Genomic DNA, 54,570 nt, shown 5'->3' with positions numbered 1-54,570 from the left:
GAGCAGCCGCAGTCGCTCGGCCATGAACTGCTGCAGCGGGGAGGTGATCGAGCCGTCGGAGAGCCGGACGCGCGCCTCGCGGGCCTGGTCGGCGATCCGCTCGCGCTCCTGCAGCACCGGGCCGGCGAAGCGCAGCACCCGGTCGACCCGGATGCCCGCGGCCTCGGCGACCTGCTCCGGGGTCTCGCCGGACCGGATGCGAGCCTGGATGACCCGCGGCGGCAGGCTCATGCCCAGGTCGACGTCGATCTGGCCCAGCCGGCGGGCGTCACCGCGCGCGGCGGCCCGGAGGCGGTCGTCGACCGGCAGCTCGAAGCGCTCGCCCTCGTCGCCGGGCTCGGTGCCCTCGGCGACCAGCACGAGGCTGGAGCCGTCGTCGGACAGCCCCACGAGGCGCAGCGAGCGCATGGGCGTCCTCCGTCGTCCTGTCGGAGCCGGGATGGCTCCGCGCCCGAGGCTATCGACGGGGACCGAGCCTCCTCGGCTGCCACGCCCGGCGTGGCGGGAGTTGTTGTCGTGGACATCTCGACGCAACACCGCCCGCGCACTGTGGCACGTGGGGCGGCTGAGCCGGCCGCACCGCGCCGCCGGAGCGCCTCCGGAGTGCGTGCCGGGACACACCACCCGGGCGTGCGACCCTCCCGCGGGCCGCTGCGCAGAGCCGCTGCCCAGACCCCCGCTCCGAGCCGAGGAGGTGCCGTGGCCAGCCCCCTGTTCCACCCGTCGTCCCCCGTCGTCCCCGAGCCGTTCGGCGCCTCGCCCGCCGGCCTGCCGACCGAGGTGCGGCTGGCCGTCGCCGAGATCGCCGGCGCCGCCGGCGCGTGGTGCCCGGCGCTGTCCCCGGCCGGGAACCGGGTCGCGTACGTGACCGACCGCTCCGGCATCCCGCGGCTGGAGGTGCTGCCGGTGGGCGGCTCCGCGCCCACGCTGCCGCTGGTCCTCTCCGGCCCCGACCAGGAGGTCGTCTCGGTCGCCTGGGCGCCCGACGGCGAGTGGCTGGCGTACCTGGTCAGCCCCAGCGGGTCGATCTGCGCGGAGCTGCACGTCGTCCGCCCCGACGGCAGCGACGCCCGGCTGGTCGCCGGCGGGGACCCGCGCGCCACGGTGTTCGCCGGGCACTGGACCCGCCCGGGCCACTACGTCTGCTCGATCGCCCCGGGCACGGGGCCGGACGCCGACGTCGTCCTCGTCGACGTCGTCACCGGCGCGCAGCGCACCCTCGCCCGCGGGGGCTTCCTGTCGGTCACGGCCGTCTCCGCCGACGAGCGGTGGCTGCTCGCCCGTCGCGGCCCGCGGGGCCACCGGCACGTCGTCCTCGTCGAGGTGGCCACCGGCCGCACCCGGCGGGTGATCCCGCTCGACGCCCCCGGCGGGATCGCCTCCGAGGACGGCCGGTTCGCCCCCGACGGCCGGTCGGTGCTGCTGCGGGCCTCCCTGCCCGGCCCGGCCTTCGCCGATCGCGCCGGCCTGGTCGAGGTGCCGCTGTCCGACGACGGCGAGCTGGGGGAGGCCCGTGTCGTCCTCTGCCGGCCCGACGCCGACCTCGACGCCTACGCCCTGCGCACCGGCGGCACCGTGCTCGCCGTCTGGAACGCCGGCGGGGTCACCGAGCTGCAGGTGCACGGTGGGGCCGACGGCGCGCTGGTCGAGCGCCTCGACCTGCCCGAGCCGGTCCTGCCCGGCTGGTCCCTGGCCGCGGACGGCTCGACGATGGTCGCCGAGCTCACCGGCCCGCACACGCCCCGCGGACTGTGGGCGGTGTCGCTGGACGGGGCCGAGGCGCCGGCCCGGCTGCCCTCGCTGCCGCGCCGTCCCGACCGGGCGTTGTCGGTGGACCCGGTCCGCGTCGACTACCGCGCCGCCGACGGCACCCCGCTGCACGGCTGGCTCTACACCCCGCCGGACGTGCACGGCCCCGACCGCACGGTCGTCAGCTTCCACGGCGGCCCCGAGGGCCAGGAGCGGCCGGCGTGGTCGCCGGTCGCGCAGTCACTGGTCGCCGCCGGCTTCACCGTGTTCGCGCCCAACGTGCGCGGCTCCGGTGGGCAGGGGCGGGCGTTCATGTGCGCCGACGACGGCGCCGCCCGGGAGGCCTCGTTCGACGACGTCCCGGCCACGGTGCGCTTCCTGCTCGACGCGGGCATCGCCGCACCCGGCCGGGTCGGCGCGCACGGGTGGTCCTACGGCGGCTACCTGACGCTGGTCGCACTCACCCGGTGGCCGGACCTCTTCGCCGCCGGGGTGTCCCTGGCCGGGATGAGCGACCTGCGCACGTTCTTCGCCGCCACCGAGCCGTGGATGGCCGCCGCGTCGGTGACCGAGTACGGCGACCCGGTGGCCGACCGGGACCTGCTCGCGGCGCTCTCGCCGATGACCGCCCTGGACCGGCTGACCGCGCCGGTGCTGCTCGCCCACGGCGACCGCGACACCAACGTGCCGGTCGCCGAGTCGGTGCAGGCCCACCAGGCGTTGCAGGCTCTCGGCGCGCGCAGCGAGCTGCTCCTGCTGCCGGGCGAGGGGCACACCATCGTCGGCCGCGAGCGGGTCGTCGAGCTCGCCGAGCGCGTGGTCACCTTCTTCGACCGCTGGGTCTGACGAAGGACAGACCTGCTCCGGCTACACCGGGACGGCGCCGGCGGGGACGGCCTCGGGCGCGCGGGCCGTGGCGTACGCCGCGCCGAGCCGCCGGTAGGCGGGGCTGGCGAACGCCACGAGGACGGTGAGGACGCCGATCAGGCCGGTCACCACGAAGACCAGGGCGATGCCCCGCGTCGGGCCCGTGCCGAACCAGTCGCCGATCGCCCGCGCGCCGGCGCCGTCGGTCATGAACGGGATGACGACGAATTCGGTCAGCGGTGCCATGAGGAACGCCGTCAGCGGTGAGGCCGCCTGCTCGACGCTCTGCGCGAAGCCGAAGACCCGGCCCTGCCGCTCGTAGGGCACCACCCGCTGCAGGACCGTCTGCTCGGCGGCCTCGGCGAAGGGCATGACCGTCATGAACACGGCCATCGCGACGGTGAGGGTGAGCACCGAGGAGGCGAGCGGGAACAGCATCGTCACGGCCCACATCGCCACGTTGACCAGCAGCAGCACCCGGATCGGCCGGCTGCCCAGCCCGACCCGGGCGACCAGGAGCCCACCGACGATCAGGAGGGCCGACAGCGCTCCCCAGAGCAGCCCCCACGCCTGCACCGACATGAGCGAGAGGCCGTAGGGGTCCATCAGCGCCATGAAGGCGCCGCCGAGGAAGTTGTTGAAGCAGCTGAACAGGATCAGCGGCAGCAGCCCGGGCACCCCGCAGACCAGGCGGAGCGTGCCGCGCAGGTCGACACGGGACTCCGGGGTCGCGTCCTCGGCGCCGTCGGTCCCGTCCGCCGCGACGCGGTCGTCCGGGACCTGGATCCGGGTGAGGTGGAGGATCGACAGCACGAGCACGGTCAGGGCGAGGGTCAGGACGGCGGTCATCCCGCCGAAGGCCACCAGCAGCCCGCTGATCACCGAGGTGACCAGCATGGACAGGCCGGACGCCGACCCGACGAGCCCGTTCGCCCGGTCCCGGCGGTCCTCCGGGACGCGCAGCGTGACCAGGGTCGACAGCGCGATGGTGCGCGGGTTGCCGGTGATCACGCCGAGCATGAGCAGGACGACGAAGCACCACAGCGGCACGCTGCCCGCCGTCCGGAAGTCCTCCGCGGGGGACATCGCGTGGACGGCGGCCGCCAGTCCGTAGAACACGGCCGAGGCGAGGGCCGAGACCTGCAGGACGGTGTGCTTGCGGTGGTGGTCGACCAGGCTGCCGAACCAGATGCCGGTTCCGGCGGTCGCGACCAGGAAGATCCCGGCGATCATGCCGGTGGCGAACACCGATCCCGTCTCCAGGAACACCCAGAAGGTGACGGCGAACCACACGGTGTAGTTGACGACCGACACCAGCAGGTTGTTGACCAGCAGGTGCGCGAAGACCCGCTCGGGTCCCGAGCGCAGGTCGAGTGCGGGAGCCCGGTCGCTCACGGTGTCCTCCTCCGTCGTCCGCACCGACTGGTGCTCAGGAGGTCAGACGCCGCCGCGGGGCCGGACTCATCGGTCGTCGGAGTGCGGGAGCGCCGGTTCCCTGCGCTCCCGCACTCCGCTCAGAGGCGCTCGGCGACGTGGTCGATGCAGGCGGTCAGCGCGCTGACGTCGTCGGGGTCGACGGCGGGGAACATGCCCACGCGCAGCTGGTTGCGGCCGAGCTTGCGGTAGGGCTCGACGTCGACCACGCCGTTGGCCCGCAGCACCTTGGCGATCTGCGCCGCGTCCACGCCGTCGGCGAAGTCCACCGTGCCGACGACCAGCGACCGCTCGGCCGGCTCGGCGACGAACGGGGTGGCGATCTCCGACTTCTCGGCCCAGCCGTACAGCCGGCCGGAGGACTCGCGGGTGCGGTCGACCGCGCCGGAGAGCCCGCCGAGACCGTTGAGCCAGTCGATCTGGTCGGCCAGCAGGAACAGCGTCGCCACCGCGGGGGTGTTGTACGTCTGGTCCTTGCCGGAGTTGTCGACGGCGATGGAGAGGTCGAGGAACCCCGGGATCCACCGGCCCGAGGCCTTGATCTCCGCGACGCGGGCCAGCGCCTCCGGGGACATGAGCGCCACCCACAGCCCGCCGTCGGCCGCGAAGGCCTTCTGCGGGGCGAAGTAGTAGACGTCGGCCTGGGCGACGTCCACCGGCAGACCGCCGGCGCCGCTCGTGGCGTCGATCAGCACGAGCGCGTCGTCGTCGGCGCCCTCGGGACGCTCGACCGGTGCCATGACGCCGGTCGAGGTCTCGTTGTGCGCCCAGCCGTAGGCGTCGATGCCCGCCTCGCCGGTCGGGAGCGCCAGCGTCCCGGGCTCGGCCTTGGCGATCACCGGGTTCCCCAGGAACGGCGCCTCCTTGACCCCGGAGGCGAACTTCGACGAGAACTCGCCGTAGGTGCCGAACGCGGCCCGGTCGCGGATGAGCCCGAACGCGGCCGCGTCCCAGAAGGCCGTCGTCCCGCCGTTGCCGAGGACGACCTCGTACCCCTCCGGCAGGCCGAAGAGCTCGCCGAGACCCTCCCGCACCCGCTTGACGAGGTTCTTCACCGGCGCCTGGCGGTGCGAGGTGCCCATGACGGCCGCCCCGTCGGTGGCCAGCGCCTGCAGCGCCTCGGGGCGGACCTTCGACGGGCCACACCCGAAGCGCCCGTCCTTCGGCAGCAGGTCCGCGGGGATGGTGATGCTCATCGAGGGTCTCTCCTGGGGTGCTGGGCCGGACTCAGGCGGGGGAGGCCTGGCTGATCGTCTTGGTCTGGACGTTCTCCCAGCCCTCGACCTCCTCGGGCTTGCGCGGGTCGGGGCCGACGTAGCGGGCCGACGGGCGCACGAGGCGGCCGGTGTTCTTCTGCTCGAGGATGTGCGCGCACCAGCCGGCGGTGCGGGCGCAGGTGAACATCGAGGTGAACATGTGGCTGGGCACCTCGGCGAAGTCCAGGACGATGGCCGCCCAGAACTCGACGTTGGTCTCCACCGGACGGTCGGGACGGCGCTCGCGCAGCTCCTTGAGCGCGGCCTGCTCCAGGGCGCGGGCGGCCTCGAAGCGCGGGGCGCCGAGCTCCTCGGAGGTGCGGCGGAGCACGCGGGCGCGGGGGTCCTCGGCGCGGTAGACGCGGTGACCGAAGCCCATCAACCGCTCCTTGCGGTCGAGCAGGTCCTTCACGTACTTCTCGGCGTCGCCGGTCCGCTCCACCTCGTCGAGCATGTGGAGCACGCGGGACGGCGCGCCGCCGTGCAGCGGGCCGGACATCGCGCCGATGGCGCCGGACATCGCGGCGGCGACGTCGGCACCGGTGGAGGCGATGACGCGGGCGGTGAACGTCGAGGCGTTCATGCCGTGCTCGGCCGCGGAGGTCCAGTAGGCGTCGACGGCCGCGACGTGGCGGGGGTCGGGCTCCCCGCGCCAGCGGACCATGAAGCGCTCGACGATGGTCTTCGCCTCGTCGACGCGGGCCTGCGGGACGGCGGGGGTGCCGATGCCGCGGGCGGACTGCGCGACGTAGGACAGCGCCATGACCGCGGCGCGGGCCAGCTGCTCGCGGGCCTCCTCGGCGGAGATGTCCAGCAGCGGGCGGTAGCCCCAGAACGGCGCGAGCATCGCCAGCGCCGCCTGGACGTCGACGCGCACGTCGCCGCTGTGCACCGGGATCGGGAACGGCTCGGCCGGCGGCAGCCCCGGACCGAACTTGCCGTCCACGAGCAGCGCCCAGACGTTGCCGAAGGTGACCTTGCCGACGAGGTCCTCGATGTCGACGCCTCGATAGCGCAGGGCGCCGCCGTCCTTGTCGGGTTCGGCGATCTCGGTCTCGAAGGCGATGACGCCTTCCAGTCCGGGTACGAAGTCGTCGGCCATCTCGCATGCTCCTCTGCGCGCGGGATCGTGCGCCGGGTCGCGGCGCACGACAACGGTCGAACCATAGGCCCGACCCCCGCGGCGGACGCAGCCGGGGAGTGCGGTGGCAGCATCGGACGGGTGCCCGACCTCTCCCGCATGCGCAGGGACTACGACCGGCCGGTGCTCCGGGAGGGCGACCTCGCGGGCACCTGGGTCGAGCAGTTCGACCGCTGGTTCGCCGACGTGGTCGCCGCCGGGATCGACGACCCGAACGCCGTCGTCGTCGCCACCGCCGACGCCGACGGCGCCCCCGACGCCCGCATCGTGCTCGTGAAGGGCTACGACGAGGGCGGCTTCGTCTTCGGCACCAGCTACGCCTCGGCGAAGGGCGCGGAGCTGGCCGTCAACCCGCGCGCGGCGCTGGTCTTCCCCTGGCACGCGCTGCAGCGGCAGGTGCGGGTGACCGGCCGGGTGGAGCGCATCGGCGACGCCGCCTCGGACCAGCTCTGGGACCCGCGGCCGCGCGAGGCGCAGCTGGCCGCCGTCGCGTCGGTGCAGTCGACCGTCGTGGACTCCCGCGACGAGCTCGAGGCGCGCGTGCGGCTGCTGGACGACGAGACGCCCGACGGCCCGGTGCCCCGACCGGCCACGTGGGGCGGCTACCGCGTCGTCCCGGAGACCGTCGAGTTCTGGCAGGGCGGCCCCGGGCGGCTGCACGACCGGCTGCGGTTCGTCCGCTCCGCCCAGGGGCACGACGGAGCGGAGGGCGGCGGCTGGCTCGTGCAGCGCCTCGCTCCATGACGGGTCCGGTGGATCCGGTCGAGGGAGCGGGCAAGACGGCCGAACCGGTGCCGGCGCCACGGCGGCGGCGCTGGGCGATCGACACCAGCCCCCTGCAGAACGCGCATTACCGGCGGCTGTTCTGGGGCATCGCGGCGACGATGCTCGGCCAGCAGATGACGCTGGTCGCCGTCCCGTACCAGGTCTACGACCTCACCGGTTCCTCGCTGATGGTCGGCATCACCTCGATCGTGGCGCTGGTGCCGCTGGTCGTCTTCGGCCTGCTCGGCGGCGCGATCGCCGACGCGATGGACCGCCGCCGGCTCATGCTGGTGACCGCGACCGGTTCGGCGGTGACCAGCGCCCTGCTCGCGGTCCAGGCGCTGCTCCCCGGGGGCGGCAACATCTGGCTGCTCTGGGTGCTGACCGCGGCGGTCTCCGGGTTCAGCGCGGTCAACCAGCCCGCCCGGAGCGCGGTGATCCCGGCGCTGGTCGGGCCGGCCGGGGTGCCGGCGGCCAACGCGCTGTCGATGACCGTGCGCCAGGTCGGCGTCATCGTCGGCCCGCTGCTGGCCGGGGTGCTGATCGCCCTCGGCGACCTGTTCCTCGCCTACGCGGTCGACGCCGTCGGCTTCCTGATCGCGCTGGCACTGCTGCGCGGGCTGCCGTCGCTGCCGCCGGCCGGGGTGACCGGACCGCTGCGGCTGGGCTCCGCGGTCCGCGGGGTCGGGGAGGGCTTCGCCTTCCTGCGCACCCAGCCGGTGCTGCTGATGACGTTCGTCGTCGACATCATCGCGATGGTCTTCGCCTGGCCGCAGGCGGTCTTCCCCGAGCTGACCGACACCCGCTTCGCCGACTCGCCGAACGCGCTGGGCTGGCTGTTCGCCGGCATCTCCATCGGCGCGCTGCTCATGGGGCTGACGTCGGGCTGGGTCTCGCGGGTCGAGCGGCAGGGCGCCGTGGTGCTGGTCGCGATCGTCGTGTGGGGCGTGGCGATCATCGGGTTCGGGCTGGCGCCGTCGCTGTGGCTCGCGGTGCTCTGCCTCGCCGTCGCCGGAGCAGGGGACATGGTGAGTGCGGTGCTGCGCTCCTCGATGCTCCAGACGGCCGCGCCGGACGAGATGCGGGGCCGGATGCAGGGCGTCTTCATCGTCGTGGTCGCCGGCGGACCGCGGCTGGGCGACCTGCGCGCGGGAGCGATGGCCAGCGCGGCAGGGGTGAGCGTGGCGATGGTCTCCGGCGGCATCGCCACCGTCGCCATGGTCGTGGTGGCGCTGGCGGTGCCCTCGTTCTGGCTCTTCCGCGCCTCGCGGGCGGTGGGCGCGGAGACAGGCGGAGCCCGGCCGGGCTCGCCCGCCCCCGAGAGTGGCGAGGGCCGACCGGGCTCCACCCCGTCGTAACGAGCGGGGCCGGGGGAGGGTACTAGAACGTTCCGTAACAGCGACAGGTGTCACATCCCGGCGGTCAGGCCAGGGCCGCAGCGACCACCCGGAGGTCGGCCACCAGCGCGTCGAAGGCCGCCGGACGGGCCTCCTCCGGCGTCCGGAGCACCGCCGAGGGATGCGTGGTGGCGAGCATCCACGTCTGGTGCGGGGCGTCCTCGTCGTCGTCGGCCGGATCGACCGCGGCGACCCCCGGCGGTGTCCAGGGCAGCAGCTGCCCGCGGTCCTTGGTGATCCGGAAGGACGGCGAGATGAGCGCCTTGGCCGCGGTCGCGCCGAGGCACACGACGACCTCGGGCTTGAGCACCTCGAACTCCGCCTCCAGCCACGGGCGGCAGGCGCGCAGGTGCTCGGGACCCGGTGACTGGTGGATGCGCCGCTTGCCGGTCGGCGTGAACCGGAAGTGCTTGACGGCGTTGGTCACGTAGGCGTCGCGCCGGTCGATCCCGGCCTCGTCCAGCGCGCGGTCGAGCAACCGCCCGGCCGGGCCGACGAACGGCTCGCCCCTGCGGTCCTCCTGGTCGCCGGGCTGCTCGCCGACGAACACGATCCGCGCGGTCTCCGGGCCCTCGCCGAACACCGTCTGCGTGGCCGGCTCCCAGAGCTCGCACGCGCGGCAGCCGGCCGCCGCCGTCCGCAGCCCGGGCAGGCCCACGCCGGACGGGGGATCGGCCGGCACGTTCTCCTGGCTCATGCCCCGATGACACCGCAGTCGTCGCGGCGGCGCTCGGCGGCGCGGGCCCGACGGATGGCGACCGCACCCCAGACGGCGCCGACCAGCAGTACGCCGGCGACGACCAGCAGCAGGTCGCGCCCGTAGTCCCGCGGGAGGAACGAGGGGTTCGCCTCGTCGGCGCCGTACCCGAGCACGAAGGGCAGCGCGACGACGGTCAGGACGCCGCTCACCACGGCGGCGACCAGCGCCGGGGCGCGGGCGGGTGCCGGGAGCCACCGCGCGGCCGCCCACCCCAGGGCGAGCCACACCGGGACCACCACCAGGTCGTGCACGAGCGCGCTGCCGACGAACCACCGCAGCCACGAGTCCAGCGGGATGCGGTCGCCGGCGGTCAGCAGGCCGTACCCGCCGTAGGCGACGGCGGCCAGACCCGGCAGCACGAAGAGCCAGCGCCACCAGGGGCCGGCCGCCGACGTGGCCGGGCGCGACGGGTCGGAGGCGTACGGGTCGTCCGGCACCAGCGGAGCGGCGCGGGCGTCGAGGGTCCGGTCGCTCTCGTCGGAGAGGCTCATGCCGGGGTCACCTGCGCCACCCACTTGGTCTGCATGACCCCGGGCCGGTTCGGGGCGATGAGGCGTACCGGGTAGCCGTGGTCCGGGCTCAGCCGCTCGCCGTTCACCCCGGTCGCCAGCAGGGTCAGCGGGCTCCGGGCGTGCGGCGGCGCCACCGTCGACACCCGGTACAGCCCGCCGGTCTGCAGCGACTCCACGGTGACCTCGGTCTCGCGGGGCAGACCCGCCTCCTCGAGGAGGTCGCCGAGCCGGACCCCGGTCCAGGTGGCGTCCGCGCTCCAGCCCTCCACGCAGGTGATCGGCAGGCGCACGGTGCGCTGCGGGAACGCGGCCAGGTCGTCCAGGGTGAGCTCCAGCCGCTGCGGGCCGTCCACCACCAGCCGGTAGTCGGCGCCGACCGACTCGGTGCCGGCGGCACGGGCGGTCTGGCGGACCGGCAGCCCCTGCGGTCCGACCCCGGGCTCCCGGGGCGCGAACAGCGACACCGGCGACAGCGGCGTCAGCGTCTGGCCGACCGTGGTGAGCGTGACCGCCCCGACGCCCAGACCGGTGGCCAGCACGAAGGCCCGCCGGGAGACGGGGGCGGCCTCGGCGGCCGCGTCCACCCCTGCCCGCTCGTGCGCCTGCTCCGGGGTGAGGCCCGCGGCGGCGCCGGGGGAGCCGCGGCGGGCGAGGCCCCGCCGGATCTCCGGGGCCTTCGCGCCCACGTGGACCAGCACGGCGCCGATGGCGATCCAGCCGGTCCAGTAGTGGGCCGCCGTGAAGAAGAAGCCCCACGGGTACCACTCGGAGATGTTGACCAGCCCGGTCAGCAGCTGCATGACCGAGGCGCCGACCAGCACGAGGATCGACAGCCGGCTGACCGCCCGGGAGGGCGAGCCGGCCGGCGGCCACTCGAAGAGCTTCGGGTAGACGGTCCACAGCTTGGCCAGCAGCAGCGGGATGGCGGCCAGCCCCGTGGCCACGTGCACGCCCTGGGTGACCCGGTAGAGCCACACCGGGGACGCCGGCCAGACGAACCACCCCGGCGGGTTCTGGATCAGGTGGCTGATCAGCCCGGTGACGAAGCAGACGGCGAACGCGAGGCCCAGCCAGACCCCGACCCGGGCGGCGCGGCGCTCGGAGTGCAGCGGGCTGGAGAAGGCGCCGTCCCGGAACGGACCGCGGCGTGCCGCCCCGGGTGGTCCGGGGAGCCGGGCACCGAGCAGGCGGTCCAGCCGGCTGCTCATCCGCGGGCGACCAGCGAGGCCGCGACGTCGTCCACCACCCGGCGGGTGCGGCTTCCGGCCGGGCACTGTGCCGCGACGGCGACCGCCTCGGCGAAGTGGTCCACGTCGGTGAGCTCCGGGAGGTCGTGCACGGCGAGACCGGCGGCGGCCAGGGCCTCCCGGGTGTGGTCGCAGGTGTCGTCCCGGGACATGGGCACCGACGGCAGCACCCAGGCGGACTCCGCGGTGTGCAGGCCGAGCGACCACCAGCCGCCGTCCGGAGCGGGCCCGAGCACCGCCGTCCCCGGGCCGCCGTCGAGCAGGCGGGCCAGACAGTCGGTCAGCAGCTCCGGCGTCACCTGCGGTGTGTCCATGCCGATCAGCAGCGTGGGCAGCGCCGCCGGCCGCATCGCGGCGGCGAACGCGGCCGCCAGGCGGGTGCCGAGGTCGCCCTCGACCTGCGGGACGACGACCAGCCCGTCGAGGTCGAGCTCCCCGCGCGGGCCGTCGAGCGCCACCACCCGCCGCACGTCCGGCACCGCGCGGACGGCGTCGAGGGTGTCGCCGACCGACGCGGCGGCGATCGCGGCGGCCTGCTCGGGGGTGCACGGCGGGGAGAGCCGCGTCTTGCTCCGGCCCGGGACCGGTGCCTTGGTGATGACCAGGAGCTGGGCCGCGGTCACCGGTACAGCACCGCGCGCATGTCGCGGATCGTCCGCACCGTGCCCAGCACGGTGCCGGTCACCTTCGACCGGCTGCCCTCGGTGCGGACGGCGTAGTCGGTGTCGACCTCCCGGACCCGCCAGCCGGCGTCGGACGCGGCGGTGACCATCTCCAGCGGGTAGCCGAACCGGCGGTCGGTGAGCCCGAGACCGAGCAGGGCCTCCCGCCGCGCGGCCCGCATCGGACCGAGGTCGTGCAGCCGCAGGCCGGTGCGCCGCCGGAGCATGCGGGCCAGGGCGAGGTTGGCGACCCGGGCGTGCGGCGGCCAGGCGCCGCGGGCCGGACGGCGCCGGCCGAGAACCAGGTCGGCGGTGCCGGCGAGGACGGGGTCGGCCACGCGCGGCAGCTGGGCGGGGTCCATCGACCCGTCGGCGTCGCAGAAGCAGACGACGTCGGCCGTCGCCGCCTCCAGCCCGGCGTGGGCCGCGGCGCCGAACCCCCGCTGCGGAACGGCGACGACGGTCGCGCCGTGCCGGGCGGCGACCTCGGCCGAGCCGTCCGTCGAGCCGTTGTCGGCGACGACGGCCCGGTAGCCGGCCGGCAGCCGGGACAGCACCCACGGCAGGGAGGCGGCCTCGTCCAGGCAGGGCAGGACGACGTCGACGGTGGCCGGCTCGGGATCGGCTGGGGAAGTCATCTCCGGGTGTTCGTACCGGAGCGGGGAACGGTTCGCTCGTCCGGCAGAACAGGGCGGTCGCCTCTACCTTCGGGCCGGTGACCGGCGCCGCGACCGACCTCGAGGCCGGCCGGCCGGCGCGGGCGGCCCGGCGGCGCCGCTGGGCCGGACCGCTCGCCGTGGCGGTCGCCGCCGTCTTCGTGCTGGTCGTCGGGCTGGTCGGCCGCGAACTGGCCCGCGACGGCGTCGTCCTGCACCTGCAGGGCGGGTACGTGCTGCGCGCGATCCCCGACGTCGTGGTCGGCCCGCGGGTCTGGCTGCCGCTGCTCGTGGGCGCGGCCGGGGTGCTCTGGGGGCCGGCGCTGGCGACCCGGCTGCGCTGGGGCGTCCTGCTGGCCGGCAGCGTCGCGGCCGCGGCCGGATGGGCGGTCGCGCTCGCCCTGGCCAGCGGCGCGGACCGGCTGACCGCCCCGCTGGACAGCCCGTACGAGTACCCGGCGGACGTCGGGCGGGTGGGCTCGCTGGGCGACCTGCTGTCGACCTTCAACGACTCCGTCGCGGCCGACAGCGCGCAGCCGTGGAGCACGCACGTCTCGGGCCACCCGCCGGGTGCGCTGCTGGCCTTCGTCGCCCTGGACCGCCTCGGTCTCGACGGGCTGGGCTTCGCGGCGGCGATGTGCGTGCTCGGCGGTGCGCTCGCCGTCCCGGCCGTCCTGGTGGGCGTGCGCGCCGTCGCCGACGAGTCCACCGCCCGCGTGGTCGCGCCGTTCGCGGTGCTGGCCCCCACGGCGCTGTGGGTGGCGACCAGCGCCGACGCCCTGTTCGCCGGGGTCGCCGCGTGGGGCGTGGCACTGCTCGCCGTCGGCGCCCGGCACGGCGGGAGCCGCCGCGGGGACCTGTCCGCCGCCGCCGGGGGGCTGCTGCTCGGGCTCGCCCTGCACCTGTCGTTCGGGCTCGCGTCGCTGGGTCTGCTGGCCCTCGGAGTGGTGGTGGTGCGATGGCGACGGCTCGGCGTGGGCGGGGTGGTGCGGGTGCTGGCGGTCGCCGCCGTGGGGGTGGCGGCGGTCTTCGCGCTGTTCGCGGTGGGCGGCTACTCGTGGTTCGAAGGGCTGTCGGCGGTCGCCGACCGGGTGCGTTCGGGTCCGTCCTACGCCGACCGGCCGATGGCCTTCTTCCTGTTCGCGAACCTGGCCGCCGCGGCGATCGCGGTCGGGCCGGCGGCCGTCGCCGGCCTGGGCTCCCTGCGCCGCAGCGCCCTCGCCGTCGTCCCCCTGGCCGCGGTCGCCGGGATGCTCGTCAGCGACGTCACCGGCCTGGTGCGCGGGGAGACCGAGCGCATCTGGCTGCCGTTCACCGTCTGGGTGCTCGTGGCCACGGCGTACCTGCCGCGGGAGCAACGCCGCTGGTGGCTGGCCGCCGGGGCACTGCTGGCGGTCGGCGTGGAGGTCGCGGTCCGCACCGAGTGGTGAGCCGGCCTCAGGGTGCGGCGCGCAGCGGAGCGGTGGCGAACGCCCGCATCCCGTCGGCGAAGGAGGTCCGGGCGCGGAAGCCGAGTTCCTCGGTGGCCCGCCGCGGGCTGGCCACCACGTGCCGCACGTCGCCCACCCGGTACCGGCCGGTCACCTCGGGAGCCGGTCCACCGAAGGCCTCGGCCAGGGCGGCGGCCATGTCACCGACGGTGTGCGGCTCCCCGGACGCCACGTTGTAGGTCCGGAGCGTCCCCTCCGGTGGTCCGGCGGTCAGCGCCAGCCGGTTGGCCTCGGCCACGTCGGTGACGTGCACGAAGTCCCGTTGCTGTCCGCCGTCCTCGAAGACCTGCGGGGGCCGGCCGGCCTCGAGCGCGCTGCGGAAGATGGCGGCGACCCCGGCGTAGGGGGTGTCGCGCGGCATGTGCGGCCCGTAGACGTTGTGGTACCGCAGCGAGACCGCGGTCCCGCCGGTGGAGGCGGCCCAGGCGGCGGTCAGGTGCTCCTGGGCCAGCTTCGTGGCGGCGTAGGTGTTGCGCGGGTCGGCCGGCGTCTCCTCCGGCACGGGCGCCCAGGCCAGCGCCCGGCCGCAGCGCGGGCAGGACGGCTCGAAGCGGCCGGCGTCCAGATCGCCGCGGGAGCGCGGGGGCGCGGGGACGACCCCGTCGACGGGGCACGCGTAGCGGCCCTCGCCGTAGACCACCATCGAGCCGGCCAGCACCAGCCGCCCGACGTCCGCGCGGGCCATCGCCGCCAGCAGCACCGCGGTGCCGAGGTCGTTGATCCCGGCGTACTCGGGCATGTCCTGCACGTCGACGCCCAGCCCGACCATCGCCGCCTGGTGCGAGACCGCGTCGACGCCGTCGAGGGCGCCGTCGACCACGTCCCGGTCGCGGACGTCGCCGTGCACGAACTCCACGCCGTCCGGGATCGGCGGCGGTCCGTCCCGGCGCGGGTGCACGGCGGGCAGCAGCGCGTCGAGGACGCGGACCTCGTGACCGGCGTCGCGCAGGACGCCGGCCACGTGCGAGCCGATGAAGCCGGATCCTCCGGTGACGAGGACGCGCACGGTCAGGACGCCAGATCCAGGTCGCCGGCCGCCGCCTCGAGGCGCACCAGGGAGGCGAACCAGCGGTCGCCGTCCCGCCACAGCTCGGCCACGACCAGGTCGGCCGCGGCGGCGGTCTCGTGCGCGGCGTCCGTGCCCACGAGGGCCCAGTCGAACCAGTCGCCGTGCAGGCCGTCGCGCTCGAGCCGGACCCGCGCGATCCGGCGGCCCGTGCCGGGCGGGGACAGCTCCACGACGACGCGGCCGTCCGGCGCGATGAGCTCGCCGCAGCGGGCCAGCAGGGCCACGGGGTCGCCGCCGATGCCGATGTTGCCGTCGGCGAGGACCACGCTGTCCCACCGGCCCTCTCCCGGCACCGGGTCGAACAGCGAGCGGTGCAGCACCGGTCCGCCGGCGGCCCGGGCGATGTCCACCGCCGCGGCGGAGCTGTCGACGCCGGCCCCGTGCCGGCCCTGGCGGGCCAGCTCGGCCACCAGCCGGCCCGGTCCGCAGCCGACGTCCAGCACCGCGCCGGGACAGTGCTGCAGGAGCTCCCGGTCGACCCGGTCGGCCGGCGCGCACCACCGGCGCAGGTCCGCGCCCAGCGGGTGCCGCGCGCCGTCCTGGGTCCGGGTGAACCAGTCGTCGGCGGAGCCGGGGTCGACCGCTGCGTCGAGGGCAGCTGCGTAGGTGTCGAGCGCGCCGGAGGTCATGGCAGGCGTTCGTGGCGCGGGGCCGGGCCGGTTCACGCGGGCTCCTGTTCTCGCGCGCCCGGGCACCCGGCACCGCGTCGCTCCCTGCCCTTCCCCGCCGGCATCCGGTCCACGCCCTAGGTTCGGGGTGTCCACGGGGACGGATCCAGGGGGTGTAGGTGCTCGAGTTCGACGGCCTGTACAAGAGCTACGGCGCGAACCGCGTGCTCGACGGGGTCGGTTTCACCGTCGCGCCGGGCTCGATGTTCGGGTTCTGCGGGGCCAACGGCGCCGGCAAGACGACGACGATGCGGATCGCCCTCGGGCTGGTCCGCGCCGACGCCGGGGAGGTGCGCTGGCGCGGGGCCGCACTGGATGCCGCGGCCCGCCGCCGGATCGGCTACATGCCGGAGGAACGCGGGCTGTACCCGAAGATGCGCGTCGGCGAGCAGCTGACGTACTTCGCGCGGCTGCACGGCATGGACGGCGCCGCCGCCGCCCGGGCCGCCGAGCACTGGGCCGAGCGGCTGGGTCTGGGCGACCGGCGCAAGGACGCGGTGGAGAAGCTGTCGCTGGGCAACCAGCAGCGGGTGCAGCTGGCCGCGGCGCTGGTCAGCCGCCCGGAGGTGCTCATCCTCGACGAGCCGTTCTCCGGGCTGGACCCCGTCGGCGTCGACTCGCTGGCCGAGGCGTTGCTGGAGCAGTGCCGCGACGGCGTGCCGGTGGTGTTCTCCAGCCACCAGCTCGACCTGGTCGAGCGGCTGTGCGACTCGGTCGGGATCCTCGCCCGCGGCCGCATGGTCGCCAGCGGCACCGTCGAGGAGCTGCGCCGCCGCGAGGCAGGCCGGCTGCTGCGGGTCGTCGCGCCCGAGGCCCCGCAGGGCTGGGCGGCGACGGTCCCGGGGGTGCGGGTCGTCTCCCAGCAGGCCGGCGACACCCTGCTGGAGCTGGCGGCCGGCACCGACGACCAGACGGTGCTCGCCGCGGCGCTGCGCACCGGACGGGTCACGCACTTCGCCTGGCGGGAGCCGACGCTGGTCGAGCTGTTCCGGGAGGCGGTCGCCGACCCGGCGCCGGTCCCGGCCGGCGAGGGGGTGGCGGCATGAGCGAGCCGAGGCCGCTGGGCAGCTCGGCGCTGGTCCGGCTCGTCGCCGGGCGGGAGATCGCCACCCGGCTGCGGGACAAGAACTTCATCATCAGCTCGATCGTGATCATCGTGGTCCTGATCGGCGTGATGGCCTTCCAGGTGGTCGTCGGCTCCGGTTCCGACGAGAGTCGGGTGGGCGTCGTCGGCGACGCCTCCGAGCTCGGCCCGGCGATCCAGGCGCAGGGCGAGGCCGTCGGGGTCGACGTCACGATCGTGCCGCTGGAGGACGAGGCCGCGGCCCGCCAGGCGGTCGACGACGAGGACGTCGACGGCGCGCTGGTGGGCGGCACCGGCGCCGCCCCGGAGCTCCTGGTGAAGGATCGGGACTCCACGATGGAGGCCGTCGTCAACGGCGCGGTGGCCGGCGTCGCCGTCGCCCAGCAGCTGGCCGACGCCGGGGTCGACCTCACCGCCGTCCCGGAGGTCGCGGTCTCCTCGCTGGAGTCGGGCGACGACGACGGCGAACGGGTGGTCGTCGCGCTCATCGGCGTCGGCGTCCTCTACGGCCTGCTGATCCTGTTCGGCCAGTTCGTCGCGCAGGGCGTGGTCGAGGAGAAGTCCAGCCGGGTGGTGGAGCTGCTGCTGGCGACCATGCGGCCGTGGCAGCTGCTCGCCGGCAAGATCCTCGGCCTGGGCGTGCTGGGGCTGGCGCAGATCGTCGTCATCGGGGTCATCGGCGTGGTCGGGGCGTTGGCCTTCGACGTCGTGGACGTCCCGGGCGACCTGATCAGCACCGTCGTCTCGGTCGTGCTCTGGTTCGTCCTCGGGTACGCGTTCTACGCCTCGGTGTTCGCCGTCGCCGCCTCGCTGGTGAGCCGCCAGGAGGACCTCGGCACCGTGCTCACGCCCACCACGCTCGTGCTCGTCGCCGGGTTCTTCGTCGGGCTGCAGGCCGCCGGGGACCCCGACAGCACGCTGGCCTCCGTCACCTCCTACGTGCCGGGTCTCTCGCCGCTGGTGATGCCGGTCCGGCAGGCGGCGGGGGAGGCTGCGGCGTGGGAGGTCGCGCTGGCCGTCGTCCTGATGCTCGTCGCCATCGCGCTCGTCGTGCGGCTGGGCGGGCGGGTCTACGCCGGGGCGTTGCTGCGCACCAGCGGCAAGACCAAGCTCCGCGAGGCGCTCCGCGCCGAGCGCGCCTGAGACGCCCGGGGGTCGGTTGGCCGCGACCGGCCCCGGGTAGCGGCCCGCCATGGCGATGCAGCTGGGCTACACGATGATGACGGAGCAGGCCGGCCCGACGGACCTGGTGAGCCACGTGGTCGGGGCCGAGGAGGCCGGCTTCGACTTCGCGGTCAGCAGCGACCACTTCTTCCCGTGGCTGGAGGAGATGGGCCACTCGCCCAACGCCTGGGTCACCCTCGGCGCGGCCGCGCAGGCCACCAGCCGCATCCCGCTGATGACCTACGTGACCTGCCCGAGCTTCCGGTACCACCCGGCGATCGTCGCCCAGCAGGCCGCGACGCTGCAGATCCTGTCCGGCGGCCGGTTCACCCTCGGCATCGGCGCTGGTGAGAACCTCAACGAGCACGTCGTCGGTGCGGGGTGGCCCCCGGCCGACGTCCGCCACGAGATGCTCGTCGAGGCGCTGCAGATCATCCGCGAGCTGTTCGACGGCGAGGGGCACGTCAACTTCCGCGGCGACCACTTCGACGTCGAGTCCGCCAAGCTCTGGGACCTGCCCGACAAGCGGGTGCCGATCGGCGTCGCCGTCTCCGGGCAGCAGTCCTGCGGCATCGCCGGCGAGCTGGGCGACGCGATGATCGCCACCGAGCCGCGCACCGAGCTGGGGGAGTGGTTCGACGACGCCGGCGGCGTCGGCAAGCCCCGGATCGCGCAGATGCCGATCAGCTACGACACCGACCGCGACGCAGCGGTCGAGCGGGCGCACCGGCTGTTCCGCTGGTTCGGCCTCGGCTGGAAGGTCAACGCCGAGCTCCCCGGGCCGTCGGCGTTCGACTCGGCCAGCCAGTTCGTCCGCCCCGAGGACGTCTCCGGCAGCATCCCGTGCGGTGCCGACGTCGACGCCGTGATCGAGGGTGCCCGCGAGTACGCCGACGCCGGCTTCACCCACCTGGCGCTGGTGCAGATCGGCGGCGACCAGCAGGCGCCCTACCTGGAGTGGGCGCAGCGCGAGCTCATGCCGGCCTGGCGGGGCGCCTTCGGGAGCTGACCCCGCTCGGGGGAGACACGTTCGGGTCAGGTCACCATCTCGGAGGACGCCGGGGAGCGATCGGGCACCGCACGATGATCGGCATGACCGAGGACCTGCACGAGCGCCTCCGGCACCTGCCGGCCGCCGACGCGCCCGCGCTCATCGCCCTCGGCCGTGAGCTGCTGGACCACGGCCGGCTGCCGGAGGCCGAGGAGTGCTTCCGCCGCGCAGCCGCCATGGGCGACGCCGTCGCGGCCTTCGCGCTGGGCAACACGCTGGCCGCCCAGGAGCGCTGGACCGAGGCGAGCGCCGCCTACGAGGAGGCGCTGGCCGGTGGCGAGGCGCACGCCTGGCACACGCTGGGCGTCGTCCTCGACGAGATGGGCGACGAGGAGGGGGCGCTGGCCGCCTGGCGTGGCGCGGCCGACGCCGGTGACACCCGCGCCGCCGCCGTCCTCGCCTCGCGCGAGTGGTGCCGCACGCAGGACCCGGCGCTCGAGGACGCCCTGCGCGCGGCCGCCGAGGAGTTCCCGCCGGCGCGCGCGGACCTCGCCGACCTGCTGCGGGAGACCGACCGGGCCGTCGAGGCGCGCTTCGTGCTCGAGGTGGGCGCCAAGCGGGGCGAGGCGGTGGCCTGGCTGCCGCTGGGCAACCTCTACTGCGACGAGCTGGGCGACGACGAAGCGGCCGAGGAGGCCTACCGCAGCGGGATCGCCGCCGGCGACGTCCGCTGCCACCACAACCTCGGCGTGCTCCTGGTCGGCCGCGGGGACCACGCGGGCGCCACCGAGCAGTTCGGCCTCGGCGCCGCGGCCGGCGACGAGCTCGCGCTGGCCGCCCTCCGCCTGTTCCAGGACTGAGGCATGGGAAGCCATCCGCACGTCCTGGGCGCTCCGGACGTGCGTATCGCTTCCCATGCCTCCTCGAGGCGAGTCAGGGGAGCTGGCGGAGGGCGCCGAGCGGGCCGCGGTAGGACGACGCCGCGGGACCGGTGACCCCCGGTCGCGCGGTGAACAGCCGCCCGGCGTCGGGCTGCGCCGCGAGGTCGTCGGCCGACATCCCCTCGGTCGACGTCGTCACCACCAGCAGGTCCCGGCCCGGCCCGGCGAAGCAGCACGCCGAGGTCTGCGCGACCGGCACCGCCACCACCGCGAGCAGCTCGCCGTCGGGTGAGTACCGGCGCACCTGCCCGCCGCCCCACAGCGCCGTCCAGAGGCAGCCCTCGTCGTCGACCGTGAGCCCGTCGGCCACGGCGTCGGAGGAGAAGTCCAGCAGCACCCGGCCGGCGGACAGGGTCCCGGCCGCGACGTCGTAGTCGAAGGCGCGCAGCAGGCCCGGACCGGAGTCCGCGAGGTAGAACGTGCCGCCGTCGGGGGACCAGCCCAGGCCGTTGGAGACGGTCAGCCCGTCGAGCAGCGTGCGGACAGTGCCGTCGAGGTCCAGGCAGTACAGCGCGCCGGCGCCGGGCCGCTGGTCGAAGGCCATGGTCCCGGCGAGGAAGCGGCCGGCCGGGTCGCACGCGGCGTCGTTCATCCGCGTGCCGCCGGACTCCTCGCTGCCGCCCTCCCCGGCCAGCTCCAGCAGCACGCGCGCGTCGCCGTCCTCGGCCAGGTACGTGAAGCCGCCGCCGGCGGCCAGCAGCCAGCCCCCGCCGGCCACCGGGGCGACGGCGCCCACCGTGTCCCCACCGGGCGAGGCGGCCACCTCGTGCACCCCGCCGTCCGCGCCCACCGTCGCCCGTCGCAGCAGGCCGCCGGTGATGTCGACCCACAGCAGCTCGCCCCGCTCGGCGTCCCACCGCGGGCCCTCGCCGTGCTCGGCGGCGGACGGGGCGGCGGGGATCGCGGTCAGGCGCTGCATGCCCCCGGTCCTCCCCACGTCACCCGCCCGTCACACGGGCGGCGGCATACTCCGGCCATGTCCGAAGCCACCGTGGACGTCGCCGACCTCAGACCGAACGGCCGGGAGGAGGACGCCGGCACCGACGCCCCGCTGCGCGACGACATCCGCCTGCTGGGCCGGGTGCTGGGCGAGGTGATCGCCGAGCAGACCGGCGACGAGGTCCTCGAGCTGGTCGAGCGGACCCGGGTGGCCGCCTTCGGGGTGCGCCGCTCCGACGTCGACCGCGCGGAGCTCGCCGCCGCGCTCGGGCAGCTCGACGTCCGCGAGGCCAACCACGTCATCCGGGCGTTCAGCCACTTCTCGCTGCTGGCCAACCTCGCCGAGGACATCCACCACGAGCGGCGACGGCGCTTCCACCGGCGCAGCGGGTCGCCGCCGCAGCCGGGCAGCCTCGCCGCCAGCTTCGACCTCCTCGACGAGGCCGACCTCGACGCGGGCACGGTCGCCGGGGCGCTGACCGGCGCGCTCGTCGTCCCGGTCGTCACCGCCCACCCCACCGAGGTGCGCCGCAAGACGGTCACCCAGGTGCAACGGCAGGTCACCGAGCTCATCCGGCAGCGTGACCGCTCCACCGACGACCTCGCCGCGGACCCGGAGTGGGCGGGGAAGCTCTGGCGGTCGGTGCTGACGCTCTGGCAGACGGCGCTGCTGCGGCTGTCGCGGCTGCGGCTGCAGGACGAGATCGACGAGGCGCTGCGCTACTACGAGCTGTCGCTGTTCGAGGTCGTCCCGGCGATCAACGCGCAGCTGCGCCGGGCGCTGCAGGAGCGCTGGCCCGACGCCGGGCTGCTGGACGAGCCGATGCTCCGGCCGGGCTCCTGGATCGGCGGCGACCGGGACGGCAACCCCTTCGTCACCGCCGACGCCGTCCGCCGGGCCACGACCCGCCAGGCGGAGACGGCGCTGGGCCACCACCTGGCCGAGCTGGTCGAGCTGCGCACCGAGCTGTCGATGTCCGACCGGCTGGTGACGCCCACCGAGGAGCTTCGGGAGCTGGCCGCGCGCTCCGGGGACGAGTCGCCGTTCCGCGCCGACGAGCCCTACCGGCGGGCGCTCATCGGCGTGCACGCCCGGCTGGCCGCGACCGCGCAGCGGGTGCTGGGCCGGGTCCCGGACGACGCCCCGGCCGGGCCGGGCGAGCCCTACGCCGAGCCCGCCGAGCTGCTCGCGGACCTCGCCGTCGTCGACGCCTCGCTGCGCAGCCACGGGGCCGGGGCGCTGGCCGACGACCGGCTGACCCGGCTCCGGGAGGCGGTGGAGGTCTTCGGCTTCCACCTGTGCGGCCTGGACATGCGGCAGAACTCCTCGGTGCACGAGGAGGTCCTCGCCGAGCTCCTCGCCTGGGCCGGTGCCTGCGCGGACTACACGGCCCTCGACGAGGAGGCACGGGTCGAGCTGCTCGCCGGGGAGCTGCGGCTGCGCCGGCCGCTGGTCCGGCCCGACGCCGAGCTCTCGGACCTCGCCCGCGGGGAGCTGGACCTGCTGCGCGCGGCGGCCGACCAGATCGCGCTGCTCGGTCCGCAGGCGATCCCGAACTACGTGATCAGCATGTGCGAGTCGGTCAGCGACGTGCTCGAGGTCGCCGTCCTGCTCAAGGAGGTCGGGCTGCTCGAGCTCGACGCGGACGGCCGACCTTCCTGCCCGGTGGGCATCTCGCCGCTGTTCGAGACGATCGACGACCTCCAGCGCGCCGGGACGACGACGGCGGCGATGCTCGCCCAACCTCTGTACCGGGCGATGGTGGCCGGCCGCGGTGGCCTCCAGGAGGTGATGCTCGGCTACTCCGACAGCAACAAGGACGGCGGCTACCTCGCGGCGAACTGGGCGCTGTACCGCGCCGAGCTGGCGCTGGTCGACGTCACCCGCGAGGTCGGGGTGCGGCTGCGGCTGTTCCACGGCCGGGGCGGCACCGTCGGCCGCGGCGGCGGACCCAGCTACGAGGCGATCCGCGCCCAGCCGCCCGGCGCGGTGGCCGGCTCGCTGCGGATCACCGAGCAGGGCGAGGTCATCGCGGCCAAGTACGCCGACCCCGACCTCGCCCGCCGCAACCTCGAGGCGCTGGTCGCGGCCACCCTGGAGTCCAGCCTGCTCGACGTCGAGGGGCTGGGCGACGGGGCCGAGGACGCCTACGCGCTGCTGGACGACCTGGCCGAGCGGGCCCGGCGGGCCTACAGCGCGCTGGTGCACGAGACGCCGGGGTTCGTCGAGTGGTTCCGCGCCGCGACCCCGATCCGCGAGCTGGCCGAGCTGAACATCGGCAGCCGGCCGCCCTCCCGCAAGGCCGGCGACCGGATCACCGACCTGCGGGCCATCCCGTGGGTCTTCAGCTGGTCGCAGGCGCGGATCATGCTGCCCGGCTGGTACGGGACCGGCTCGGCGCTGGAGAGCTACGTGGCCGGCGACGACGCGAAGCTGCAGCGGCTCCGGGACCTGCACGAGCGGTGGCCGTTCCTCCGCACCGTCCTGTCCAACATGGGCATGGTGCTGGCCAAGACCGACCTCGGCCTGGCCGCGCGCTACGCCGGGCTGGTACCCGACGAGGAGCTCCGGGCGCGGGTGTTCGACCAGATCACGGCCGAGCACGACCGCACGTGCCGGATGCTGCTCGCGGTCACCGGGGACGACGAGCTGCTCACCGACAACCCCTCGCTGGCCCGATCGATCCGCAACCGCTTCCCGTACCTGGAGCCGCTGCACCACCTGCAGGTGGAGATGTTGCGCCGCCGGCGGGACGGTGACGACGACGAGCTGGTCCGCCGCAACATCCAGCTGACGATCAACGGCATCGCCACCGCCCTGCGCAACTCGGGCTAGAGCGCAGGCACCGGGAGGCGGGAGCGGTCCAGCCAGCGCGCCAGCCGGGCGCCGTCCCACGGCCGGCGCCGGCGCGCGGTGGCGAGGGCGAGCCCGCGGGGCAGCTCCAGGGCGGCCAGCGCGATGCCGGCGGCGCCGGGGAGGTCACCGCCGCGCAGGTGGCGGACGACGGTGCGCGGCCGACCGGCGAGCAAGGGGAGGGTCTCCGCGACCGGCCGGACGGCGTGCTGCGGGACCAGCACCTGCACCGTCCGGGCGTAGTGCCACTCGCGCAGGAACACCCCCCACGCGCTGCGGCCGCCCTTGCCATGCGTGAACCGGGTGTCCGGGACGCGCAGCAGCAGGTGCCCGGCCGCCCGCAGCCGGCGGGAGGCGTCGCGGTCCTCGTTGTAGAAGAAGTAGACGGGGTCGAAGCCGCCGGCGGCGAGGAACTCCGCCCGGCGCACCAGCAGGGCGGTGCCGCCGAGCTCGTCGGCCGGCCGGGGCGGACCGGGCGGGTCGTCGTCCTCCCCGGGACCGTGCACCGCGGGCGCCGCCCACAGGGCCCGCGGCTCGGCGTCGAGGACCTCGGCCAGCCGGCGGAGCATGTCCGGCCGCGGCTCGCCGTCGGAGTTGACGAGGGCGACGTAGCGGCCGCGGCACGCGTCGATGGCGAGGTCCATCGCGCGGGCGAAGCCCAGGTTGCGGGGCGAGCTGAGCACCCGCCGGTCCGCGGCCGGGTAGCGGGTCCGCAGCTCGGCCCGGGCGGCCGCCGACGTCGCCGGGTCGGGGGCGTTCTCCACCAGCAGGGCGCGTCCCCGCCACGCCGGCCCGGTGGCCGCCGCAACCGCCGCGTGGTGCCGGGTCAGCAGCTCCGGCGGCTCGCGGTGGACCAGGAAGACGACGTCGACGTCGTCGAGGGAGGCGCGGGCGGTCGTCACGCCGTCGCACTACCCCGGCGGCCGGCCGGTAGCGCTGCGGGACGGCGGCTGACCGGGCAGGGTCGACACCGTGGGCAGTGGGGGAGCAGCAGCAGAGGGTGTCGTCGTCGCGGCCACCGGGGGCGAGGTGCTCCAACGGGCGGCCGCCGACCTGGCCCTCGCGCCGGCGGCCCTCGCGCCCGCGGTGAGCGACCCGGCCTACCGGCTGCTGGCCGGGGGCCCGGGGGAGGCGGTCCTGCTGCGCCGGCAGTGGACGGTCGAGGGGACCCCGGAGGCGGTGGTGCTCGCGTCCGCGGGCATGGAGCCCGACCACCCCGCGGTGCTCGCGACGGCCGTCGGCTGGGGATGCGACCGGGTGCGGGACCGGCCCGGCGGCCGCGGCGTCGTGCCGGTGGCACTGCCGGGGCCGGCCGACTCCCTCGTCGAGCGGTTCCTGGCCGCGGCCGCCCTGGCCGCCACCCGCGTGGAGACCGCGGTCGCGCTCGCCCGCGGCACCGGGGAGGACCGCGTCAAGGCCGACGGGAGCCCGTCGCTGGCCGCCGACGAAGCCGCGCACACCGCCGCCGCCGGGGTGCTCGGTGCGCTGGACGTGCCGGTGCTCAGCGAGGAGCGGCTCGACGTGGCGGTCGACCCCGAGGCGCCGTGGATCGTCCTCGACCCGCTGGACGGCACCGGCAACTTCCGGGCCGGGCTGCCGCCGTGGGCGTTCTCCGCCGGTCTGGTGCACGCCGGCCGGCCGGTCGCGGGCGTGGTGGTCGACCTCTCCTCGGGGCGGCGCTGGATCGGGGCCGAGGGCGTCGGTGCGCGCCGCGACGACGTCCCGATCTCCCCGCGGGCGGGCACCACCGTCGTCGTCCCCAGCGCGCCGGGCGGCTCGGCGGTCGGCGTCCCGAGCACCGCCCGGCGGATCCGGGTGACCGGCTGCACCGCGGTGGAGATCTGCCTGGTGGCCGACGGGTCCGCGGTCGCGTGGCACGACCTGGACCGCTCCGGCACCCACGTGCACGACGTCGCCGGCGGCCTGGCCGTGCTCGCCGCGGCGGGGGGTGTGGCGCTGACCGCCGACGGCGGCCCGCTGCGGCTGAGCCCGGACACCGAGGCGAAGATCCGCTTCGTCGCGGCCGGCACGGTGGACCTGGCCGGGGAGCTCATCGCCGCCGTCGAGCGGCGCTGACCTCAGCTGTCGGCGGCGGCCTCCGCCTCGGCCTCGATCTCCGCTGCGCGGGCCGCCGCGAGCAGGTCGTCGCGGTCGTGGATCGTCGTCCGCTGGCGGCCGCGGGTGGCACCCAGCGCGGTCTCGGCGGCGTCGATGGCCTTCCAGTTCGGCAGCAGCACCGGGTCGGCGCCGCGGGCGCGCAGCGTGCGCACCAGGTCGTCCTCGTCGCCGTGCGGGGCGATGGTCCCCTCCTGCACGTCGGCCAGGAGGGTGGCCACGGTCTCGCGGGCGTCGTGCTTGTTCGTGCCGACGACGCCCGTGGGCCCGCGCTTGATCCAGCCGGCGACGTACTCCCCGGCCGACGGGGCGCCGTCGCGCAGCACCCGGCCGGCCTCGTTCGGCACCGTGTTCGAGGAGGTGTCCAGCGGCAGCCCGGGCAGCGGCAGGCCCCGGTAGCCGACCGAGCGGACGACGAGGTCCGCGGGCAGCGTCGTGTACTCGCCGGTCCCCGTCGCGCGGCCGTCCGCGTCGACGGCGGTGCGCTCCACCTCGACGCCGGTGACGCGGTCCTCGCCGACGATCCGGGCCGGCCGGGCGAAGAAGCGCAGCGTGATCGTGGCCCGCCCCGGCTCGGCGGTGTTGGGCGCGTAGCCGCGCAGCACCTTGATGTTGCGCGCCTTGAGCCGGTCCGCCGGCGGCGGCTCCTCCTCGCCGGGCAGGTCGGCGCCGTCGACGAGCACCGTGGCACCGGCCAGCTCGCCCAGCTCGTCGAGCTCCTTGGTCGTGAAGCTCGCCTGCGCCGGACCGCGCCGGCCCAGCACCGTCACCGACTCCACCGGCGCGGCGGCGAGCGCGTCGAGGACGTGCTGCGGCATGTCGGTGGGGTCGAGCTCCTCGGGGGTGCGCACCAGCACCCGGGCCACGTCGAGCGCCACGTTGCCGACGCCGATCACGATCGCGTTGCGCACGCCCTGCAGGGCCGCCTCGATCCGCTCCCGGTCGGCGTCGGGGTGACCGCAGTACCAGCCCACGAGGTCGGTGGCGGCGATGCTGCCGGGCAGGTCCTCGCCCTCGATGGACAGCGCCCGGTCACGGGAGGCGCCGTAGGTGTAGACGACCGCGTCGACGTGCCGCCGCAGCTCCTCCAGGGAGAGGTCGGTGCCGATCTCGACGTTGCCGACGAAGCGCACGTGCTCGTGGTCCAGCACCCCGTGCAGGGTGTCGCGCAGGGCGCGCATGCGCAGGTGGTCGGGGGCGATCCCGTGCCGGACCAGACCGAAGGGCGTGGGCAGCCGGTCGATCAGGTCGACGGCGACCGGGACGTCGTCCTGGCGGGTCAGTGCCTCGGCGGCGTAGATGCCGGCGGGCCCCGCTCCGACGACCGCGACCCGGAGGCGACGGGGGGCGGGTGTGCTGGCAGTCTCCTCGGCGTCCGACATGATCGGCATCCTGACCCGCGGGGCCGGGATGCGCCAACCACCGGTCCCGTCGGGCCTGTCGCCACCGCTGCCGTTGGAGGACCCGCATGTCCGTCGTCGTCGTCGCCCACATCCGCCCGCTGCCCGAGCACCTCGACGCCGTGAAGCAGGCTTTCCTGGACATCCTCCCCGAGGTGCACGCCGAGCCCGGTTGCGAGCTCTACGCGCTGCACGAGGCCGACGGGGTCCTGGTGATGATCGAGAAGTGGGAGAGCCGGGAGGCGCTGAACACGCACATGACGGCGCCGGCGCTGACCGCGATCGGCCCGAAGCTGGCCGGCAAGGTCAGTGGCGCCCCCGAGGTCCAGCTCCTCGACCCGCTGCCCGCCGGTACCAAGGGCGCCCTCTAGGCCCCGGCGTCGGGCGGCGGCCCCAACCGCCGCCGCTCGACCGCGCTCGTCGCCGTCACCACACTCATCGGCGGCACGTCCCCCGCGACGACGGCGCCCGCGCCCACCACCGAGCCGCGGCCGATCGTCACGCCGGGGGTGACGGTGGCGGCGGCGCCGATCCAGACGTCGTCCTCGATGACGATGGGCGCGTACGTGAGGAAGTCGAACCGCTCGGCGGGGTCGACGGGGTGGCCGGCGGTGCTCAGCGTGACCCGCGGCCCGATCAGGACCCGGTCGCCGATGGTGATCCCGCCGAGGTCCATGAACCAGCACCCCTGGTTGACGAAGACGCGCTCCCCGAACGACGTCCGGAGCCCGTGGTCGCAGTAGAAGGGCGGCAGGACCGTGAGGTCGTCGGGGACCGGTCCGCCGAAGATCTCGGTCAGCAGCGCCCGGCGGCCGTCGAGGTCGTCGAACGGCAGGGCGTTGAGGCGTGCGGTCAGCGTCATGACCACCTGCACCCGCTGGGCGAAGGCCCGCGACTCGGGCGTCCGTGTCGGCATGCGCCGCTCGTTCCGCACCACGGGGCGACCCTCGCACGCTGGTCGGACAGGAGCGGAGTCGTTGGGTGACGGAAACCGTCACCCAACGACTCCGCTCAGACCGCCTGGCAGACGGGGCACCAGTAGAGGTTGCGGCCCACCATCTCCTGGGTCCGCACCTCGGTGCCGCAGATCCGGCAGGGCAGCCCGGTCCGCCGGTAGACGTAGTGCGCGTCCTCCCGGGAGGCCGGGCCACGCTTGCGGCTGCGGTCCTCCGCTCGCGTGGTGACGATCCGGCCGAGGCGGACGCCGGAGCGCATCAGCGTGACCAGGTCGGCCCACAGCGCGGCCCACTCCTCGGCGCCGACGTCGCGGCCGGGGCGGAACGGCGAGATGCCGTGCCGGAAGAGGATCTCCGCGCGGTAGACGTTGCCGACGCCGGCGAGCACCGACTGGTCCATGAGCAGCGCGCCGACGGCGGTGCGGCTGCGGGCGATCCGGGCGTGGGCGACGGCGCCGTCCCGGCTGCGGGCGCGGAGCGGGTCGGGTCCCAGCCGGTCGAGGATCCTGTCGACCTCGGGGGTGGTCAGCACCTCGCAGGCCGTGGCTCCGCGCAGGTCGGTCCACACGCCCTGGCCGTCGGGACCCGGGCCCTCCCAGCGCATCCGGAGGGCGCCGCGCGGGGGAGGGGGCATGCCGACGCCGCTGGTGTAGGTGCCGTAGAGCCCCAGGTGGACGTGGAGGGTGTCGGCGCCGAAGCAGGCGAAGAGGTGCTTGCCGTAGCTGGTGACCTCCTCGAGCACCCGGCCGTCGAGCAGCTCGGCGCCCGCGGCGAAGCGGCCCTGCGGGCTGGTCACGTGCACCGGCCGGCCGGCGAACGCCTCCTGCTGCTCGCGGGCCAGCCGGAACAGGGTGTGGCCCTCAGGCACGGCGCACCCGCTCGAACCGGTCGAGCGCGACCCTGCGCTCGTGCGCGTGGTCCACGATCGGCTCGGGATAGCCCGCGGGCACGCCGCCGGGCGCCGTCCACGGTTCGTGCACGTACCGGGAGTCCAGGTCGCGCAGCTCGGGCACCCAGCGCTTCACGTACTCGCCGTCGGGGTCGAACTTCTTCCCCTGGGTGACCGGGTTGAAGACCCGGTAGTACGGCGAGGCGTCGGTGCCGGTCCCGGCGACCCACTGCCAGCCGTGGTTGTTGCTCGCGAGGTCGCCGTCGACCAGGTGCTGCATGAAGTACCGCGCTCCCCGTGTCCACTCCTGGTGCAGGTCCTTGACCAGGAACGAGGCCACGATCATCCGCACCCGGTTGTGCACGTAGGCCTCACCCAGCAGCTGGCGCATCCCGGCGTCGACGATCGGGAAGCCGGTGCGACCGGTCTCCCAGGCCCGGACGAGTTCCTCGGCGTGCGGACCGGAGTCGTAGCCGATCGACTGCAGCTCCGGGCGCAGGTACTCCCTCGCCGACTCGGGCCGGTGCCACAGCACGTCGGCGTAGAACTCCCGCCAGGCCAGCTCGTCGGTGTAACGGCGCACGGCCTCGTTCTGGTCCTCGGAGGCGAGGTCGGCCAGCAGTGTGCGTGGGTGGATCGTCCCGTACTTCAGGTGCGGCGAGAGCCGGCTCGTGCCGTTCCCGGCCGGGAGGTTGCGTCCCTCCGCGTAGCCGGTGAGCCGCTGCTCCCGGAACCGGTCCCAGGCCGCGTGCGCGGCGGCCTCGCCGGCCGGCGGCAGCTCGGTGGCGCCGAGGTCCTGCGCCGGGGGCAGGTCCTCCGTCCGTGGGCCGGAGCACCAGGGGACGTCGTCCGGGTGCGGAGCCGGGGCGGGCCAGCCGTGCTCGCGCCAGGCGCGGGCGAACGGGGAGAAGACCTGGAACGGGCTGCCGTCGCGCTTGGTCACCAGCCCCGGGCCCACCGCGTACGGCGAGCCGGTCCGGACGAACGCGACCTCACCGAGGGCCCGCTCGACGGCGGCGTCGCGGCGGCGGCCGTAGGGGCCGGTGTCGGCCGAGACGTGCACGGAGCCGGCCCCCACCTCGCGGGCCACGGCCGGGACGACGTCGGCCGGGTCGCCGGAGCGGATGACCAGTGCGCCGCCGCTCGCCTCGCGGAGCTCGGCCAGGCAGCGGCGGAGGTACTCGCGCCGGGGTGTGCCCGAGGGCTCCCACAGCCGCGGGTCGACGACGAACAGCGGCAGCACCTCGTCGGCGGCCTCGATGGCGGCGAGCAGGGCCGGGTGGTCACCGAGGCGCAGGTCGCGGCGGAACCACAGGACGCTGGGGGGCACCCGCGCCACGCTATGTGCGATTCCGGTTGTGCGCAGTCGAAGGACCTCGGTGCCCGCCCACGCCTCGCACGCTCGGCGCGGGCCCCTGCACCGAGGCCGGGAAGGGCTACGCCTGGGCGGTGGCCAGCCCGAAGTGCGGGCGGTCGTCGCCCCGCACCAGGTCCATGTAGTCCGGGTGCTGCTGGATGTAGTGCCGGATGAAGGAGCAGTACGGCAGGACGTGCAGGCCGCGCTCGCGTGCCGCGTCGAGGACCCCGGCGACCAGCGCGGAGCCGATGCCACGGCCGCCCACGGACGGGTCGACCTCGGTGTGCGGGAGCGTCATCACGCCGTTCTCGACGTGGTAGCTGGCGAGGCCGACGACGCGCTCGCCCAGCCGGACCTCGAACCGCCCCTTGTCGGGGACGTCGACCACACTCGTCTCCATCGTGCGCTGCCCACCCTCTCCCGGCCGCCGGCGCCGTTGCCGGGGCTCGATGTGCGTACGCAAAAGGTAACGCCTCGGACACGGCGCGAGTTGCCGGTTCGGATCCGAGGGCGCGTCGGAACCGCCCGACCGGGTGGCACCCGGGAGGGCGGGTACGGCCCGGTCGTCCCCCGTCGAGGGACGACCGGGCCGGGTCGGCCTACTCGAAGACGTCCTTGACCTTCTCGCCCGCCTGCTTGAGGTTGCCGGTCGTCTGGTCGGCCTTGCCCTCCGCCTGCAGGTCGCGGTCGCCGGTCGCGTCGCCCGTCGTCTCCTTGGCCTTCCCGGTGAGTTCCTCGGCCTTGTTCTTCATCTTGTCCATCGCACTCATGCCGGGGTGGTGCCCGCCGCCGGAGCCGTCCACCCGGCTCGACGCGCTTCGTCATGAGATCGCAAGATCGGCGCGGGGTGCATCCTCTGGCCGTGTCACATCCGCGGCCCCGGCGGTGCTGTACCTGATGTGGACCTGGTGCAGCACGAGCGGTGGACGGTGCCTCCCCTCGCCGTCCCGGCGTCCCGAGGGCGCGTGAGGGAGCGCGTCCGGGCGGACCTCGAGGAGGTCTTCCGCGCCCACTACCCGCGGGTGGTCGGCGTGGCCGCCCGGGTGCTCGGCTCGCGCGACCAGGCCGAGGACGTCGCCCAGGAGGTGTTCCTCGACTTCGGTCGCTCCTCGGTGCCGGCGGCCGAGGCCGGTGGCTGGCTGAGCGTGGCCGCCGCGCACACCGCGCTGAACCTCCTCCGGTCCGGCCGGCGGCGCACCGCCCGGGAGGACGCCGTCGGTCGGCAGCAGCCGGCCGAGGTCCCCGACGTGGCCGACGCCGTCGTCTCGCGCGAGGAGCACGGCCGGGTCCGCGCCGCCCTCGCCCGGCTGCCGCGCAAGCAGGCGGTCGCCCTGGTCCTGCGGCACAGCGGCCTGAGCTACGACGAGGTGGCGGCCGCCCTCGATCTGTCCGTCGGCAGCGTCGGCACCACCGTGCGACGCGCCGAGTCCGCACTGCGCAAGGAGATGGTCCGCGATGCGTCATCCGACTGAGGGCGTCCTGCGCCGGCTGGTCGACGAGCCGGTCGGTGTCCCTGACGCCGACCGCGCGCACGTCGCCGGCTGCGCCACCTGCCTCGCCGGCCTCGATGCAGCCCGCGCCGACGCCCGGGCCGCCGCCGCAGTGCTGCCCGCCCCCGACGTGCCGGTCGACGTCGACGCCGCCTGGATGCGGCTGCGTTCGGCCGCCCCGGCCGGGCGGACGGCGGCGCCGGCCCGCCGCCGGTGGGCACCCGCGCTCCGCGGTCCGGCCGCCGCTGCACTGGGCGCGGTCGTCGTTCTCTCCGGCGCCGGGGTCGCCGCGGCCAACGACTGGCTGCCGATCTTCCGCACCGAGCAGGTGCAGCCGGTGGAGCTGAGCGAGGGCGACCTCGTGGCACTGCCCGACCTGTCCGACTTCGGCGACCTCGAGGTCACCGGGGACGAGGAGCCCACCTCGGTGCCCGACGCCGCGGCCGCCGAGGAGCGGACCGGCCTGGCGGTGCCGGAGGCCGGCGACCTCCCGACCGGCGTGACCGGGGATCCCGAGTACCTCGTCGTCGACCCGCTGAGGGCGGTGTTCACCTTCTCGGCGGAGGAGGCGGCGCAGGCCGCCGACGCCGCGGGGGAGGAGCTGCCGGCTCCGCCGCCCGGGCTCGACGGCAGCCGGGTGCAGCTCTCGGCCGGCCCCGCCGTCGCCGCCGTCTGGCGGCAGCCCTCCGGCATCCCGGTGTTCGCCGTGGGGCGGGCGGTCGCGCCGACCGCCGAGTCCGACGGCGTGCCGTTCGAGACGGTGCGCGACTACCTGCTCTCGCTCCCGAGCCTGCCCGACGACGTCGCCGACCAGCTGCGCGAGTTCTCGGCCGACGCGCGGACGCTGCCGCTGCCCGTGCCCGAGGGGATGGTTACCAGCTCGACCGCCGACGTCGACGGCGTGCCGGCCACCGTGCTGCAGTCCCGGGACGGCGTGGTCGCCGGCGTGGTCTGGGTGGAGGACGGCGTGCTCACCGCGGTCGCCGGTGCGGTGAGCGCCGACGAGGTCCTCGCCGTCGCCCGCGGCCTGCGCTGACCGTGGCGGCGGAGGACACCCGGAGCGCGGCCGAGCTGGTCGCGGACCTGCCGGACTCCCCGGCGGTGTGGTGCTCGGGACTGCGCAAGCGGTACCGGCGCCGGACGGCGGTCGACGGTGTCTCGTTCGCCGTCGGCCGCGGCGAGGTGGTCGGGCTGCTCGGGCCCAACGGTGCCGGCAAGACCAGCGTGATCAAGATGCTGCTGGGGCTGGTCCGGGCGGACGCGGGCGAGGTCATGGTGCTGGGCCGGCCGGGCAGCGACCCGGCCTCCCGGCAGCGGGTGGGCTACCTCCCCGAGCTGTTCCGCTACCAGCCGTGGCTCACCGCCGCGGAGGTCCTGGCGCTGCACGCCCGACTGGCCGGAGTGCCGATGACCGGGGCGGAGGGGCGCGAGCGGCTGGCGACCGTCGGCCTGGACGGACGCGCCGCCGACCGCGTCGGCGGCTTCTCCAAGGGGATGCAGCAGCGGCTGGGCCTGGCCGTCGCGCTGGTCGGCCGCCCGGAACTCGTGGTCCTCGACGAGCCGACCAGCGCGCTGGACCCGATCGGCCGGGTCGACGTGCGCGACCTGGTGCTGTCGCTCAAGGCGCGGGGCGTGGCGGTGCTGCTCAACTCGCACCTGATCGGCGAGGTGGAGCGGGTCTGCGACCGGGTGGTGATCCTCGACCAGGGCCGGGTGGCGGCGGCCGGCACGCTCGCCGAGCTGCTCGGCCGGCGCGAGGTGAAGCTGCACCTCACCGGGGTGGACGCCCGCGCCGAGGCGCGGCTGCGCGCGGCCGGGGAGGTCTCCGGCGGCGGCGACCGCTTCACGGTGGTGCTGCCGGCCGAGGACGACGGCCGGTCGGTGCCGGCGCTGGTGGCCGACCTGGTCGCGCTCGGGGTCGGGGTGCACGCGGTGGAGCCCGCCCGGATCAGCCTCGAGGAGCGGTTGCTCGGCATCCTGCGCGCCGGGCACGGTCCGGGGGAGCAACGGTGAGCGCCGTCCTCACCATCGCGCGGCTGACCGTCCGGGAGGCCGCCCGCCGGCGCGTGCTGTGGGCGCTGGCCGTCCTCACCGTCGCGCTGCTGGTCCTCAGCGGCTGGGGGTTCTCCCGGCTGACCGGGCTGGACACCGAGTTCGGCGACCTCACCTCCGGCCAGGCCCGGCTGATCGCCTCCCAGCTGCTCAACCTGGTGATGTTCGGGCTGAGCCTGATCGCCGCGCTGGGCACCGCGTTCCTGGCCGGGCCGACCGTCTCCGGCGAGATCGAGTCGGGGATGGCGCTGTCGGTCATGGCCCGACCGATCCGGCGCACGACCCTGCTGCTGGGCAAGTGGCTCGGCCTGGTCGCCGTCGGCTGCGGCTACGTCGTGGTGGCCGGGCTCGCCCAGTTCCTCGTCGTCCGGTGGGCGGTCGGCTACTGGCCGCCGGACCCCGCCGGTGGGCTGGCCCTGCTGGCCGCGCAGACCATCGTGCTGCTCACCCTGGGCCTGCTGCTGTCGAGCGTCATCTCGCCGATGGCCTCCGGCGTGGTCGCCGTGGGGCTGTTCGGCGCCACCTGGGTCGCGGGGATCGTCGGCAACGTCGGGCAGGTGCTCGGCAACGAGGGCGTGGAGCGGGTCGGCACGGTGTCGCGGGTGCTGCTGCCCACCGACGGCTTGTGGCGCGGTGCGATGCACGCGTTCCAGGACCCCTCCGCCCTGGCCACCATGGGCAGCGAGGGCGCCGGCTTCCCGTTCCTCAGCGAGGCGCCGCTCGCCGTCCCCTACCTGCTCTGGGCCCTCGCCTGGATCGCGCTGGTCTGGGCGCTGACGGCGGTCACGCTCGACCGCCGCGACGTCTGAAGGACCCCGTCCCCCTCATCCCTCGCAGGCTCGGGACGAGCCTCTGGACGGGGCCGTCAGCGCGCAGGTGACGAGGTGACGCCGCGGTTCGCCGTCGGGGGGCGCCAGCCGGTGGTGTCGCGGCGCGGGACCGCGGACTGCACCGGCATCGGGTCGGGCTCGTCCAGCGGTCCGCCGCGGTCGGCGGAGAGGTCGGCCGGGTCCAGCGTGATGGACCGGAACCGGCCCTCGACCAGCGCCGGGGCGAGCTCGGGCTGCGTGGCGCGCACGTGGTCGCCCGCCGTCGCCACGAGGAAGTCGCAGGGCGTGCTCGCCGGAGAGCCCAGGTACGGGTGCGAACTGGCCCCGGTCATGGGGAACCACGGCAGGCCCATCGCCTGGACCAGCTGCAGCACGCCGTCGTCGAGGATCGTGACGAGCCCGTCGACGCCACAGTTGCGGGAGTACTGCCAGATGCCGTGGCACAGCGCGAGGCTGACCTCGGCGCCCGCGGCACCGGCGCGGAACCGGGGGTCGACGGCGAGCGTGGCGACGTCCCAGACCACGCGGCCGGTGAGGCCCTTCGCCTCGAGAGCCTCGGCGGGCGGGAGGTGCCACGGGTCGCCGGCCATGTCGACCAGTGTCTTCAGCGTGCCGGCGTCGTCGGGGGTGATCAGCCGGGCGGTGCCCAGCGCCGACCCGTCGGCGTCGTCGACGACGACGACGAAGCGGGAGAGCGCCTCGTAGGGGCCGTACTCCTGCTCCATGACGTCCGGGGTGTTCCCGAAGGCCTCCAGGAACACCTGCGCTTCGACCCGCCGGGCGGCGTCGCGCTCGGCGGGGGTGTGCGCGATCAGCAGCCGGAGCGCCACCTCAGAAGGACTTCGCGACGATCGTGCCCGCGGAGAAGAACTCGCGGGTGAAGGCGACGGCGACGTCGGGGTCGAACGCCTTGCACGTGTAGATGTCGACCGAGAAGAACAGCCGCGGCTGCTCCCACGCGTAGAAATGGGCGCCGGAGGTCTCCCAGTGGATCCACCCGGCCCAGCCGTAGAGGTCCGAGCGGTGGGTCACCGGCTCCAGCAGCTGCACCATGTCGACCTCGCGCGACAGCGCCGAGAGGTACTGCCGGATCTGCTCGTCGTCGACGGGGCCGGCCGGGACGCCCTCGATCACCAGGCGTTGCCGGAGGATCTCCGGGGCGAGCTCGTACCACCCCCTGGAGCCCGGCTGGGGAGGGGTGCTGTCACCGCTGCGCGGCGGCGAGCTGACCAGGGCGGAGAAGGTCGAGGACGGGTGCACGCGCCCATGGTGCATGACTGTGGGTGACGAGTCAGTTCCGCTACGCCTGATCGGACGACATCAACCGCACGTTGGTGGTCAGTTCGCGCGCACTCCGGAGCTCAGGTCGGGGATCAGCGTGGTACTCAACACACCGGCGTCGGAGGCGGCCAACCACGAGAGGAAGTCGCCCACGGGCATGGGGCGGGCGATCGCGAAGCCCTGCGCGACGTCGCAGCCCAGCCGGGCGAGCGTCGCGCTCGTCGCCAGTGTCTCCACGCCCTCGGCGACCAGGGTGAGGCCGAGGTCGTGGGCCAGCGCGACGGTGTGCTGGACGATCGCCGCGGCCCGGGGGTCGCGGTCGACGTCGGCGGTCAGCGACCGGTCCAGCTTGAGCTCGTCGGCCGGCAGGTGCCGCAGGTAGGCGAGCGAGCTGTACCCGGTGCCGTAGTCGTCGATCGACGTCCGCACGCCGATGCGGCGCAGGTCGCCGAGCACCGTGCGGCCCCGCTCGGCGTCGGTCATCAGGGTGTCCTCGACCAGTTCGAGGGTCAGGGCCTCGCTGGGCAGACCGTGGCGCTGCAGCGCGGCGGCCACCTTCTCCGGCAGGTCGAGGTCGGTGACGTTGGCCGCGGAGAGGTTCACCGCGACCGGGACCCGGCGCTCGGGCCACCAGAGGGCGACCGCCTCGAGCGCCAGCTCGAGCACGCGGTCGGTCAGCGGGCGCAGCAGTCCGGCCTGCTCGGCGGCGGGCAGCAGGTGGGCGGGGGAGAGCAGACCCCGGGTGGGGTGGTTCCACCGGATGAGCGCCTCGGCGCCGACGACGCTGCCGTCGTGCAGGCTCGTCTGCGGCTGCAGGTGGATGACGAGCTCGTCGCTCCCCAGCGCGGTGCGCAGCTCCTCCATGGTGCGGAGCCGATCGCTGCCGGCGGTGCCGGTCACGGGGTCGGGGACGTAGACGTGCACGCCCACGCGGTCGTTCTTCGCGGTGTACATCGCCACGTCGGCGCAGTGCAGCAGTTCCTGCACGGTCGCGGCCGGGGCGGGCGTCGTCGCCACACCGATGCTGACGCCGACGTGCAGCCGGACGCCGGACACGGTGAACGGCTCGAGGAGGAGCTCGCGCAGGCGCTCGGCCAGGAGCTGGGCCTGCTGGACGCCGGTCCCGGGCAGCAGGACGGCGAACTCGTCGCCCCCGAGGCGGGCCAGGACGTCCTGCGAGCGGAGGGACCCGCGCAGCCGCGGGCCGATCAGGCGCAGCAGCTCGTCGCCGGCGGTGTGCCCGAGGCTGTCGTTGACCTCCTTGAAGCCGTCCATGTCGAGCAGCAGGAAGGCAGCCGGCTGCTCCGGGGTCGCTGCGGCCACGATGCGCTCGGCGTCCTCCAGCAGCGAGCGACGGTTGGGCAGGCCGGTGAGCTCGTCGGTGCGCGACTCGCGCTTGACCTGGTTGAAGCTGCGCACCTCGCGGAAGGTGACGCCGATGCGGGCGAGCCCGGCCAGCACGGAGCCGATGGCCAGCCACGCCGAGACGGCGGGCAGCGGCTGGGACCAGCCGGCCGCGAGGACGGCGAGGGCGGCGACGATGCAGACCAGGGGCAGCGCCAGCAGCCGCCACCCCAGGCGCGAGCCGGGGCGGTCCACGGGGACCGGCCGCTCCTGCGCGCCCGTCGCCGCCGCGGCGGCCAGGACCACGCACACCAGCCAGCCGAGCTCGAGCGGACCGCCGTCGACGTAGGTGTCGTGCACCTTGAGGGCGAACAGGACCAGGTCGGACGCGCAGATGAAGCACAGCCCGACGCCGAGCAGGAACAGCGTGCGGTCCAGCCGCACGCCGAGGATCGACCCGACGCCGACGAGCACGCCGATGAGGAGCACGGTCGTGATCGGGGGGACGAGGTCGGCGGCCGGCACGACCTGCTCGCCCGGTCCGGGGAAGAGGTAGGGGCCGAGCAGGAAGGCGACGCCGGCGGCGAGGCTCCCCAGTGCGCCGATGACGCCGTCCAGCCACATGCTGGGGTGGAACCGGGGGACCCGGGTGCGGATCAGGACGTAGATCGGCACGTACATCGCCAGGTAGGCCAGCATCGAGACGGCGTTGGCCAGACCGGACGCCGGCCCGCTGCCCTCCAGCCCGGAGGACAGCACGCGCAGGGCGTTGCCGAGCGCCCCCAGCAGCATCGCGGCGGCCAGCCCGTGCCAGGCCAGCCGCTCGGGACGCACGCGTCGGGCCGCGGCGATGCACGCCGCCGCCGAGGCCAGGTACGGGAGGTTGTAGAGGACGACGTCGTAGGTCCGGTCCCAGACGGGGCTGAACGGCCGCCCCCACAGGCCGGTCGCGTAGAGCGCCGTCAGGCCGAGCGTCAGGAAGAGCAGGGAGAACGGTCGCCACCGGGTGGTGGTGACACGCTGCTGCCGTCTCGACATGCACCGGACATCGGCGCGGCGGACCAAGATCTCCAACCGAGACTCCCCCCTCGTCACCCGGAGGGGTGAGTCGCCGGTCTCAGTCGATCCCGTCCCGGGCGGTCAGCCAACCCCGGATGGCGCGGTAGACGCGGGGGTCGTTCTGCAGGTCGAAGTGGTTGAGGCCGCCGATGCGGGTGACGTGGTCGGGCGGGAAGGCCAGCCGGTCGTCGTCCCCGGTGTCGCCGCTGGCGCTGAGCGGCGGGACCAGCAGGTCCCCGAGCAGGCCGGCGGTGCGCGCCGAGGGGTCCCGGGTCAGCGTGGCGAGGACGACGAAGTGGCGGGCGCCGTCGGACAGGGGCACGTGCGTGTGCGCCGCGGCCTCCCGCGCGTCGAGGTCGCGGCCGCTCCAGTCGGCCTCGACCAGGGTGCCGTGGCGCAGGTCCTTGATGCCGACGCTGCGCGCGGCGAGCACCCGCGACAGCGGACGGGTCTCGGGCAGCCGGGCGAGCAGTCCGGTCAGCGCGTGCGCGCCGCGCTCCAGGGGCGCACCGAGGTGCGGGCTCCCGAGGGTGATCGTGTCGCGGACCAGCGGCGTCCACGGGCCCGCGTCCGCGGTGCCGCTGCCGGCGGAGTGGAGGGCGGCGCGCGCGATCAGCCCGCCCATCGAGTGCCCGATGAGGACGACGTCCCGGACCGGGAGCGGCCAGCCCGCCACGAGGTCGGCGAGCAGCGTGGCGAGCTGGCGGCCGTTGTCGGAGAGGTGCAGGCCGGTGTTGTAGCGGACGAACACCGGCGTCAGGCCCAGATCGCGGTGCAGCAGGGTGCCGTAGTTGGTGCCGGGCGCGCCGTGGTGGCGCTGCGACCGGCGGTCCCAGGAGGCCTCCGTCTCGGTCAGGCCGTGCAGGAAGACCACCAGGCGGTCGCCGGCGTCCGGGAACGCCGCGGCGAGGTCGGCGGGCGTCGTCGGCACCGGGCGGCCGGCGACGCGGACGGTCATCGGGGTGGCGAGACCGGGGGCGCGCCGGGCCACGGAGTCGCCGTAGATCCCGTTGAGCACGCCGAGGGCCCGCCGGCCCGCGGGGGACCCGTCGAGCGGGCGGTCGTCGGCCGCGACGGTCGCGACGGCCCCGACGGCGCGGGCGCCGGCACCGAGGGCGAACCGCACGCCGCCGTAGGCCAGCCCCGAGATCGCGTCGTACGCCACGCGGAACGGCGCGCCGACCGGGCCGACGACGCCGAACGCCCGGCCGGCGATGCCCGCCTGGAACTCGGAGACCCGGCGGGTGAACCCGCCCAGGCCCATCCCCGCCAGCTCCGAGAGCCCGAGCACCTCGTCGCGCCGCACGGCGTCCCCCTCACCTCGCGCCGAGGGTGCCCCGGACTTCCACCGGTGGCAAAGCGGAGAACTGGACGATGGGCGGTGGGTCGCCCGCCGCGGGGGCTGTCAGCTCGTCGCTGGGTCCGGGCCGACGGTGGGTGGGACGACCTGGGGGCCGGCCTCGTCCGGACGCGGCCGGTCCTGGCGGTGCAGGCGGATGGCGACGAGGGCGACGTCGTCCTCGGGGGTGGTCTCGACGAGTCGCGCGATGACCTCGTCGCACAGCTCGTCCAGGGGGCGGTCGGCCAGGTCCGCCGCGGCGGCGCGGAGCCGTTCCATGCCGTCGTCGAGGTCGGCGCCGCGTCGTTCGATGAGCCCGTCGGTGTACAGGAGCACGGTGGTGTCGCGGTCCAGCGTGACGACGGAGTCGCTCCGCGGGGTGGTGTGGTCCACGCCGAGCATGAGCTCGCCGTGCCAGCTGGCCAGCTCCGCGACCGTCCCGTCGGGGTGGATGACCAGCGGTGGGGGATGGCCGGCGTTGGCCCAGCGCATCCGGGTGATGCCGCGGCGCAGGTCGGCGGGTGTCTGCTCGAAGCGTGCCAGCGCAGCCGTGGCGTAGGTCTGCAGCTGCAGTTGCGCGATGGCGCCGTCCAACTGGCGGAGCACCTGGGCCGGGCCGGCGTCGCCGGTGACCGCGATGCCCCGCAGCATGCTCCGGAGCTGTCCCATCGCCGCCGCCGCTGCGGTGTCGTGCCCGACGACGTCGCCGATCACGAGCGTCGTGGCGCCGTCGGGCTGCACGAAGGCGTCGTACCAGTCGCCGCCGACCCGGGCGGCCTCGGCGGCCGGCATGTACCGCACGACGATCTCCGCGTGGTCGGGCTCGGGCGGGGCGGTCAGCATGCTCCGTTGGAGCTCCTCGGCCAGGTGGCGCTGCTGTTCGTAGAGGCGGGCGTTGTCGAGCGCCAGCCCGATGCGCTGGGCGACCTCGGTGGCCGTCGCGAGGTCCGCCGGATCCGCCGTCCGGTGTCGGTCGACGCCGAGGGTGAGGATGCCGAGCACCCGGTCAGGACCCTTGATGGGCAGTGCCGTCATGGCGCCGGGGGCCAGTGCCTGCAGCGCCTGCCGCGCCTCGCCGCTCGCGACGGCGTCGAGCGCTCGGCCGGTCAGCCGGCCGCCGGTCGTCGTGACGGGCGCACCGGTGGCCAGCGCGCGCAGTGCCGGTGACGTGGTGGGGGAGGACTGCTGGGCGGCCGCGGCGAAGCGCCGGACGAGCCCGGTCCTGGTGGGGTCCACGTGCCAGCTGCCGGCGTCCTGGAGGCTGCCGTCCGGAGCCACCAGCGAGATCGTCGCCCAGCTGGCCAGCGCCGGGACCAGGAGCCGGGGGATGCGGGGGACGGCCGCGGAGGCGTGCAGCGTGCCGGCCAGCTCGGCGCTCACCCGCGCGAGCGCGGCGAGTCGCTCGACGGCCTGTCGGCGGGCGCTGACCTCCGTGAAGTAGAGCCACAGCCCCTGCGCCGTCGGCACCGCCTGCACCTCGAACCACTGGTTGAGGGGCTCGGGGTAGAAGGCCTCGACCGTCCGCGGCTCGCGGCGCGCGACGGCCTCCCGGTAGGCCTCTCCGACCTCGTTGTCGGCGTTGGCCGGGAAGGCCTCCCAGTAGGAGCGGCCGAGGACGTCCGCCCGGGTGTACCCCGTCATCCGTTCCGCGGCGTCGTTGAGGAAGCGCACGGTCCACTCGGTGTCGAGCTCGATGAGCCCGATCGGCATCGTGTCGAGGGTCTGCGTGTCGCCGTCGGTCTCGGTGCCGGGGTCGTCACCGCTCCGCCACCAGCGCGCCACGCCACCCCCCGATACCGCCCGCTCTGTTGCGGACTTGACGACTTTATCAAGTCCTTGGTGCCACCGCTGCAGACGTACGATGGGGTCCATGCCGTTCACTCCTGGCCGGCCGCTCGCCGAAGCCAAGGCGGACCTCTTCAAGGCGTTGGCGCATCCGGCACGGATCCGCGTCCTCGAGCTGCTGGCCGAGCGGGAGCGCACCATCGGTGAGCTGGCGGAGGGGACCGGTCTGGAGCTCTCGCACCTGTCCCAGCAGGTGACCGTGCTGAGACGGGCCGGGATCGTGACCGGCCGCCGGGCCGGCAACAACGTCATCTGCTGCCTGAGCGACCCGCAGACCGCCGAGCTGCTCGCCGTCGCACGCCGCCTGCTGACGGCCAACCTGCGGCAGGGGCAGGCGCTCCTCGACGCACTTGACGGCGCCCAGGACGCCGTGGCCTCGATCGACACCGCCCGTCCGGAGCGCTGAGCCGCTGCGGCTCGAGCCGTACCGCAAGACCGACCCGCGCACCTGCGGACCTCGGTGGGGTACCGACCGTTGCTCTGATCCACCGTGGCCGTGCAGCTGGATCGTGGCGCGGCTCAGCGGCGGCGGGCAGTCGAACTGCGTGAGCGCGACCGCGACCGTCCCCTGGTCGCTCACTGGCGCGTCGTAGGGGCGTCAGATCACCAGGCCGTCGGTCCCAGGACGCACGACGGCCCGGTGCGGGTATCGATCTCGCACCCGGTCGTCGTCGCTCGATCCGGGCAGGGTCAGCTGCCCGACGTGTCAGGCACGACCTGTCCGCCTGCCCACTCCGCGGACAACCCGTCGATGAGCCAGGTGTGCTGGCCGCCCGCCGCGGTCTCGATGAGATAGAAGGTCATGGTCTTGTCGAGGCCGATCAGGACCGGCTCCGAATCCCGGTTCGCGCGCACGTTCACGTGCTGGGTGAAGGTCAGCGCCAGCCGGCCGCCATTGGTCTCGTCGAACGCAGCAGATGCGTCCCCGATGGTGTGGTCGACGATCGCCGGGCCCTCGGCCCGGAAGGAGGAGTTGCCACCGATCAGGCTGGTGTATGTGATCGACTTCAGCCGGTCGTTGGCTCCCGCGTCCCCGGCGAAGGCTCCGGCGACCGTGGCCCGGTAGTCCTCAGCCATCGCGTGGGACATGTGGTCGATGACGCCGGGGCCTTCGTAGTCGGCCGGGGTCTCCACCGAGTTGTGATCCATGTGCTCGATCACGAAGGAGTTCCGCTCGGCGAACTGCGTCGTCAGGTCGTAGGCGGCCTGCACCTGGTCGGCACCGAAGATGTCGACCGCCGGGCCGGAGAACGTCGTGGACTCGACAGTGGCGGGTTCGACCGCGGACGTCTCCGCAGGAGCAGTGCTGGTCGGCGCCACAGACGTGCTGGTCGGCGCGCTGGCGGCCACCTCGTCGTCAGAGCCGCCGCCACAGGCACTGAGGACCAGCGCGCCGGCGAGCAGCAGCGTGATGCTCCGGGCGCGGCGGGTGGTCACGTGGCGCATGTTCGGTTCTCCTCGTGCAGGGGTGGCTCGGCAGTGTGGCGGCCGCGGGTTCGCCGGTCAGGCGAGTGCTCGCCGTGACGCGGAGCCATCGGTCTCGTCGTGCAGACCATCGGCGGCGGAGAGCGGGACCTTCACGCTGATCACCCGCCCGGGGTGGCGCCCGTCTCCAGTGGCGGACCTGCTGCCGCGGTGGAGGACGCATCCGCAGCGGCGATCGTCGGTCGACCTGTGGCGATGCGAGTGCCCCCGGCAGGATTCGAACCTGCGACACACGGTTTAGGAAACCGATGCTCTATCCCCTGAGCTACGGGGGCGCGGCCGTCACGATCCCACAGTCGCGCCCCGTCCCCGGAGCGGACTCCCGGGTCAGCCGACCGGCCGGGCGCTCAGCTGGGACAGCCGCAGGGTGACCGGCGGGCTCGTGACGCTGCTCGAGGTGGGCCGTCACCCCGACCGCGCCGACGGGTCTGCAAGCCGGCGCCGCTGTCGGTGACCTGCAACTGCCAGGCGACCGGCACCGGCTGGTCGGCGCGCCACACCGTGAGCCGCAGCCGGGTGGGGCCGGTGCCGGCGGCCCGCCGTCCCCGGGTCCGCCCGATCGGGGGGACCGCCGTCCGTGGGCCTGGAGGTCAGGCGGCGCGGCCGGCGGTCTTCTCGACCAGCTCCACGATGGTGGCGGGCCGGTCGGACTGGGGTGCGTGTCCCGCCGCGAGCAGCGGCCGGAACCGGGATCCGGGGATCCACGGCAGGTAGCGGACCGTCTGGCCCGAGGCGATCCAGTCCGCGGTGCCCTGGACGAGCGTGACCGGGCAGTCGATCCGGTCCATGCCGCGGGGCACGTCCAACAGCAGTGCCCACAGCAGGGTCCGCCAGTAGTCCCGGGAGTCGGCGAAACCCTCGCGCACTCCCAGCGTCTCCTCCGGGGAGGCGCTCCACGGACGGGCCTTCAGGGTCGCCAGCAGCGCCGTCCGCCCGAGGGCCGACCGGGACAGGGGCTCGATCAGCGGCGACACGGTCCGTCCGACCACGCGGGCGACGGCCATGCCGGTGCCCTGCACCAGTCGCTCCGGCGGAACGTTGAGGCCCGACGGCGCGATCGCCACGACCGAGCGTGCGCGACCCCGCTTGGCGAGCTCCAGGCCCAGCCGGGCACCGAGGGAGTTGCCCAGCACGTGCACCCGCTCCACGTCCTCGGCGTCGAGGGTGCGCTCGACGACGTCGGTCAGGGCGGTGACCGTGGGACGGCCGTCCAGCGCCGGGGACCCGCCCACGCCGGGGAGGTCGACGTTCAGCACGTCGAAGGAGGCCGACAGGGCCGGCGCGACGGAGGTGAAGTCCCGGCGCGAGCTGCCCCAGCCGTGCAGCAGGAGGAGGGGGTCGCCGGCGCCGGTGCGGACGACGGAGAGCGGTGCGGTCACCGGTCCTCGGTACCCGTGGTCGCCGACGGGCAGGCGGTGAGGCCGAACACGTACGTGCCGGCGCGGCCGGAGGACGGTGGGGCGCACTACCGTCGGACCATGGCTGGGCTGCTGGCGGCGGTGGCACTGGTGGTCGTGCTCGCGCTCGTCCTCGTCTGGGTCACCTGGCCGGAGCGGCGCCTGCTGGGCCCGGCGTCCGGCGCGCGGGCCGCCCTGACCCGGCGGGACCGGGCGCGGTTGGCCGCGGCCGTCGCCACCGCCCGCTGGGCCCCGGCCCACGACGAGGTGGACGGCCGCACGCGGGTGCTGGTGCGCCGGGCCTGCACCGGACCCGACGGGCTGCCCGTCGTCCTCGAGGAGCGGGTGTTCGCCACCTTCTCGGCCGACGACCCGGCCTGGGAGGCGCAGTTCACCGAGGCGATGGCCGGCGCCCGGTTCCGGTGCGGCTACCTCAACAGCGAGGAGCGGGACGCGTAGTCGCCCTCGTTCACCGTGCGGCCCCCTCACGGCGGCGGTGTGATGAGGCGCCCGGCCGGCCGGTGCCTCTGGCGAGCCTGGACCCCGGTCGACGGGGTACCCGGCTCCGCGGCCCGGCTAGTAGCCGTGAGCGGTGGCGAGTCGCTTGGGCGCCTTGTTCCGCCAGGCGGCGGTGACCAGCCGCCGAAGTTCGTCATCGCCGATCCGGGACAGGTCCACTCGGATGCCGATGAACCGTTCACCACGTAGCACCAGCTCGCAGGCGTCTGGTGTGTCCGCAGCGAGACGCTCAGCGTTGTCCCGGTCCGCGTGGAGCACCGCGTGGCCGGACGGCTGCAGCACGGCGAACGGCTTGTCCGCCACCCGATAGGCAGGCAGCCCGAAATGGGTGTGCTGCTCCACCGCGGGTAGCGCCAGGGCGATGTCTGCGATCGTGTCCGGACCGGTCACGGCGCTCGAGCGTAGCGGCGTCGGGCGACGTGATCATGTCCCTGCCATCTCCCTCTCCCGTGAGGGGCCGGCCGGGTAGGGGTGACGGCAGGATGACGGGCATGGGCCCGGTCGTCGCCACCGCAGAACACGTCGTCCGCGCTCCGGCCGAGCAGGTGCGCGCCGGACTCGCCGACTACGAAGGGGTGCGCCGCCGGGCGCTTCCCGAGCAGTTCTCCGACTACCGGGTCGAGTCCGGAGGGCGAGGGGCCGGCACCCGCGTCGCCTGGCGGTTCGCCGCCACGTCCAAGCGCGTGCGCGAGCAGCTGGTCCAGGTCTCGCAGCCCGACGCCGACACGCTCGTCGAGCGCGACACCCGATCCTCCATGGTGACCACCTGGACCGTGCACCCGGCCGACGCGGGGGCCACGACCGTCCGCGTGCGGACCACCTGGGACGGCGCCGGTGGCATCGGCGGCTTCTTCGAGCGCACCTTCGCGCCCAAGGGTCTGCGCCGGGTGTACCTGGACCTGCTCGGCCGCCTGGAGCGGGAGTTGGGCGCGTCGGCCTGACCTTCCCTCGCGGTCGGCGGCGCACGACCGATCCGCGGGGGACCATGGGCCGGTGAGTTCCGCAGTGCCCGCCGTCCAGTCCGCCGTCCCGGCCCTGGCGGACCTGGCCGACCTCGTCGGCGACGGCGACGTGCTGGTCCTCTCCGGCGCCGGCCTGTCGACCGACTCCGGCATCCCCGACTACCGCGGAGCCAGCGGGTCGCTGCGCCGGCACACCCCCATGACGTGGCAGACGTTCCGCCGCGACCCCCGCGGGCGGCACCGCTACTGGGCGCGCAGCTTCGTCGGCTGGCGGCAGATGCGCGACGCCCGCCCGAACGCCGGTCACCGGGCGGTCGCCGACCTGCAGGCGGCCGGCCTGCTCAGCGGTGTCATCACGCAGAACGTCGATGGGCTGCACCAGGCCGCCGGCGCCCGCGCCGTCGTGGAGCTGCACGGCGGGCTGGACCGCACGATCTGCCTGGAGTGCGGCGACGTCGCCTCGCGTGCGGACCTCGACGCGCGGCTCCGGGCGGCGAACCCGGACTTCGGGCCGCGGGCCGACGAGGTGAACCCGGACGGCGACGCCGAGCTGCCGGACGAGGTGCTCGACGGGTTCGTGATGGTCGACTGCCTCGCCTGCGGCGGCGGGCCGCTCAAGCCCGACGTCGTCTTCTTCGGCGAGACCGTGCCGCGCGACCGGGTGGACCACTGCTTCCGGCTGCTCGAGGACTCGGGCTGCCTGCTGGTCCTCGGCTCCTCCCTGACCGTGATGAGCGGCTACCGGTTCGTGCTGAGGGCCGCCGAGCTCGGCATCCCGGTCGGCGTCGTCAACCTGGGGGAGACCCGCGGCGACGCGAAGGTCGACGTGAAGGTGGACGCCCCGCTGGGCGAGGTGCTGCCCGAGCTCGTGACCCGCCTGACGTGACCCGCGAGGTCTCCCGCACCGACGACGGGCGCTGGATCGTCGTCGACGGCCGGCGGTGGCGGACCGCCGATCCGGCGCTGCCCGACGACGTCCGGGCCCGGCTGCTGCACCACCTCGGCGTCGGCCGGTCCGGGGTGCGCGCCGCCGGTCGCGCCGACGACGCGACCGCTCTGGCCGCCGCGCGGGCCCGCGTCCAGCTGGCCAAGACCGGGCTGGGGGAGCGCGGCGAGGCGTGGTGGGAGCAGGACGACGACGCCCGGCGCACGCGCTGGGAGACGGCGTTGCGTGATCTGGAGGCCCTCGACTGAGCGGGCGGCCGGGCCCGACCTCGGCGAGGATCGACGGCGATGCAGACCTTCCTGCCGGTGGCCGACTTCGCCGAGAGCGCGCGGCTGCTGGACTCCCCTCGGCTGGGCAAGCAGCGGGTGGAGACCCTCCAGGTGCTCCGTGCGCTGGAACTCCCCGACTACGGCTGGGTCTCGCACCCGGTCGTGCGGATGTGGCGTGGCCGTACCCCTGCACTCGTGGCCTACGGACTGGCGATGGTGCGGGTCTGGCGGGAGCGGGGGTTCGCCGACAGCACGTTCACGCAGATCGGCGAGTTCGCCCCCGAGGTGGTCGAGGCCTCGCAGGAGGAGCTCGCCGCCGCCGGTCTGCTGCCCTCGTGGCTGGGTGATCCGGCGCTGCACCTGTCGCACCGGTCGAACTTGCTGGCCAAGGAGCCGGAGTTCTACCGGCCGCGGTTCACCGTGCTGTTCGGCTCGGAGCCCGACGACCTGCCCTACGTCTGGCCCGAGCCCGACGACGTGCCCCCGCCGCCGGAGCCCGACGGCGTGCGGGTGTGGGTCGTGCGGCCGCGCAACCACAACGAGCTGGGCGCGTGCCTGGCCGCCGGAGTGGTCGGGCTGGGCACCCAGTCGGGGATCGACGTCGACGCCACCGGGCTCGATCCGGCGGAACTGCGCGCCCTGTCCAAGGAGCTGACCGGACGTCGCCCGGCCAAGGACCTCCGCCAGCTGTCGACCTTCCTCGACGAGATGCGGCCCGGCGACCGGGTGGGGTTGCCGATCGAGCACGGCGCCGGGCTGCTGCTGGGCGAGGTGGTCGGGAACTACCGGTTCCAGGGCCGGGAGCTGCTCCCGCACCGCCGTCCGGCCCGGTGGGACCGCGTCGTCCCGCGGTCGGCCGCGCTCCCGCCGGCCACTCTGCAGGACCCCCGGGCGCTGTTCTCCGTCGTCCTCGACCCGGCGCACGTGACGGGCGGGTGACCGATCAACCCTCGCCGCCCTCCGCGGGGAGCGCGACGAACCGCTCGGCGTCGATGAGGGGGTCGAGCTCCGCGTAGGGGGCAGCGGAGACGACCTCGCGGAGCGAGGCCGATCCCTCGATCGCCTCCACGGTGAGGCCGCTCGGCACGAGGTTGCCCGCTTCGAGCACCGCGCCGGGGTCACCTCCGGGGGTGTCGGCCACGTAGCCGCAGGACCGGGAGAGGTCGTCGACGAGGTAGCACTGCGCCGGCCCGGCCAGACCCATGACGTGGGTCAGCTCGGGGTCCCGCTCCACGGCGTCGCGGGGCATCACACCCGGGCTGAGGAAGACGTAGACCGGGCGGTCGAGGGGGAAGCCGTTGACGTTGGAGGTGCTGGGGAAGCTCTGGACGAACTCGACGAGCGGCTGGTCGCCCCGCATCTGCCCGACGACGATCGCGCCGGCCGCCACGAGGATCGAGCCCCGCTGCTCCTCGGCGACCCGCGCTGGGGCGTCGTCCACGCGTACGTCGCGGTAGACCTCGTCGGGCACGAATTCCCAGACCACGAGCTCCGAGGGGAGCTCCGGGTCCGTCGATGCCGACACGACCACGGGCCCGCCGACGAATCGGCCGCGGGCGACGACGTAGGACTCCCGGATCAGCTCCGAGGCCGTCGCCGGGGTGTCGTAGCTCGCGTCGAAGAGCGACACCGCCGGCAGCTCGGGGGTCGCCGGCTGCTCCTCCTCGGCGGACGCGCAGCCCCCGAGCAGGAGACCGCACAGGACCACGACAACGCCTCGCCCGGGCCTCATGCCGTCCAGACGTGCAGCGAGACCGATTCGTTCCGGCGCCCGGGCTCAGCCGAACTCGGCGGTCAGCCGCTCCACGGCGGCCGCCCGGTGGGCCGGTCGGGAGGCGGCGAGCACCGCCGTCCACGCCGCCGCGTGCATGCGGCGCAGCTCCAGCCAGGGAGCGAGCTCGGCGTCGGACGGCGAGCCGGGGAGCCCGTCGAGCGCGGCCCGGCCGTCGAGGCGGCTGGTCAGTCGCAGGCAGGCGAGGTCCCACTCTCGCGGGCCGGGGCAGGTGTCCTCGAGATCGGTCCAGCGCCAGCCGCCGGGCGTGGCGAGCAGGTTCCCCGGGTGGGCGTCGCCGTGCAGCGCGACCACCTCGCCGGCCAGCCGCGGGCGGAGGGTGGCGAGCCGTTCGCCGAGCCGCCGGCACTGGGCCGGGGTCGCGCCCCAGCGCGCACCGTCTGCGGCGAAGGCCGCCAGGTCGAGCAGCGGCCGGTCCAGCGGCTCCCCGGCCGGGAGGACCCGCACCAGGTGCTCGTGCAGCTCGGCCAGCGCCGTCGCGGCCTCCCGCGGCCCGGGGCGGTCGGGGAGCACCTCGACGTGCTGCCAGAACGACAGCACCAGCCCGTCGCGCACGTGCGGCCCCGGCGGCACGACCGCGCTCGGCCGGACGACGGCGGCACCGGCCGCGGCGAGGGCGCCCGCCAGCGCCACCTCGCGGCCGAACGGGACGGTGGCGTCGGGTCGCAGCTCCGTCGTCCGCGTCGCCACCCGCGCCACCACCGGCGCCGGCGCGAGGTGGACGACAACGTTGACGCCGTCGGCGAGCACCCGCGGAGTGGGGGAGGGGACGCCGGCGTCGGCGGCCACGGCCCGCGCGGCGGCGACCGCGGCCGCCGCGGTCACGACGAGGGCAGGGGCACGTTCTGCAGCCGCACCTGACCGCGGGCGACGAGCTTGCCGTCCTCGGCGCGGGTGAGCGCGACCTGCCACAGCTGCAGGGTGCGGCCCTGCTGGATCGGCTCGGCGACGACGTCCAGCCGCCCGGCGGTCATCGGACGGACGAAGTCGGTGTTGTTGTTGACCCCGACGGCGAACTGACCGCGGTCGGCCACGGCCGTGCTGGCCCCGATGCTCGCCGCGGACTCGATCACCGCGCAGTACAGCCCGCCGTGCACCACACCCCACGGCGTGTGCTGCTGCGCCCCGGTCTCCACCGTGCCGGTGACCCGGGTGCCGGTGGCCTCGGTGACGTCGAAGGCGGTGGCCGCCACGAACGGGCTGGCCGCGGTCAGGTCGACCGGCGGCAGCTCGGCGGTCACGCGGCGTCCCAGACCAGGCAGAAGGGGTGGCCCACCGGGTCGGCGTAGACGCGGAAGTCGCCGCCGCCGCCGGGCAGCTTCCGGGCGCCCAGGGCCAGGGCCTTCGGCTCGGCCTCCTCGATGTCGGTCACGAAGACGTCGAGGTGGAACTGCTGCGGCCGGTCGGGGTCCGGCCAGTCCGGTGGCTGCAGGTCCGGCGCCTGCTGGAACGCCAGCCGGTGGCCCTGGCCGGTGACCACCACCCAGTCGTCACCCGGACCGCCCTTGCTCACCTCCATCCCCAGCAGCTCGGCGTAGAACGAGGCGAGCGCGTGCGCGTCGGGCGCGTCCAGGACGACGGAGTGCAACCGGCCGATCATGGCCTCCATCCTGGCTGCGCCGGCACCGGTCGGCCCAGCGGGGATCCGGCCAGGAAGCGCACCGATCCGGCCGCCGACCCGCACCTCCCGTGCGGAATGGCGGTATCGCCCGGGAGGCGGACGCCTCCGGGCGTGACGGAGGATCGGGGCGTGCCCGACGCCGCCTCCGCCCCCCGCCTCGGCTCGCTGACCTGGCTCCCCGCGGCCGACCACGCCGAGCTGCTCGGCCCGCCGGTCGCCGCCGCGCTGCCCGCACTCGCCGGCGCGGCCTGGGTCGCCACGATCGACGACGACCTCGCCGACACGGCAGCCTTCACCGAGGCCTACGGGGTGCCCCTGGCCGCTTCGGCCAACTGCGTGGTGGTCGCCGCCCGCCGTGCCGGGCAGACGGTGCTCGCCGCCTGCCTGGTACCGGCCACCACCCGCGCCGACGTCAACGGACTGGTCCGCCGGCATCTCGGCGCCCGCAAGGCGTCGTTCGCGCCGCAGGACGTCGCCGTCGCCGAGAGCGGCATGGCCTACGGCGGCATCACCCCGGTGGGGCTGCCCGCGGGGTGGCCGGTGCTGGTCGACGCCGCGGTGGCCGCCGCCGACCTCGTCGTCGTGGGGTCGGGGACCCGGGGCAGCAAGCTCGCGGTGCCCGGGCCGGTGCTCGCCGCGCTGCCCGGCGCCGAGGTGCTGGAGGGCCTGGGCCGGCCGGTGCCGGAGGAAGCCCAGCCGCGACCCGCCGAGCCGGTCCGCGAGCGGGCGCCCGACGACCGCGACCTCGGCTGGGGCGAGCGGCCCGCGGACCCCTCCGACGACGACCGCCGCTACCTGGAGGACCGCCCGCCCCACTGGGGCAGCGACTAGAGCTGGCCCGGCAGGGTCGTCGTCCCGGGGCCCGACGGATCGGGGCCGGGGCCTGCACCCTGCTGTGCCCGCAGCAGGTCGCGGATCTCCACCAGCAGCTCCACCTGGGTGGGCGCCACCGGGCCGGCCTCCTCACCGTGCTTGCGCCGCTCGATGATCTTCTTCATCGGCAGCACCACGAGGAAGTACACGACCGCCGCGGTGATCACGAAGGTGATCACCTGGCTGATGAAGGCGCCGTAGTCGAACGTCTGGTCGTCGATCTCGAACGTGCCGCCCACCTCCCCGCCGCCGCTCACCAGCGCGATGAGCGGGGTGAGGAACGAGTCGGTGAAGGCGCTCACCACGGCGGTGAACGCCGCGCCGATGACGACTGCGACGGCGAGGTCGACGACGTTGCCGCGCAGCAGGAAGTCCCTGAATCCCTTCAGCATGGGCGCCATTGGCCCACACCGTGGCGCGACCCGGCACGTCGACCCGCTGGTCAGGGCGGCGGCAGGCTCAGCGTGAGCGTCGAGGTGGTCGCGGCGGCGGCCAGGTCGGCGGCGGTACCGGCGTCGACCGCGAGGAGGAGAAGCCCGGCGGCCGGGTCGTCCGACGGCGGCGCGGCCATGAGCACCAGTGCACCGGCGGCGACCACGCGGGCACGGGCCTCGCCCTCGGTGGTCGCGAGGACGTCGACGCGGTCCCCGGCGCGGGGGAGCGCGCTCACCGCGACGTCGGCCGGGCGCACCGGGGCCGCCACCGTGCCGGCGGGCAGGAGCGAGGTCAGTCCCGAGCCCACCAACCGGACGTCGGTGACGGCCTCCCCGGCGCGGACCGCTCCGGCGAGGGCGCGCCCGACCAGCTCGGCCGGGTCGTCGGCGGCGCCGCCGGGTGCGGCCGGCATCCGCGTGACGACGAGGTGGCCGGCGTCCAGCGCGGTCCCCGCGGGCAGGTCGGCCGCGGCGGTGACCACCGGCACCCCCGGATCGGGACCGGCGGGCTCGTCGGGCCCGGGGCGCAGCGCGAGCAGCAGCGCGCCGAGGGCGAGCAGGCCGGCCAGGCACTGACGCACGAGGTGGACGACGGACCGGGGGCGGCGCAGGCGGACCATGCCCCCCACCGTCCGCGGCCGGCTCCCCGGGGAGGGAGCCGGCCGCGGAGGTGTGGATGCGCGTGCGGGCTGTGGACGGCGCCCGCGCCCGCCGGTCAGCCGGCGCTGGCGGCCTTCGACGTGCTGCCGGAGGACGAGGAGGTCGAGGAGGACGAGGAACTCGTCGACTCCTTCTTGGTGCTGCTGCCGCTGTCCAGGCTCGACGAGGTCGACGAGGTCGACGAGGAGGACTCGCTCGACGAGGTGCTGCCGCGGCTGTCGGTGCGGTAGAAGCCCGAGCCCTTGAAGACGACGCCGACCGAGCCGTAGACCTTGCGCACCGGGGCGCCGCACTCGGGGCACTCGCTCACGGGCGCGTCGGTGAAGGACTGCACGACCTCGAACTCGTGCTTGCCGTCGGGGTTGGTGCAGGCGTACTGGTAGGTCGGCACGGCGGGATGCTCCTGGTCGGGCTGGGGTCGGGCGACGCCGGGCTGGCACTCTCACCCGGCGACTGCCAATGATGCGCCACCGTTCGCCGTCCGTCCATCACCCACGGGCGGCCCCCGGGTTCAGCGCACGGGCCGCAGCGCGTCCCGGGTCAGCGCGCCGACCGTCGGGTAGCCGTTGATGGCCATCGTCAGGTCGGTCTCGCCGAGCAGGCACTTGAGCACGTGCTCGATGCCGGCCTGACCGCCGACGGCCAGCCCGTAGGCGTAGGGGCGGCCGACCGCCACGGCACGGGCGCCCATCGCGAGCGCCTTGACGACGTCGGCACCGCCGCGCACGCCGGAGTCGAAGACGACCGGCGCGTCGCCGGCCGCGTCGACCACCTCGGGGAGGCAGTCGAGCGCCGGCAGCCCGCCGTTGGCCTGGCGGCCGCCGTGGGTGGAGCAGTGGATGCCGTCGATCCCGGCGTCGATGGCTCGCCGCGCGTCGTCGGGGGAGCAGATGCCCTTGAGCAGGATCGGCAGCGACGTGAGCGAGCGCAGCCAGGCGAGGTCGTCCCAGCTCAGGCTCTGGTTGCCGAACAGCATCGCCCACAGCCCCACGGCGGCCTGCGGGTCCTCCTCCGGCGGGGCGGACAGCCGCGACCGGAAGACGGGGTCGGAGGTGTAGTTGGCCAGGCACAGGCCCTTCAGCTGGGGGAAGCTGGCGATCGCCAGGTCCCGCGGCCGCCAGCCGAGGGTGAGCGTGTCGAGGGTGATCACGATGGCCGTGAAGCCGGCCGCCTCGGCCCGCCGGACCAGGCTCTCGGTCAGCTCGCGGTCGTTCGGCGGGTAGAGCTGGAACCAGCCGGGGGTGTCACCCAGCGCGGCGGCGACGTCCTCCATCGGGTCCTGCGACAGCGTCGACGCGATCATCGGCACGCCCGTCGCCGCCGACGCCCGGGCCGTCGTGAGGTCGCCGTGCCCCTCGGGCTCGCAGATCCCGATCACGCCGACCGGCGCGAGCATGAGCGGCGTCGCGAACCGCTGGCCGAACAGCTCCACCGACAGGTCGCGCTCGGCGGCGCCGGCGAGCATCCGTGGCATCAGCCCCCAGCGGGTGAAGGCGGTGACGTTCGCGCGCTGGGTGTGCTCGTCGCCGGCGCCGCCCGCGACGTAGGACCAGACCTCCGTCGACATGGCGTCGGCGGCTGCCGCCTCGAGCGTGGCGTAGTCCATGGGCAGCGCCGGCTTCCCGCCGGTGAGCCCCTCGAGGTAGATGCCGAACTGCCAGTCCCCGTGGTTGGCCACGTGCACGCTCCTTCGTCCCGGACGGTCCCCGTGCAGCCTCGCAGGCGCCGGGCCCGTCCGCGGGGTCAGGTCACCCGGAAGCGCAGCGAGGTGCGGACGCCGATCTCCTCGACGCCGATCTTCTCCAGGGAGTGCGGCCCCACGCCCGCGAAGAGCGGGAGGCCCGCGCCCAGGAGGACCGGCATGACGTCGACCCGCAGCTCGTCGACGAGCCCGGCGGCCAGCAGCTGGCGGTTGACGTCGGCGCCGCCGACCACGGTCACAGCGCGGTCACCGGCTGCCTGCTTCGCGCGGTCGACCGCCGTCTCCAGCCCGTCGGTCACGAAGGTGA

General features: G+C 75.2%; 58 protein-coding genes and 1 tRNA gene (2 of these 59 cut by a window edge). 22 read left to right on the top strand and 37 right to left on the bottom strand.

Annotated features, from left to right (window positions below; genetic code table 11):
* Positions 1 to 408, bottom strand: partial view of a septation protein SepH gene (gene sepH, locus DQ240_RS10540; RefSeq protein ID WP_113839539.1) — the start only. It extends 477 nt beyond the left edge of the window; the window shows 408 of its 885 coding nt (coding positions 1-408); its start codon is at positions 406 to 408; the stop codon falls past the left edge of the window.
* A 291-nt stretch (positions 409 to 699) separates the two neighbouring features.
* Between sepH and DQ240_RS10535 the strand changes: the two genes are divergently transcribed.
* Complete coding sequence (locus DQ240_RS10535) at positions 700 to 2,595, top strand: alpha/beta fold hydrolase (RefSeq protein WP_233498626.1); 1,896 nt, start codon at positions 700 to 702, stop codon at positions 2,593 to 2,595.
* Positions 2,596 to 2,616: 21 nt separating this feature from the next.
* Here DQ240_RS10535 and DQ240_RS10530 read toward each other — a convergent pair whose 3' ends face one another.
* The 3 genes from DQ240_RS10530 to DQ240_RS10520 all read right to left on the bottom strand — a co-directional run bounded on the left by DQ240_RS10530 (position 2,617) and on the right by DQ240_RS10520 (position 6,408).
* Entirely contained in the window at positions 2,617 to 4,011 is a 1,395-nt protein-coding gene (locus DQ240_RS10530) for an MFS transporter (protein ID WP_113839575.1), read from the bottom strand.
* A 119-nt stretch (positions 4,012 to 4,130) separates the two neighbouring features.
* Positions 4,131 to 5,246 (bottom strand): phosphoserine transaminase, encoded by a 1,116-nt coding sequence (gene serC / locus DQ240_RS10525; protein ID WP_113839538.1) that lies wholly within the window; start codon positions 5,244 to 5,246, stop codon positions 4,131 to 4,133.
* A 31-nt stretch (positions 5,247 to 5,277) separates the two neighbouring features.
* Positions 5,278 to 6,408 carry a citrate synthase 2 gene (locus DQ240_RS10520; RefSeq protein ID WP_113839537.1) on the bottom strand — a complete coding sequence of 377 codons (1,131 nt, stop codon included), beginning with the start codon at positions 6,406 to 6,408 and terminating at the stop codon, positions 5,278 to 5,280.
* 120 nt (positions 6,409 to 6,528) lie between these two features.
* On the opposite strand from DQ240_RS10520, the gene pdxH reads away from it, so the two are divergent.
* Both pdxH and DQ240_RS10510 read left to right on the top strand, forming a co-directional pair.
* The gene (pdxH, locus tag DQ240_RS10515; RefSeq protein WP_113839536.1) at positions 6,529 to 7,191 is read left to right on the top strand and encodes a pyridoxamine 5'-phosphate oxidase; all 663 of its coding nucleotides are present in this window, start codon (positions 6,529 to 6,531) and stop codon (positions 7,189 to 7,191) included.
* A complete protein-coding gene (locus tag DQ240_RS10510) occupies positions 7,188 to 8,570 on the top strand; it encodes an MFS transporter (RefSeq protein WP_113839535.1) in 1,383 nt (460 codons plus the stop codon). The genes pdxH and DQ240_RS10510 overlap by 4 nt, the downstream gene beginning before the upstream one ends.
* A gap of 64 nt (positions 8,571 to 8,634) precedes the next feature.
* Here DQ240_RS10510 and DQ240_RS10505 read toward each other — a convergent pair whose 3' ends face one another.
* The 5 genes from DQ240_RS10505 to DQ240_RS10485 are packed head-to-tail and all read right to left on the bottom strand — an operon-like array spanning position 8,635 to position 12,428.
* Complete coding sequence (locus tag DQ240_RS10505; protein ID WP_113839534.1) at positions 8,635 to 9,306, bottom strand: UdgX family uracil-DNA binding protein; 672 nt, start codon at positions 9,304 to 9,306, stop codon at positions 8,635 to 8,637.
* Positions 9,303 to 9,860 carry a hypothetical protein gene (locus DQ240_RS10500; RefSeq protein ID WP_113839533.1) on the bottom strand — a complete coding sequence of 186 codons (558 nt, stop codon included), beginning with the start codon at positions 9,858 to 9,860 and terminating at the stop codon, positions 9,303 to 9,305. Before DQ240_RS10500 ends, DQ240_RS10505 begins: the two co-directional genes overlap by 4 nt.
* Positions 9,857 to 11,089 carry a molybdopterin-dependent oxidoreductase gene (locus DQ240_RS10495; protein WP_113839532.1) on the bottom strand — a complete coding sequence of 411 codons (1,233 nt, stop codon included), beginning with the start codon at positions 11,087 to 11,089 and terminating at the stop codon, positions 9,857 to 9,859. Before DQ240_RS10495 ends, DQ240_RS10500 begins: the two co-directional genes overlap by 4 nt.
* Positions 11,086 to 11,751, bottom strand: coding sequence for a DUF2064 domain-containing protein (locus DQ240_RS10490; RefSeq protein WP_113839531.1), 666 nt, complete (start codon positions 11,749 to 11,751; stop codon positions 11,086 to 11,088). The genes DQ240_RS10495 and DQ240_RS10490 overlap by 4 nt, the downstream gene beginning before the upstream one ends.
* Entirely contained in the window at positions 11,748 to 12,428 is a 681-nt protein-coding gene (locus DQ240_RS10485; protein WP_113839530.1) for a glycosyltransferase family 2 protein, read from the bottom strand. The genes DQ240_RS10490 and DQ240_RS10485 overlap by 4 nt, the downstream gene beginning before the upstream one ends.
* Before the next feature lie 77 nt (positions 12,429 to 12,505).
* Between DQ240_RS10485 and DQ240_RS10480 the strand changes: the two genes are divergently transcribed.
* Entirely contained in the window at positions 12,506 to 13,876 is a 1,371-nt protein-coding gene (locus DQ240_RS10480) for a hypothetical protein (protein ID WP_113839529.1), read from the top strand.
* Between the two features lie 7 nt (positions 13,877 to 13,883).
* On the opposite strand, the gene DQ240_RS10475 is transcribed toward DQ240_RS10480, so the two are convergent.
* Both DQ240_RS10475 and DQ240_RS10470 read right to left on the bottom strand, forming a co-directional pair.
* Positions 13,884 to 14,942: an NAD-dependent epimerase/dehydratase family protein gene (locus DQ240_RS10475; protein ID WP_113839528.1), complete on the bottom strand. Its 1,059-nt coding sequence runs from the start codon at positions 14,940 to 14,942 to the stop codon at positions 13,884 to 13,886.
* Between the two features lie 2 nt (positions 14,943 to 14,944).
* Positions 14,945 to 15,634 carry a bifunctional 2-polyprenyl-6-hydroxyphenol methylase/3-demethylubiquinol 3-O-methyltransferase UbiG gene (locus DQ240_RS10470; protein ID WP_113839527.1) on the bottom strand — a complete coding sequence of 230 codons (690 nt, stop codon included), beginning with the start codon at positions 15,632 to 15,634 and terminating at the stop codon, positions 14,945 to 14,947.
* A gap of 158 nt (positions 15,635 to 15,792) precedes the next feature.
* Between DQ240_RS10470 and DQ240_RS10465 the strand changes: the two genes are divergently transcribed.
* The 4 genes from DQ240_RS10465 (at position 15,793) to DQ240_RS10450 (ending at position 19,772) form a co-directional block, all read left to right on the top strand.
* Positions 15,793 to 16,719 (top strand): ABC transporter ATP-binding protein, encoded by a 927-nt coding sequence (locus DQ240_RS10465; RefSeq protein ID WP_113839526.1) that lies wholly within the window; start codon positions 15,793 to 15,795, stop codon positions 16,717 to 16,719.
* Positions 16,716 to 17,900, top strand: coding sequence for an ABC transporter permease (locus tag DQ240_RS10460; RefSeq protein WP_113839525.1), 1,185 nt, complete (start codon positions 16,716 to 16,718; stop codon positions 17,898 to 17,900). Before DQ240_RS10465 ends, DQ240_RS10460 begins: the two co-directional genes overlap by 4 nt.
* A 49-nt stretch (positions 17,901 to 17,949) precedes the next feature.
* Positions 17,950 to 18,930: a TIGR03557 family F420-dependent LLM class oxidoreductase gene (locus tag DQ240_RS10455; RefSeq protein ID WP_113839524.1), complete on the top strand. Its 981-nt coding sequence runs from the start codon at positions 17,950 to 17,952 to the stop codon at positions 18,928 to 18,930.
* 83 nt (positions 18,931 to 19,013) lie between these two features.
* Entirely contained in the window at positions 19,014 to 19,772 is a 759-nt protein-coding gene (locus DQ240_RS10450) for a lipopolysaccharide assembly protein LapB (protein WP_113839574.1), read from the top strand.
* 73 nt (positions 19,773 to 19,845) lie between these two features.
* Here the strand turns inward: DQ240_RS10450 and DQ240_RS10445 are convergent, their stop codons facing one another.
* Entirely contained in the window at positions 19,846 to 20,772 is a 927-nt protein-coding gene (locus DQ240_RS10445) for an SMP-30/gluconolactonase/LRE family protein (protein ID WP_113839523.1), read from the bottom strand.
* A 57-nt stretch (positions 20,773 to 20,829) separates the two neighbouring features.
* Here DQ240_RS10445 and ppc point away from each other — a divergent pair, with 57 nt between their 5' ends.
* Positions 20,830 to 23,628 carry a phosphoenolpyruvate carboxylase gene (gene ppc, locus DQ240_RS10440; protein ID WP_113839522.1) on the top strand — a complete coding sequence of 933 codons (2,799 nt, stop codon included), beginning with the start codon at positions 20,830 to 20,832 and terminating at the stop codon, positions 23,626 to 23,628.
* Here the strand turns inward: ppc and DQ240_RS10435 are convergent.
* The gene (locus tag DQ240_RS10435; protein ID WP_113839521.1) at positions 23,625 to 24,548 is read right to left on the bottom strand and encodes a glycosyltransferase; all 924 of its coding nucleotides are present in this window, start codon (positions 24,546 to 24,548) and stop codon (positions 23,625 to 23,627) included. The two genes, ppc and DQ240_RS10435, sit on opposite strands and share 4 nt — an antisense overlap.
* A gap of 70 nt (positions 24,549 to 24,618) precedes the next feature.
* On the opposite strand from DQ240_RS10435, the gene DQ240_RS10430 reads away from it, so the two are divergent.
* Positions 24,619 to 25,722 (top strand): inositol monophosphatase family protein, encoded by a 1,104-nt coding sequence (locus DQ240_RS10430; protein WP_113839520.1) that lies wholly within the window; start codon positions 24,619 to 24,621, stop codon positions 25,720 to 25,722.
* Positions 25,723 to 25,724: 2 nt separating this feature from the next.
* Here DQ240_RS10430 and DQ240_RS10425 read toward each other — a convergent pair whose 3' ends face one another.
* The gene (locus DQ240_RS10425; protein ID WP_113839519.1) at positions 25,725 to 27,143 is read right to left on the bottom strand and encodes an FAD-dependent oxidoreductase; all 1,419 of its coding nucleotides are present in this window, start codon (positions 27,141 to 27,143) and stop codon (positions 25,725 to 25,727) included.
* A gap of 86 nt (positions 27,144 to 27,229) precedes the next feature.
* On the opposite strand from DQ240_RS10425, the gene DQ240_RS10420 reads away from it, so the two are divergent.
* Entirely contained in the window at positions 27,230 to 27,532 is a 303-nt protein-coding gene (locus tag DQ240_RS10420; protein WP_113839518.1) for a putative quinol monooxygenase, read from the top strand.
* On the opposite strand, the gene DQ240_RS10415 is transcribed toward DQ240_RS10420, so the two are convergent.
* The 5 genes from DQ240_RS10415 to DQ240_RS10395 all read right to left on the bottom strand — a co-directional run bounded on the left by DQ240_RS10415 (position 27,529) and on the right by DQ240_RS10395 (position 31,133).
* Entirely contained in the window at positions 27,529 to 28,077 is a 549-nt protein-coding gene (locus DQ240_RS10415) for a sugar O-acetyltransferase (protein WP_113839573.1), read from the bottom strand. The two genes, DQ240_RS10420 and DQ240_RS10415, sit on opposite strands and share 4 nt — an antisense overlap.
* Before the next feature lie 95 nt (positions 28,078 to 28,172).
* Entirely contained in the window at positions 28,173 to 28,985 is an 813-nt protein-coding gene (locus DQ240_RS10410) for an Fpg/Nei family DNA glycosylase (RefSeq protein ID WP_113839517.1), read from the bottom strand.
* Positions 28,978 to 30,336, bottom strand: a complete 1,359-nt coding sequence (locus DQ240_RS10405) for a deoxyribodipyrimidine photo-lyase (protein WP_113839572.1) — start codon at positions 30,334 to 30,336, stop codon at positions 28,978 to 28,980. The genes DQ240_RS10410 and DQ240_RS10405 overlap by 8 nt, the downstream gene beginning before the upstream one ends.
* A gap of 106 nt (positions 30,337 to 30,442) precedes the next feature.
* The gene (locus tag DQ240_RS10400; protein WP_113839516.1) at positions 30,443 to 30,763 is read right to left on the bottom strand and encodes a GNAT family N-acetyltransferase; all 321 of its coding nucleotides are present in this window, start codon (positions 30,761 to 30,763) and stop codon (positions 30,443 to 30,445) included.
* A gap of 199 nt (positions 30,764 to 30,962) precedes the next feature.
* A complete protein-coding gene (locus DQ240_RS10395) occupies positions 30,963 to 31,133 on the bottom strand; it encodes a CsbD family protein (RefSeq protein ID WP_113839571.1) in 171 nt (56 codons plus the stop codon).
* 195 nt (positions 31,134 to 31,328) lie between these two features.
* Between DQ240_RS10395 and DQ240_RS10390 the strand changes: the two genes are divergently transcribed.
* From DQ240_RS10390 to DQ240_RS10375, 4 genes are read left to right on the top strand one after another with little or no spacing between them, the layout of a single operon-like run.
* Positions 31,329 to 31,835, top strand: coding sequence for a sigma-70 family RNA polymerase sigma factor (locus DQ240_RS10390; RefSeq protein ID WP_233498625.1), 507 nt, complete (start codon positions 31,329 to 31,331; stop codon positions 31,833 to 31,835).
* Positions 31,819 to 32,889 (top strand): hypothetical protein, encoded by a 1,071-nt coding sequence (locus DQ240_RS10385; protein ID WP_113839515.1) that lies wholly within the window; start codon positions 31,819 to 31,821, stop codon positions 32,887 to 32,889. Before DQ240_RS10390 ends, DQ240_RS10385 begins: the two co-directional genes overlap by 17 nt.
* A gap of 2 nt (positions 32,890 to 32,891) precedes the next feature.
* A complete protein-coding gene (locus DQ240_RS10380) occupies positions 32,892 to 33,866 on the top strand; it encodes an ABC transporter ATP-binding protein (RefSeq protein WP_233498624.1) in 975 nt (324 codons plus the stop codon).
* A complete protein-coding gene (locus DQ240_RS10375) occupies positions 33,863 to 34,714 on the top strand; it encodes an ABC transporter permease (RefSeq protein WP_113839514.1) in 852 nt (283 codons plus the stop codon). The genes DQ240_RS10380 and DQ240_RS10375 overlap by 4 nt, the downstream gene beginning before the upstream one ends.
* A 56-nt stretch (positions 34,715 to 34,770) precedes the next feature.
* On the opposite strand, the gene DQ240_RS10370 is transcribed toward DQ240_RS10375, so the two are convergent.
* The 5 genes from DQ240_RS10370 to DQ240_RS10350 form a co-directional block, all read right to left on the bottom strand.
* Positions 34,771 to 35,565 (bottom strand): hypothetical protein, encoded by a 795-nt coding sequence (locus DQ240_RS10370; RefSeq protein WP_113839513.1) that lies wholly within the window; start codon positions 35,563 to 35,565, stop codon positions 34,771 to 34,773.
* Position 35,566: 1 nt separating this feature from the next.
* Positions 35,567 to 35,995, bottom strand: coding sequence for an S-adenosylmethionine decarboxylase (locus DQ240_RS10365; protein ID WP_233498623.1), 429 nt, complete (start codon positions 35,993 to 35,995; stop codon positions 35,567 to 35,569).
* Between the two features lie 78 nt (positions 35,996 to 36,073).
* A complete protein-coding gene (locus DQ240_RS10360) occupies positions 36,074 to 38,398 on the bottom strand; it encodes a bifunctional diguanylate cyclase/phosphodiesterase (RefSeq protein ID WP_113839512.1) in 2,325 nt (774 codons plus the stop codon).
* 79 nt (positions 38,399 to 38,477) lie between these two features.
* A complete protein-coding gene (locus DQ240_RS10355) occupies positions 38,478 to 39,725 on the bottom strand; it encodes a triacylglycerol lipase (protein WP_113839511.1) in 1,248 nt (415 codons plus the stop codon).
* Between the two features lie 99 nt (positions 39,726 to 39,824).
* On the bottom strand, positions 39,825 to 41,540 hold the full coding sequence (locus tag DQ240_RS10350) for a SpoIIE family protein phosphatase (RefSeq protein WP_233498622.1): 1,716 nt from the start codon (positions 41,538 to 41,540) through the stop codon (positions 39,825 to 39,827).
* Between the two features lie 88 nt (positions 41,541 to 41,628).
* Between DQ240_RS10350 and DQ240_RS10345 the strand changes: the two genes are divergently transcribed.
* Positions 41,629 to 42,009: a helix-turn-helix transcriptional regulator gene (locus tag DQ240_RS10345; protein WP_113839510.1), complete on the top strand. Its 381-nt coding sequence runs from the start codon at positions 41,629 to 41,631 to the stop codon at positions 42,007 to 42,009.
* A 284-nt stretch (positions 42,010 to 42,293) separates the two neighbouring features.
* Here the strand turns inward: DQ240_RS10345 and DQ240_RS10340 are convergent, their stop codons facing one another.
* From DQ240_RS10340 to DQ240_RS10330, 3 genes are all read right to left on the bottom strand, one after another.
* Positions 42,294 to 43,049, bottom strand: coding sequence for a hypothetical protein (locus DQ240_RS10340; RefSeq protein WP_113839509.1), 756 nt, complete (start codon positions 43,047 to 43,049; stop codon positions 42,294 to 42,296).
* A gap of 241 nt (positions 43,050 to 43,290) precedes the next feature.
* Positions 43,291 to 43,363 (bottom strand) — tRNA-Arg (locus DQ240_RS10335).
* Between the two features lie 315 nt (positions 43,364 to 43,678).
* Positions 43,679 to 44,467: an alpha/beta fold hydrolase gene (locus DQ240_RS10330; RefSeq protein WP_113839508.1), complete on the bottom strand. Its 789-nt coding sequence runs from the start codon at positions 44,465 to 44,467 to the stop codon at positions 43,679 to 43,681.
* Positions 44,468 to 44,566: 99 nt separating this feature from the next.
* On the opposite strand from DQ240_RS10330, the gene DQ240_RS10325 reads away from it, so the two are divergent.
* On the top strand, positions 44,567 to 44,944 hold the full coding sequence (locus DQ240_RS10325) for a hypothetical protein (protein WP_147261973.1): 378 nt from the start codon (positions 44,567 to 44,569) through the stop codon (positions 44,942 to 44,944).
* Positions 44,945 to 45,061: 117 nt separating this feature from the next.
* Here the strand turns inward: DQ240_RS10325 and DQ240_RS10320 are convergent, their stop codons facing one another.
* A complete protein-coding gene (locus DQ240_RS10320) occupies positions 45,062 to 45,394 on the bottom strand; it encodes an MmcQ/YjbR family DNA-binding protein (protein ID WP_113839506.1) in 333 nt (110 codons plus the stop codon).
* A 101-nt stretch (positions 45,395 to 45,495) separates the two neighbouring features.
* On the opposite strand from DQ240_RS10320, the gene DQ240_RS10315 reads away from it, so the two are divergent.
* The 4 genes from DQ240_RS10315 to DQ240_RS10300 are packed head-to-tail and all read left to right on the top strand — an operon-like array spanning position 45,496 to position 48,120.
* Positions 45,496 to 45,945, top strand: coding sequence for an SRPBCC family protein (locus tag DQ240_RS10315; RefSeq protein WP_113839505.1), 450 nt, complete (start codon positions 45,496 to 45,498; stop codon positions 45,943 to 45,945).
* A 52-nt stretch (positions 45,946 to 45,997) separates the two neighbouring features.
* Positions 45,998 to 46,852: an NAD-dependent protein deacetylase gene (locus tag DQ240_RS10310; protein ID WP_233498631.1), complete on the top strand. Its 855-nt coding sequence runs from the start codon at positions 45,998 to 46,000 to the stop codon at positions 46,850 to 46,852.
* Positions 46,849 to 47,160 (top strand): biopolymer transporter Tol, encoded by a 312-nt coding sequence (locus DQ240_RS10305; protein ID WP_113839504.1) that lies wholly within the window; start codon positions 46,849 to 46,851, stop codon positions 47,158 to 47,160. Before DQ240_RS10310 ends, DQ240_RS10305 begins: the two co-directional genes overlap by 4 nt.
* A gap of 39 nt (positions 47,161 to 47,199) precedes the next feature.
* On the top strand, positions 47,200 to 48,120 hold the full coding sequence (locus DQ240_RS10300) for an MSMEG_6728 family protein (protein WP_113839503.1): 921 nt from the start codon (positions 47,200 to 47,202) through the stop codon (positions 48,118 to 48,120).
* 4 nt (positions 48,121 to 48,124) lie between these two features.
* Here DQ240_RS10300 and DQ240_RS10295 read toward each other — a convergent pair whose 3' ends face one another.
* From DQ240_RS10295 to DQ240_RS10280, 4 genes are all read right to left on the bottom strand, one after another.
* A complete protein-coding gene (locus tag DQ240_RS10295) occupies positions 48,125 to 48,889 on the bottom strand; it encodes a hypothetical protein (RefSeq protein WP_113839502.1) in 765 nt (254 codons plus the stop codon).
* A 69-nt stretch (positions 48,890 to 48,958) separates the two neighbouring features.
* On the bottom strand, positions 48,959 to 49,798 hold the full coding sequence (locus DQ240_RS10290; RefSeq protein ID WP_113839501.1) for a phosphotransferase family protein: 840 nt from the start codon (positions 49,796 to 49,798) through the stop codon (positions 48,959 to 48,961).
* Positions 49,795 to 50,214 (bottom strand): PaaI family thioesterase, encoded by a 420-nt coding sequence (locus DQ240_RS10285; protein WP_199589228.1) that lies wholly within the window; start codon positions 50,212 to 50,214, stop codon positions 49,795 to 49,797. Before DQ240_RS10285 ends, DQ240_RS10290 begins: the two co-directional genes overlap by 4 nt.
* Positions 50,211 to 50,573, bottom strand: a complete 363-nt coding sequence (locus DQ240_RS10280) for a VOC family protein (RefSeq protein WP_199589227.1) — start codon at positions 50,571 to 50,573, stop codon at positions 50,211 to 50,213. Before DQ240_RS10280 ends, DQ240_RS10285 begins: the two co-directional genes overlap by 4 nt.
* A gap of 150 nt (positions 50,574 to 50,723) precedes the next feature.
* Here DQ240_RS10280 and DQ240_RS10275 point away from each other — a divergent pair, with 150 nt between their 5' ends.
* On the top strand, positions 50,724 to 51,425 hold the full coding sequence (locus tag DQ240_RS10275; RefSeq protein ID WP_233498621.1) for a YbaK/EbsC family protein: 702 nt from the start codon (positions 50,724 to 50,726) through the stop codon (positions 51,423 to 51,425).
* Here the strand turns inward: DQ240_RS10275 and mscL are convergent.
* The 5 genes from mscL to DQ240_RS10250 form a co-directional block, all read right to left on the bottom strand.
* Positions 51,422 to 51,859, bottom strand: coding sequence for a large conductance mechanosensitive channel protein MscL (gene mscL / locus DQ240_RS10270; protein WP_113839564.1), 438 nt, complete (start codon positions 51,857 to 51,859; stop codon positions 51,422 to 51,424). The genes DQ240_RS10275 and mscL overlap by 4 nt on opposite strands.
* A 50-nt stretch (positions 51,860 to 51,909) precedes the next feature.
* Positions 51,910 to 52,521 (bottom strand): Flp pilus assembly protein CpaB, encoded by a 612-nt coding sequence (gene cpaB, locus DQ240_RS10265; protein WP_113839498.1) that lies wholly within the window; start codon positions 52,519 to 52,521, stop codon positions 51,910 to 51,912.
* Positions 52,522 to 52,616: 95 nt separating this feature from the next.
* Complete coding sequence (locus DQ240_RS10260; protein WP_113839497.1) at positions 52,617 to 52,952, bottom strand: FmdB family zinc ribbon protein; 336 nt, start codon at positions 52,950 to 52,952, stop codon at positions 52,617 to 52,619.
* A 120-nt stretch (positions 52,953 to 53,072) separates the two neighbouring features.
* Complete coding sequence (locus DQ240_RS10255; RefSeq protein ID WP_233498620.1) at positions 53,073 to 54,239, bottom strand: lactate 2-monooxygenase; 1,167 nt, start codon at positions 54,237 to 54,239, stop codon at positions 53,073 to 53,075.
* 65 nt (positions 54,240 to 54,304) lie between these two features.
* A protein-coding gene (locus tag DQ240_RS10250; protein ID WP_233498619.1) for a dihydrofolate reductase family protein crosses the window boundary here: on the bottom strand, positions 54,305 to 54,570 show its 3' portion. The gene runs 265 nt beyond the window's last position; 266 of the gene's 531 nt are visible here — the last part of the coding sequence; its start codon lies off the right edge, out of view — the gene reads right to left on this strand; it ends in the stop codon at positions 54,305 to 54,307.

It is taken from the genome of Blastococcus sp. TF02A-26, from assembly GCF_003319125.1.
In the GTDB taxonomy this organism is placed as follows: Bacteria; Actinomycetota; Actinomycetes; order Mycobacteriales; family Geodermatophilaceae; genus Trujillonella.
The sequence above is the reverse complement of the archived record's forward strand: the minus strand, read 5'-3'. Positions and strand labels throughout refer to the sequence as shown.

What these genes read in the sequence shown, in the direction of transcription:
- serC (WP_113839538.1), bottom strand. Translation starts at nt 5,246, where the DNA reads ATGAGCATCACCATCCCCGCGGACCTGCTGCCGAAGGACGGGCGCTTC.
- DQ240_RS10520 (WP_113839537.1), bottom strand. Translation starts at nt 6,408, where the DNA reads ATGGCCGACGACTTCGTACCCGGACTGGAAGGCGTCATCGCCTTCGAG.
- DQ240_RS10510 (WP_113839535.1), top strand. Translation starts at nt 7,188, where the DNA reads ATGACGGGTCCGGTGGATCCGGTCGAGGGAGCGGGCAAGACGGCCGAA.
- DQ240_RS10505 (WP_113839534.1), bottom strand. Translation starts at nt 9,306, where the DNA reads ATGAGCCAGGAGAACGTGCCGGCCGATCCCCCGTCCGGCGTGGGCCTG.
- DQ240_RS10500 (WP_113839533.1), bottom strand. Translation starts at nt 9,860, where the DNA reads ATGAGCCTCTCCGACGAGAGCGACCGGACCCTCGACGCCCGCGCCGCT.
- DQ240_RS10495 (WP_113839532.1), bottom strand. Translation starts at nt 11,089, where the DNA reads ATGAGCAGCCGGCTGGACCGCCTGCTCGGTGCCCGGCTCCCCGGACCA.
- DQ240_RS10485 (WP_113839530.1), bottom strand. Translation starts at nt 12,428, where the DNA reads ATGACTTCCCCAGCCGATCCCGAGCCGGCCACCGTCGACGTCGTCCTG.
- DQ240_RS10470 (WP_113839527.1), bottom strand. Translation starts at nt 15,634, where the DNA reads ATGACCTCCGGCGCGCTCGACACCTACGCAGCTGCCCTCGACGCAGCG.
- DQ240_RS10460 (WP_113839525.1), top strand. Translation starts at nt 16,716, where the DNA reads ATGAGCGAGCCGAGGCCGCTGGGCAGCTCGGCGCTGGTCCGGCTCGTC.
- DQ240_RS10455 (WP_113839524.1), top strand. Translation starts at nt 17,950, where the DNA reads ATGGCGATGCAGCTGGGCTACACGATGATGACGGAGCAGGCCGGCCCG.
- DQ240_RS10450 (WP_113839574.1), top strand. Translation starts at nt 19,014, where the DNA reads ATGACCGAGGACCTGCACGAGCGCCTCCGGCACCTGCCGGCCGCCGAC.
- DQ240_RS10445 (WP_113839523.1), bottom strand. Translation starts at nt 20,772, where the DNA reads ATGCAGCGCCTGACCGCGATCCCCGCCGCCCCGTCCGCCGCCGAGCAC.
- ppc (WP_113839522.1), top strand. Translation starts at nt 20,830, where the DNA reads ATGTCCGAAGCCACCGTGGACGTCGCCGACCTCAGACCGAACGGCCGG.
- DQ240_RS10425 (WP_113839519.1), bottom strand. Translation starts at nt 27,143, where the DNA reads ATGTCGGACGCCGAGGAGACTGCCAGCACACCCGCCCCCCGTCGCCTC.
- DQ240_RS10420 (WP_113839518.1), top strand. Translation starts at nt 27,230, where the DNA reads ATGTCCGTCGTCGTCGTCGCCCACATCCGCCCGCTGCCCGAGCACCTC.
- DQ240_RS10415 (WP_113839573.1), bottom strand. Translation starts at nt 28,077, where the DNA reads ATGCCGACACGGACGCCCGAGTCGCGGGCCTTCGCCCAGCGGGTGCAG.
- DQ240_RS10400 (WP_113839516.1), bottom strand. Translation starts at nt 30,763, where the DNA reads ATGGAGACGAGTGTGGTCGACGTCCCCGACAAGGGGCGGTTCGAGGTC.
- DQ240_RS10395 (WP_113839571.1), bottom strand. Translation starts at nt 31,133, where the DNA reads ATGAGTGCGATGGACAAGATGAAGAACAAGGCCGAGGAACTCACCGGG.
- DQ240_RS10385 (WP_113839515.1), top strand. Translation starts at nt 31,819, where the DNA reads ATGCGTCATCCGACTGAGGGCGTCCTGCGCCGGCTGGTCGACGAGCCG.
- DQ240_RS10360 (WP_113839512.1), bottom strand. Translation starts at nt 38,398, where the DNA reads ATGTCGAGACGGCAGCAGCGTGTCACCACCACCCGGTGGCGACCGTTC.
- DQ240_RS10345 (WP_113839510.1), top strand. Translation starts at nt 41,629, where the DNA reads ATGCCGTTCACTCCTGGCCGGCCGCTCGCCGAAGCCAAGGCGGACCTC.
- DQ240_RS10340 (WP_113839509.1), bottom strand. Translation starts at nt 43,049, where the DNA reads ATGCGCCACGTGACCACCCGCCGCGCCCGGAGCATCACGCTGCTGCTC.
- DQ240_RS10325 (WP_147261973.1), top strand. Translation starts at nt 44,567, where the DNA reads ATGGCTGGGCTGCTGGCGGCGGTGGCACTGGTGGTCGTGCTCGCGCTC.
- DQ240_RS10315 (WP_113839505.1), top strand. Translation starts at nt 45,496, where the DNA reads ATGGGCCCGGTCGTCGCCACCGCAGAACACGTCGTCCGCGCTCCGGCC.
- DQ240_RS10300 (WP_113839503.1), top strand. Translation starts at nt 47,200, where the DNA reads ATGCAGACCTTCCTGCCGGTGGCCGACTTCGCCGAGAGCGCGCGGCTG.
- DQ240_RS10280 (WP_199589227.1), bottom strand. Translation starts at nt 50,573, where the DNA reads ATGATCGGCCGGTTGCACTCCGTCGTCCTGGACGCGCCCGACGCGCAC.
- mscL (WP_113839564.1), bottom strand. Translation starts at nt 51,859, where the DNA reads ATGCTGAAGGGATTCAGGGACTTCCTGCTGCGCGGCAACGTCGTCGAC.
- cpaB (WP_113839498.1), bottom strand. Translation starts at nt 52,521, where the DNA reads ATGGTCCGCCTGCGCCGCCCCCGGTCCGTCGTCCACCTCGTGCGTCAG.